This is a genomic window from Pseudovibrio sp. Ad13 (assembly GCF_001623225.1).
Classification (GTDB): Bacteria; Pseudomonadota; Alphaproteobacteria; order Rhizobiales; family Stappiaceae; genus Pseudovibrio.
The window spans coordinates 1-57,671 of sequence record NZ_LMCC01000003.1 but is presented as its reverse complement, the minus strand read 5'-3'; the positions used below and the strand labels follow the sequence as shown (position 1 = coordinate 57,671).

Below are 57,671 nucleotides of genomic sequence, written 5' to 3'. Positions count from 1 at the left end.
GGGAAGTTACTCAGCCAAACAGCTTGATCGGGCTGATGGATGATGTTGACCTTGTCGTCTCTGCGCTTGGTATTACCCGCCAGAAAGACGGCTTAAGTTACAACGACGTGGATTATCAGGCCAACAAGAACCTGCTTGATCTCGCAGTGGAGAACAGCGTCCCTCATTTTGCGTATGTCCATGTGCTGAACGCGAGTAAACTGCTGAATGTGAAACTCGTACGCGCCAAACAGCACTTTGTTGAGGTGCTTCAGACGGCACCAATCAAAAGCACAGTTATTTCTCCAAGCGGGTTCTTCTCCGATATTGAGGAGTTCCGGGGCATGGCGAAATCTGGCCGGGTTTACATGTTTGGTTCAGGAGACTTTCGCATCAATCCGATCCACGGGGCTGACCTCGCCGCAGCTTGCTTTGAGATTATCGAAGAAGGGCAAGCCTACGCCGAGGTTGGTGGTCCGGTGAAGTACACCCACAACGAGTTGGCTGAGATCGCCTTTAGGAGCTTGAGCAAGAAAGCCAGGATCACGCATCTCCCCAATTGGATCAGCATCGCACTACAGCGGGTGCTGGAGACGTTCACATCCGTGAAAACTTATGGGCCGACCCAGTTTTTCCTGAGTGCCATGCGGATGGACATGATTGGAAAGTGCTATGGCAAAATCCGGCTGGAAGATCACTTCGCCCAACTGGAGCAAAAGGAAAAGCAAAATACTGGCTAGATCTCGCTAGTTGAAGGTGGGGGTTGCTGAACTGCGTGTTGCCATACGGTAACGGCTGCCTGGGTGCACAAGACGCACGTAAGTTATGCCCTGCCCTGAAATCCATGTGCGACGCTCAATCGTGAAAACAGGCTCACACTCTTGCAGCTGCAGGAGCCGTTGCTCCTCAGCTGTAGCTTTGTCGGCCCGGAAGACGTGCTCAATGTTTGGGTGTGGGACGCGTTGTAGCAGCCATTCATTTGGGCCGATATCAGCAAAACTCTCCTGTGAGGCTTCAGGTAATGCAGAAATGTTGATCCAGCGCACGTCAAGTTGCTGCGGAATGCCATCACCATAATGCAAGCTTTTCAGAAAAAGAGCTTTCTCGTTTTGCTCCAATCCAAGCTGGGCACGAACATCTTCCGGCGGCAGGGCTTCCAGGCGCTCCAGTAGCAGGTACTTGTAAGACTGATCCTTGTTTTCGATTTCTTGCCGGATTACTGGAATGGAAATGGTTGCAGGATGGGATTTCGGTTGAACGACACGGGTACCAGCTTTACGGCGGCGTTCGACCAGTCCAGCATCCGCGAGCTCTCGCATCGCGCGGTTGACGGTTGATCGGGTACACCCAAACTCCTCAGAAAGCGCTTGCTCACTTGGCAGTAAATCACCTGGCTGCCATTGCTGGCTGGTGATCCGTTCCTGCAAAATACCTCTAATTTCCTTATAGGATCGCAAGCGCTTGTCCTGTCGTTTTCATATGGAATTGATTGCGGCGTTGTTAGGCTGCTTCCAGCAAAACTGCAAGCTGTTCTCTGTATTTAGCCGTGATAGCTGCACGGTGGATGTGCTGTCCGTCTTTCACCATGTGGCGCCCGGCCGACCAGACATCAGTCACGACACGGTCATCGCCTGCAAAAATCCAATAATCGAGATATTGGTCTGGTCTCAGGCCTGCAAACTCAACGCGAGTGGTGTCGATTGCAACCACATCAGCCAGATGGCCTTCCTTCAGCTCACCAGTGCGCCGACCAAGCGCTTGTGCACCACCTTTGGCAGAGGCCTGATACATGGCGGTGCCGACAGAGCCTTCTCCACACAACATGACATTGCGAGACTGATCACGCAGGCGTTGGCTGTATTCAAGAATGCGCAGTTCTTCAGAGAGCGAGATACGCAGGTTACTGTCCGAGCCGACACCATAGACACCTCCAGCTTCGATGAATGTTGGCCCGTTAAAGATGCCGTCGCCGAGATTCGCCTCCGTAATCGGGCAGAGACCTGCGACTACACCAGCCTTCGCCATGGCCACGGTTTCCTCTGTGGTCATGTGGGTTGCATGCACGAAGCACCAGTTATCTTGCACATCAACATTGCTCAATAACCATTCGATTGGCCGTGCGCCCAGCCATTCCTGAACGGCTTCTACTTCCTTCATCTGCTCTGAGATGTGGATGTGAACAGGCTTGCCTGCAAACGTGGAAGCAATCTCGCGCAATTGAGATGGGTTGGTTGCCCGCAGTGAATGTGGTGCGATACCGACCTGACAGTCAGCGGGTAGAGTGGCAGCCAGCGTTTTCGACGCTTGCTCAATGAGTTGCAGATGACGATCCAGATCATTGCCGAACCGCAGCTGACCGCCACTGAGTGGCTGCTCGCCTGCACCACCGTAGGAATAGAGCACCGGCAGATGCGTGAGGCCGATGCCTGTCTGGCTGGCAGCGGCAAAGATGCGATCGCTCATTTCTGCAAGGGTGTCGTAGGGTTTTCCATCCAGTTGGTGATGGAGGTAGTGGAACTCACCCACACTGGCATAGCCAGCCTCTAACATCTCCATATAGACCAGCGCTGCGATTGCCTCGGCTTGCTCCGGGCGCAATTGCCCCAAAAAGCGATACATGAGCTCACGCCAGGTCCAGAAACTGTCTTTTCCCTTTTGGCGCACTTCTGTCATGCCAGCCATTGCGCGTTGGAAGGCATGTGAATGCAAGTTGGCAGGGGCAGGACAGATCAATCTGCTTTTGCCGGAAACCTCTTCGCCTTCGGGTCTTACCCCAGTCTCAACGGCTTTGATTGTGCCGTTGTCATCCAAGCGCAAGCGCACATTTTCAGTTAGACCAGTGGGAAGTAAAGCCTGCCCTGCAAAGATGGTTTTCATTGCTCACTCAATAGGTTTGATGTGAAACGATGATCAGCTCAGATCATTTTTACATTAATAAGCATATACATAAATGCAACTCACACAACCACACCATTTTTCTAAGATATCACCATATAATGATAATAATGGCTGAATTTAGCTATTTATTCAGCCTCCTCAGATGCATTGGCTCAAGAATTACGCACATTGCACATTTTTTATGTATAGACATTAAGCGATTTCCATGTAGATTTTTACTGAAGTGAATTCACGTGGAATCTCGGGAGGGTCCATGACAAGCGGGAGAACCGTACTCACCAACCTGACAGCTGCAACTCTTTCTGAGCAGTCGGATGGTTATGGCCTGATCCATTGCGCAGCGATTGCCATTGAAGACGATAAGATCTGCTGGATTGGTCCTGAGCTGGAGTTGCCAGAGGACTGGAAAGGCACAGCGCAAACTGACCTTGGCGGGCGCCTTGCAACACCGTCTCTCGTTGATTGCCACACGCATATTGTCTATGGCGGTTCCCGCGCTCGTGAGTTTGAGATGCGGTTGAATGGTGCGGCCTATGAAGAGATTGCCCGCGCCGGTGGTGGTATTCGTTCCACTGTTGCTGCTACGCGCGCTTCCAGTGAAGAAGACCTGTTAGCCAATGCATTGCCACGCGTTGATGCATTGCTGGCGGAGGGTGTGACACTTCTGGAGATTAAGTCTGGTTATGGGTTGGATCTAAATACCGAGCTGAAAATGCTGCGAGTTGCCCGCAAGATTGGTGAACTTCGGCCAGTCAAGGTCCTGACCACCTTCCTCGGCGCACATGCGTTGCCGCCTGAGTATGAAGGACGCAGTGATGCCTATATCAGCTTTGTTTGCGATGAAGTGCTCCCTGCTGTTCAGGCCGAGAACCTTGCCGATGCGGTTGATGCATTCTGTGAAGGGATTGCGTTTTCACCTGAGCAGGTCAGCCTCGTATTTGACCGGGCACAGGAGCTTGGCCTGCCAGTTAAAATTCATTCTGAGCAGCTCTCTAATCTTGGTGGCACGGCTATGGCAGCCAGCCACAAAGCGCTTTCCGCTGATCATCTGGAGTATTTGGATGCCGCCGGTATTGCGAGCATGAAGGAAGCAGGAACTGTTGCCGTTCTGCTGCCGGGCGCATTCTACTTCCTGCGTGAAATTCAACATCCTCCTCTTCAGGAATTGCGCGATGCCGGTGTTCCTATTGCTCTGGCGACAGATGCTAATCCGGGGTCCTCTCCCCTCACCTCACTTCTGCTGTGTATGAACATGGCATGCACCTTGTTCCGCATGACACCGCAGGAAGCGCTGGCTGGGATTACTCGCAATGCAGCCCAAGCACTGGGGCAAGCGGAGACTTGCGGGACTTTGGAAGCAGGCAAGCAGGCAAACATTGCGATCTGGGATGTTAAGGAGCCAGCCGAACTGGCCTACCGGATCGGGTTCAACCCACTGAACCGCCTGTATTTCCTCGGCAAAGACATCACAAAAACACAAGCAAATTAAGCACTGAGGCATTCATGACTAGTTCCCCCACCGTCTCTTCCAAACCAAAGCTGGTTTTAAAACCGGGAGAAATTGCGCTTTCTCAGCTTCAGCAGATCTATCGCACTGAAGCCAACGTAGAACTGGACCGCTCTTGCAAAGAGGGTGTTGAACGGGCTGCAGCTGTTGTGCATGCAGCGGCACAGGGTGATACACCGGTGTATGGGGTGAATACGGGATTTGGGAAGCTTGCTTCTGTCAAAATCCCTAGTGATGATACTGCTACCCTACAGAGAAACCTCATTCTTTCGCATTGCTGCGGCGTTGGTGATGTGCTGCCGCAAAACATTGTGCGTTTGGTGATTGTGCTAAAACTCGCCTCGCTGGGTCGCGGCGCATCCGGTGTGCGGTGGGAGTTGATTGAGTGTCTTGAGCAGATGCTGGCGCACAATGTTGTGCCAGTGGTTCCTGGTCAGGGAAGTGTGGGGGCTTCCGGTGACCTGGCTCCACTTTCTCACGTTGCAGCTGTGATGCTCGGTGAAGGAGAGGCCTTCTTTGGCGGTGTGCGCGTTTCTGGCAAAGAAGCGATGCAGTTGGCTGGTATTCCGACTATTCAACTGGCAGCGAAAGAAGGCCTTGCGCTAATCAATGGCACGCAGGTTTCAACTGCACTTGCTCTTGCGGGTCTGTTCCAGGCACATCGTCTTGCGAAGACTGCGTTGATTACCGGTGCTATGTCCGTTGATGCGTTGATGGGCTCTGGCGCTCCGTTCCGCCCTGAGATCCAAGAGCTGCGCGGTCATAAAGGCCAGATTTCTGCCGCCGCGACCATTCGCGAGCTGATGTCTGGCTCAGCGATCAGAGAAAGCCACCGCGAGGATGATGAGCGCGTGCAAGATCCGTACTGCCTGCGCTGTCAACCTCAGGTGATGGGCGCTGTACTGGGGCTTCTTGCTCAGGTTGCTTATACGCTTGAGATTGAAGCCAATGCAGTGACTGATAACCCGCTTGTTTTCAAAGACGGCTCCATTGTTTCCGGCGGCAATTTCCATGCTGAACCGGTTGCGTTTGCTGCTGACCAGACCGCTCTCGCCATTTCCGAGATTGGCGCAATCTCGCAGCGCCGGATTGCTACGCTGGTTGATCCAGCGCTGAACTATGGTCTGCCGCCGTTCCTGACACCAAATCCGGGCCTCAACTCCGGCTTTATGATCGCGGACGTGACCTCTGCTGCCCTTTACAGCGAGAACAAACAGCGTGCGGCACCTTGCTCCGTGGATTCGACGCCGACCAGTGCCAATCAGGAAGACCATGTTTCTATGGCAACCCATGCGGCGCGGCGTTTGATTGATATGAATGCGAACCTTTCACAGATCATCGGCATTGAGTTGCTGATGGCCGCTCAAGGCATTGAGTTCCGTGTTCCGCTCAAAACCAGCCCAATCTTGCAGGAAGTTATCGCAGCCGTACGCACTGAGGTGGAAGAACTGGAAGATGATCGTTACATGGCGCCGGATTTGGAAAAAGCGGCTGAACTTGTTGCTTCTGGTCGAATTTTTGATGCTGCCAGCAAAGCTCAGTTTTTCAAGTTAGAGGAGACCTGATTGACCTATTCCTTCTCCCCCCTGATCAAACGAGGCGACAGCCCGATTGTGCTGGCTCAGCCGCATGGGGGCACTGATGTGCCTTTAAACATCTGGGACAGGTTCAACACAGTGGGACAAGCGCTGGCCGATACGGATTGGCACATCAATCGCCTTTATGACGGTCTGCTGGAAAACGCGAGTGTAATCCAGACACCAGTGCATCGCTATGTGATTGATGCTAATCGCGACCCTTCAGGTGTCTCGCTTTATCCGGGGCAGAACACCACCACCCTTTGCCCGCTGACTGACTTTGACGGACGCCCGATTTACCGTGACGGGCAAGAGCCATCTGAGGATGAAGTTGAAGAACGTCGCGCTAAGTTCCACGCACCGTATCATGAGGCGATTGCGGAAGAACTGGAGCGTGTGCGGCAGAAGTTTGGTGTTGCTGCTCTTTACGACTGCCATTCCATCCGCTCCAACATCCCGTTTCTGTTTGAAGGTGAACTACCAGTCTTCAACATAGGCAGTAATGTTGGACAGACGTGCGCTCCGATGATTGAGCAGATCACCGTTGATGCTTGCCGGCAGGATGACAGCGTGGAAACGGTGGTCAACGCCCGCTTTAAAGGTGGTTGGACAACACGCCATTACGGGAAGCCCGAGACCGGTATCCATGCCATTCAGATGGAGATTGCACAGCGGGCCTATATGTTTGAGCAGAGCCCGTGGGCCTACGCTCCAGAGCGCGCGGACAAGACACGCGCCACTCTCAAATCCATTCTTACTCAGTTAGAAGCGCAGGCCCTTGCAGGGGCATTTTCAAACGCCAGTACAAGTCGCTAACGGAGCCGACAATGACCGATACGCTCACTCAAGACCCTCGCAAGAATACGCGCGATATCTTTCCACCAACCGGGCCAGAGTTGAATGCCAAGAGCTGGCTGACGGAAGCACCGTTGCGCATGCTTATGAACAACCTGCACCCTGATGTGGCTGAAAACCCGCATGAGTTGGTGGTGTATGGTGGCATTGGCCGTGCTGCGCGCACCTGGAAAGATTTCGACACCATTGTCGAGAGCCTCAAAAAACTGGAAGCTGATGAAACCCTGCTGGTTCAATCCGGCAAGCCGGTTGGCGTGTTCCGCACACACGAAAATGCGCCTCGCGTTCTGATCGCCAATTCCAACCTTGTACCGCATTGGGCGAACTGGGATCACTTCAACGAGCTGGATAAAAAAGGTCTGGCGATGTACGGCCAGATGACTGCGGGCTCGTGGATCTACATCGGCTCACAGGGCATTGTTCAGGGCACTTACGAAACCTTCGTTGAGGCAGGCCGTCAGCACTATGGCGGAGACCTGAAGGGCAAGTGGATCTTGACTGGTGGTCTTGGTGGTATGGGTGGTGCTCAGCCGCTTGCAGCAGTCATGGCTGGTGCGTCTTGTCTGGCCGTTGAGTGTAACGAAGACAGCATCGATTTCCGCCTGCGCACCAAATACGTCGATGAGAAAGCCAAGACGCTTGATGAAGCACTGGAGATGATTGAGCGCTGGACTGCAGCTGGTGAGACTAAATCCGTTGGCTTGCTCGGCAATGCCGCTGACATCTTCGCAGAGCTGGTTGAGCGGGGTGTTCGTCCGGATATCGTGACAGACCAGACTTCTGCTCATGACCCGATCAATGGATACCTGCCACAGGGCTGGACCATGGCGCAGTGGAAAGAAAAACGCGAGAGCGATCCTAAGGCCGTTGAGAAGGCCGCACGTGCATCCATGAAAGTGCATGTGAAAGCGATGCTGGACTTCCATGAACGCGGTATTCCGACCGTAGATTACGGCAACAACATCCGTCAGATGGCATTTGAAGAAGGCTTAGAGAACGCCTTCGACTTCCCAGGATTTGTCCCTGCCTACATTCGTCCGTTGTTCTGTAAAGGTGTTGGTCCGTTCCGTTGGGCAGCGCTTTCTGGTGATCCTGAGGACATCTACAAGACAGACCAGAAGGTGAAGGAACTCATTCCTGATGATCCGCACCTTCATAACTGGCTGGACATGGCGCGGGAGCGTATTTCCTTTCAGGGGCTACCAGCACGAATCTGCTGGGTCGGTCTGGGTCAACGTCATCGTCTCGGTCTTGCATTCAACGAGATGGTTCGCAACGGTGAGCTGAAGGCACCGGTTGTGATTGGCCGCGATCATCTGGATTCCGGTTCTGTCGCGTCACCAAACCGCGAAACCGAATCCATGATGGATGGCTCTGATGCTGTTTCTGACTGGCCGCTGCTCAATGCGCTGCTGAACACTGCTTCTGGTGCAACATGGGTGTCTCTGCACCATGGCGGTGGTGTTGGTATGGGCTTTTCCCAGCATTCCGGCATGGTCATTTGTTGTGACGGAACGAAAGAAGCTGATGAGCGTGTTGGCCGTGTGCTGTGGAATGACCCTGCGACAGGTGTCATGCGCCATGCGGACGCAGGCTACCAATTGGCAATTGATTGCGCCAAGGAGAATGGTTTGAACTTACCATCTCTAGGTAAGTAACTGACTCGGGAGCACAAACCTTTCCTGATTGAGTCAGTTCCTCCATTTCCGGGCAAACTGGTCTAGCCGCGTATTCTGGCACTCCAGACTTTAAACAAAAGCCGATGAGGGACCGCAGTTCGCGGCCCCTTGTTATTCTAATTTTTGAGGGGAAAAATTATGAAAAGACGTGATTTTCTTAAGGGTGCAGGTGTTGCTGCAACTGGCATCACCGCTGCTTCTGCTTTGGCAGCTCCGGCTGTTGCTTCCGACAAGATCAAATGGAAGATGGTTACCTCGTGGCCAAAGAACCTTCCGGGTCCTGGCGTTGCAGCGCAGATGCTTGCAGATCGCATCACCATGCTTTCCGGTGGGCGCATTGAGGTGAAACTCTATGCAGCTGGTGAGCTGGTTCCGGGCCGTGGTGTGTTTGATGCAGTATCGGAGGGAACTGCTGAACTTTACCACTCTGTCCCTGCATACTGGGGCTCCAAGTCCAAAGGCTTCCTGCTGTTCGGTTCTCAGCCATTTGGTTTGACTGCTGATGAGCAATATGGCTGGATGGCACATGGCGGTGGTCAGGCGCTGTATGACGAAATGTATGCGCGCTTTAACCTGAAGCCATTCTTGTGTGGCAACTCTGGTCCACAAGCTGCTGGTTGGTTCCGCACTGAGATCAATTCTGCTGAAGACCTGAAGGGGCTGCGCTTCCGTACCACTGGTCTTGCTTCTGAGATGTGCACCAAGATGGGCATGGCTGTTCAGGCAATGGGTGGCCGCGACATGTTCCAGGCGCTTCAGACGGGAACACTGGATGCCGGTGAGTTTATCGGTCCCTGGACGGACTCTGCTCTAGGCTTCTATCAGGTTGCCAAGAACTATTACTTCCCGGGTGTGGGTGAGCCATCTTCAGCTGAAGAATGTGCTGTGAACTCTGAGGCTTACAATGCTCTCCCTGATGACCTGAAGCAGGTTGTCGCGTTTGCGTGTTCCTCGCTCTACAACGATGTTTGGACTGAATACACCACCAACCATGCTAAGGCTTTGAAGATGCTGGTTGCGGAAAAAGGTGTCATGGTTCGCAACATGCCAGAAGACGTTATTCTGGCAATGGGCAACACTGCTGGTGAAGTGATTGGCGAACTGCGCCAGAACGATGATGAGCTGGTGAAACGCATCACTGAGAGCTTCCTCACCTATCGTGAATCCATGAAGGAATACAAACCTCTGGCAGATAATGGCCAGATGAACATGCGCCTTCTGGACATCAACTACGGTTAAGTTGCAGTGTTCTGGCAAATTCCCAGTTTGTCAGAATTTTCCGCGCGATATTCAGTCGGGGTACATCACCCCGGCTGCTCTCCTGCTTTCCTCAGCTTCGTGCGTTCCTTTCTCCGAAAGCCAATAGCTATTTTTCGAAGGTGCGCTCTAGAAAGCCAAGAAAAAACTCTGGCCTGATCGGATTCCACCGATGACCTCTGTTGTCTTTAAACTCGACGCTATCAACCGCATGGTTGGCCATACCATTCGTTGGTTTGCGTTGTTTATGTTGCTTTTGCAGTTTGCGATTGTTTTGCTGCGCTATCTGTTTGGCGTCAGCTACATCTTTCTCGGCGAAGGCGTGCTCTACATGCATGCCGCCGTTTTCATGCTTGGCGCGGGCTATACGCTTCTGGCTGACAAGCATGTGCGCGTTGACATCTTTTATGGGCAGGCCTCACCCAAGGCCAAAGCCATCATCAATCTGATCGGTGCTCTGCTCTTTTTGCTGCCAACTGTTGGGCTGCTGCTCTGGATCAGCTGGCCGTTTGTTTACAACAGCTGGAAGATCCTAGAAGGGCCGATCTCTGTTGGCGGTATTCCTGCGAGCTTTCTGCTTAAAAGCCTTATTCCAGCATTCTGCGGCCTTCTGATCATTCAGGGTGTTTCTGGTATTTTGCGCGATGGCCTCTTCTTGTGTGGTGTTGAGGTTGAGGAGCCAAAGCTGTGATTGAGTTTCTCGATATCTTTATGTTTGCCGGCTTGTGCTTTGCGATTTTGCTGGGCTACCCCGTTGCCTTCACAATTGCTGGTGTGGCCGTTCTCTTCGCAATTCTTGGAGCATTGGCTGGCACGTTTGATACCAGCCTGCTGGGTGCGCTTTCGCAGCGTATTTTCGGCACGATGACAAACAACGTGCTGATTGCGATCCCGCTCTTTGTCTTCATGGGGCTTGTGCTTGAACGCAGCCGCATTGCTGAAGACCTGCTGGAAGAAATGGGCAAGTTGTTCGGTTCTCTTCGTGGCGGTTTGGGTATTTCCGTTGTGCTCGTTGGTGGGTTGCTCGCAGCTTCCACTGGTATTGTGGGTGCAACTGTGGTGACGATGGCGTTGATTGCTTTGCCCACTATGCTGCGTAATGGCTACGATCCGAAACTAGCTGCTGGCACGGTTTGTACAGCTGGCACTTTGGGGCAGATTATCCCTCCTTCAACGCTTCTGATCATCCTTTCTGAGGTGATGTCCAACGCCTATCAGCAGGCTCAGTTTGCTGAGGGCAAGTTCACCGTTGAGACAATCAGTGTGGGGCAGACGTTTGCTGCAGCGCTGGTCCCCGGGTTGATGCTGGTGGGTGTTTACATCGTCTACCTGCTTGTCCGCGCCTATCTTCAGCCTAGCTGTGCGCCTGCTATGGACAAGCAAGTGCTGGGCACAACTTCAGTGCGCCGTATTGCGTCTGTGCTCATTCCACCTGTGGCTCTGATTATTGCTGTTCTGGGCTCTATTCTGGGAGGTGTAGCAACGCCAACGGAAGCTGCTGCGGTTGGTGCTGTTGGTGCTTTACTGCTAGCTGGTTTTCGGTTGAGCAACGGCAAATCCAACCTTCTGCTCGGAGCCAGCGTCATCGCATTGCTGGCAGTGATTACTCTTGCAGGCGTCACCACCATTCGCTTGCAAAAGAGCGAGCTGACTGCTGCGGACTGGGGGTTGGCGTTTGTTGCGATTGTGCTGTTGATCATCGGCATCAGTGGTCTGCTTCAAAGCGTGATGCGCATGTGGCGATCTCAGCTGTTAGCGCCAGTGATGACCAATACGCTTTCGATTTCGGCCATGATCTTTGCGACCATTATTGGTGCGAGTGTGTTCTCGTTGATCTTCCGCGGCCTTGGCGGTGATACACGTATTGAAGAGCTGATTTCTGCGATGCCAGGCGGTGAAATGGGGGCCTTACTGTTTGTAATGGCCTTGATCTTCGCACTGGGCTTCTTCATGGACTTCGTTGAGATCTCGGTGATCTTGCTTCCGATCGTAGGCCCTACCCTGCTGATGATGGGCTTTGATCCAATCTGGCTCTCTGTGATGATCGCCATCAACCTGCAAACCAGCTTCCTGACGCCACCGTTCGGGTTCTCTCTGTTTTACCTGCGCGGGGCAGCACCGCCAGAGATCACAACAGGCATGATCTACAAAGGGGTGTTGCCTTACATCCTGCTGCAGATTGTCGGGATGGCACTGGTCTGGTTCTTCCCTCAGATAGCGACATGGCTGCCGTCAGTTTTATTCTGACCGCAGGACATCATTGGAAGTTGGGAAAGGCTGGATATCGCGTCCAGCCTTTTTTCATGGGTTCATTTCCATGAAGCTCTCCGGCGGGATCCAGGTTTCCGGCATATGCTTGTTGGCCCATCGGCACATTTCCTGAAGCACAGGTAGAATATCCCTTCCCGTCTCAGACAAGAGATATTGGTAGCGCTTTGGGTTCGGTTGATAGAGCTCTTTTTTTACCAATCCAGCCGCTTCCAACTGGTTGAGACGCACTGTCAGAACGCTCGTGGTTATCTTCTCCGGTGAGCTCAGAAACTCTGAAAAGATCTTCTTTCCATTGAACATATCGCGCAGGATCAGGAGGCTCCAACGGTCACCCACTATATCCAGCGTATTTGCGATCGGGCAGCCGGAACGGTTTTCGGTTGACATACCGCCAATCTCTCCTATGGTGAATAGTGACTTGCAATTTACAAGTCACTAAGTCATCTCTCAACACTGACTAAGGATAGTATCATGGAAAGTGCTTTTACAGGGTCCTGCCTTTGCGGGAATGTACAGCTGAAATCCACAATGAAGCCGCAGATTACCGCACACTGTCACTGTGATGACTGTCGCAAGTCGTCCGGAACAGGACATTGCACTCATGCAGCTTTGCCCAAAGAGGCGGTTGAAGTGACTGGGGAGCTCACATTTTTCGACAAGCCTGCAAATAGTGGAAATGTGGTCACAAGGGGCTTTTGCCCAACCTGCGGCAGTGCTGTTTACTCACTCAACTCAGCCATGACAGATTTGATCTTTGTGCGTGCATCTGCAGTTGACCAACCGGAGGTCATCGAGCCTCAGGTAAACGTGTACTCCAGCAGGGCGCCGTCGTGGGATGAGATTGATCCGAATCTTCCGGCATTCCCGGAAATGCCTCCGCAAGGCTCACGAGAAGTTATCGAAGAAGGTGTTAGCAGCTAGCACTTCATTCCTATGAGGCAGGTAAGCGTTCACCCCCAACGCGGCGCGGCCTGTTTTTCTAAAACAAATAGAAACGGGGGGAGCAAAGCTCCCCCCGTCGCAGGCAATTCAGAGATTAAGGAAGAAAACTCTCTTACATTGCCAAGGAGATAAAGATACCCGCGATCGCCGCGCTCATGAGGTTGGAGCAGGTTGCTGCCAACAGAGTGCGAGGACCGTACTTCGCGATGAAGTTCATGCGGTTTGGAGCCAGAACACCCAGACCACCAATGAGAATACCCATGGAAGAGATGTTCGCGAAGCCACAGAGTGCGAAGGAAACGATTGCCTTAGTCTTTTCCTGAATGACAGGCAGACCCATGTCGATTGCAGTGGCATCTACGAGGTAGTTCTTCAGGTCGAGGTACGCCACGAATTCGTTGACGACCAGTTTTTTACCGATCAGAGAACCTGCAACACCGATGTCAGCCATTGGAACACCCAGCAGATAAGCGATTGGAGCAAAGATCCAGCCGAGGATCATTTCCAGAGACAGGTTGAAGCCTGCCAGATCACCAACACTGCCGAGGATCAGGTTCACCAGAGTGATGAGACCGATCATTGCAACAAGGTTTGCACCGATCGCGCCAGCAAGCTGAAGACCATTCATTGCGCCCTGACCAGCAGCAGCCAGCACGTTTTCTGGCTTTTCGTCACCAAAGTCAGCGCTTGTGTCTACTGTGTAGTTCACTTCTTTGGTTTCAGGCATGATGAGTTTTGCGAAGAGCAAACCGCCTGGCGCAGCCATGAAGGATGCAGCGAGCAGGAACTCAATCTTAACGCCCATCAATGCGTAGCCGCCGAGAACAGTACCAGCAACAGATGCCATACCACCACACATGATAGCGAAGAACTCACTATCAGACATCTTAGGCATGTAAGGCTTCACAACCAGTGGAGCTTCTGTCTGACCAACGAAAACGTTGGAAACCGCAGACATGGATTCTGCCTGATGGGTGCCGAGCAGTTTTGCCAGACCACCGCCAACGACACGAATGACGACCTGCATAACACCAAGGTGGTACAGAACAGCAATCAGAGCGGAGAAGAAAATAACGAGGCAAAGCACGTTGAAGGCAAACACAAAACCAACAGTTTCAGAAAGTGTACCGTTGGTGAGGTTGCCGAAAAGGAAGTTAACACCGGAACGACCGCTGTCGATCACACCGGAAACACCCTTTGACATTGCATGAAGAATAGCGCGGCCAGCTGGAATATAGAGCACGAAAGCGCCGATACCAATCTGTAAGGCAAGTGCCCCCCCTACAGTGCGGAGATTGATCGCTTTGCGATTGATTGAAGCCAATACAGCAATAACGATTAGTGTAGCGATGCCAAGAAAACCTGTTGCGAACATTATGAGCTCCTCCCAGAGGCTCTGAGGTAAGTTGTTGATTATGGTTGGGGAGAAATTTGAAGCGCCGGAAGGCGACTAACCGTACCCACCTTCACGTGGACAGTTGAGATGGCCACCCGCATCCAACAAATGCTTTGTCATTGAAAAACAATGTAAAACACCTGCGATTGTAGAACCTTCTGGAGCTTTATCAGGAATTGTCAGTGCTGAGGACATACACACGGTGGGAGTTCGCGAGTATGAGCCGTCAGTCTCAGTGAAAGCGCGGCATACGACAGGCGCAGTACACTCACCTTGCGTAGGTGCGAATGTGAACTGACCCGATTGCATAGTTTGCCTCACCTTTTATTTAATTCCCTTTGATGAGGTCAACCTAGTTGCCTGAGAGGCAATTATTAAGTTTTTTAAATATATCAATCGTTTCGAAGTTCGAAACAAACTAGAAAATATTACGTAGAAAACCACGTCACATACGGATTATTTCGTAGATTATAGTTCTTACAGAACATATAGAATAAAAATAGTAGAACTTTAAGAGCTACAACCTAGAACAAAATAAGAATAACAAAACAAGTTCATGCACGATCTAATCACATCAGGCCGTATTACTTTGAGAATGCTGCGTTACTTCCATCAAGTGTCAGTAAGTGGACACTTTGGGCGTGCGGCGGAAGAGCTGCATATTTCTAAGTCACCGATGTCCATACAAATCAAAGAGTTGGAGGTTGCCCTCGGTCTCTCTCTCTTTCAGCGTGACTCACGAAATGTTTCTCTGACTGCTGCGGGGCGCGTGTTGAAACGTGAGTGCGAGCAGATTTTCAATACGTTGGACTACGCCATTACCAACACTCAGCGGCAGGGACGTGCGGAAAACTCGACCCTCAGCATCGGGATGGTGAGCAGCGCCTTTCTTGATGGATTTGCGAACCTACTCTCGGATTTCAAGAGCAAGCATCCGGATTGTTCTTTGAATTTTACCGAGTTGGCGCCCAATCAACAGAAGGAAGCGCTGGATGGCGGCATCATTGATCTGGGTATCTGCCGCTATGGCGATACACTCAATGAGCCAGCCTTAAACTCAAAAGTATTAGTGAGAGAAAACCTTACTCTGGCAGTGCCTAGCACGCACCCTCTCAAGGATCGCAGGGTGGTGGGACTGGAAGAGCTAAAAGATGAGGAAATGGCTGTTTTGGACCGTAGCATGTCCAACTCAACGCCATTTTTGATTGCAAGATGTAAGGATCAGGGCTTTTACCCCAAAGCCGCTTTTGAGGTTCAGGAGCCAAGTACCTTGTTAGCGCTGGTTGCTTCCGGTCAGGCGATTGCTTTGGTTAGCGACTGTTTTCGTAGTCAGAAATCCAAGAATGTGCGTTTCATTCGCTTGAAGGAAGACATTCCGGCAGACCTTTGCGCAATTTACAAAAAGAACTATGAAACCGATATCTTGCGCAAATTTCTGCAGTTCATCGAGTTTGACTACAAACCGCAGATTGATGAGAACTGAGGGAAATCTGCATGTTCCCTCAGTTTAAGCCCTAAGCAGTTTCCTGTTCAGAAATGCTGACGTCCATCCGCTTGCCCGTATCAGCATTGAAGAGATGTACGCCCGACAATGTCAGCTCCACGTAGACCTGGTCACCAGTTCGGCGCGTTATCTCAGGGTCTTCGCGAACAACCATTTGCTCGCCAGTTTCCAACTCAACATGCACGTAAGTGGTGTCCCCCAGATACTCTTCCAGTAAGACTTCTGCCTTCAGATAGCTCTCCCCTGCTTCATCGTGCAAAATACCGTGAGACGGACGGATACCGAGTGTGACATTTGTCGGGATGACCGAGGCCTTGTTGGAGATAGGGAGTAGCGTCCCATCCTTAAGCTGCGCACTGTTTTCGCTCAGTTTTTCCAGCTGCAAAAAATTCATATTGGGTGAGCCGATGAAACTGGCCACGAACAGGTTTGCTGGGCGCTCATAAAGGTCTCGCGGTGTGCCGACCTGCTGGATCTCGCCGTCATTCAGAACCACAATACGATCTGCCAGTGTCATAGCTTCGACCTGATCGTGGGTCACATACACCATGGTCGCTGACAGGCGTTGATGAAGGCGCGCGATTTCCAACCGCACTTGCCCACGCAGTGCTGCATCCAGATTTGAGAGAGGTTCATCAAACAGGAAAATTTTGGGATCTCTCACAATCGCACGGCCAATTGCAACACGTTGGCGCTGTCCACCTGAGAGCTGAGAGGGCTTTCGGTCCATCAAGGCCTCCAGCTCCAGCGCACGTGCACTTTCAGCAACGCGATCCTTGATTTCTGCCTTTGAGTACCCTGCCTGCTTTAGGACCAGCTCCATGTTTCCCCGCACACTTAAATGCGGGTAGAGCGCGTAGGTCTGGAAGACCATGGCGATCTCACGCTTCGATGGCGGCAGGTGTGCGATGGATTTGCCTTCAATGGCGATATCGCCCGCGCTTTCGTCTTCCAGCCCTGCCATGATGCGCAGGAGTGTGGATTTTCCGCAGCCGGATGGCCCGAGCAAGACGAGGAACTCACCGGATTGGATATCAAGGTTGATACCATCCAGTACATTCTCAGCACCGAAAGACTTGTAGAGGGATGAGATTTTCAAGTTAGCCATATTACAAGTCCAGTTTCTGAGCCGTGCCTGTGCGCACAGCCTGATCTGCCGCCAATACGACAGCCAGAGAATTTACCGCTGCATTCATGTGATCTTCTAAATCCAGCCCTGCACGGATAGCTGTGAGCACAAAGGCTTGCTCGCGATCACACAGGGCCTGATGCCCCGGTTCACCATCCATGCTGAGTACATCGTCTTTGCGTGTAAACTCGCCGTTCGCATCCGTTTCTCCGTAATGAACCCGGATGGTGGAGGTTTTGGTGTGCATGTCGATATCGTCCGAACGGGCCTCGCCTTCCATGACAATCGAGACGCTGCCATTTTTCGAGACGACATCTTTGACGAAGAACGCGGTTTCCGACATCATCGGGCCCCACCCTGCCTCGTACCAGCCGACGGAGCCATCCTCGAACAGGACTTGCAGATGGCCGTAATTGTACATGTCATCGGGCAGTTCATCACTCAAACGCACGCCCATGCCACGCACTTCGACCGGCTTGGCGTCGGTGATCTGGCACATGACATCGATGTAGTGGACGCCACAGTCGACAATCGGTGATGTGGTTTGCATCAGCTGTTTGTGGGTTTGCCACGTGGCGCCGCTGGATTGCTGGTTGAGGTTCATGCGGAAAACGTAAGGGCCGCCCAGTTTGCGCGATTGCTCTATGAGGGTTGTCCATGATGGGTGATGGCGCAGGATATAACCAACCACCAGTTTACGTCCCAGCTTGCGAGCAGTTTCCACGACACTTTGAGCATCTTCCAGAGTGGTTGCCAGTGGTTTTTCTACAAACACATCTGCCCCTGCTTCCATCGCCATGACTGCATATTCTGCATGGCTGTCTGAGTAAGTGCAGATGGACACAAGATCGGGTTTCGTTTCGACCAGAGCCTGCGCAAAATCAGATTGGATGGTGTAGCCACTCAACTCTTCAGGCAATTCCACCGGTGATCGATTGACCAGCCCTACGATCTCAAATCCCGGATTGGTCTCATACGCCAGAGCATGGGATTTTCCCATGTTTCCTAGGCCAGCCACGAGCACGCGGATAGGTTTGTTACTCATTTGACTGCTCCAGATGTTAGGCCGCGAATGAGTTGGCGTGAAAAGAGCGTGTAGAGAATGAGGACCGGAATAACTGCCAGTGCCATAGCAGCGAGAATTGCATTCCAGTTGTTGGAATATTGCCCAACAAACACCTGAGCGCCCAGTGTGAGTGTTTTGGTATGCTCTGCGGGGGCCAGAACGAGTGGGAACCAGAGATCATTCCAAATCGGGATCATGGAGAAGACAGCCACTGTTGCCATTGCGGGCCTGATGAGAGGCAGTACGAGGCGTAAGAAGATGGAGTATTCTGAAAGGCCATCAATACGACCAGCGGATTTGAGGTCTGATGACACTGTCGACATGAACTCGGAGAGAATGAAGATCGCCAGTGGCAGGCCTTGCGCTGTGTAGACCAGTATGAGAGCCCAATGCGTGTTCACGAGATCCGTTGCGACCATCAAGCGGAGAATTCCGACAGTTCCCAGACGGATCGGGATCATAATGCCCAGCGCCATATAAAGACCCATGAGGCGATTACCGCGGAACTTGTATTCACTGAGCGCAAAAGCTGCCATTGCCCCAAACAGGAGAATGAGACACAGGCTCACACCAGTCACGAACAGCGAGTTCCAGAAATATAGCGGGAAGTTGCCTTGCTGCAGCACTGTTGAATACCCAACCAGATCCAGTGTTTCGGAGGTTGGGAGTTCCAAGGGCTTGCGGAAGATTGCTTTTTTGGTTTTGAGCGAATTGATGAGAATGAGAAGAACAGGGAAAAGCGCGATCACTGCAAACGTGAGCAGGATTACATGCGCTCCCAGTTCTGCCATTCGGTTTCGTCTTGCACGAGAAATAGCCATTTGCGCCTCACATCTCGTAGCGGGTCAGCTTGCGCTGAATAAAGAAGAGATAGACAGCAACACCCATCAGGATGATGAAGAACATCACCGTCGCAATGGCGGCACCCATGTTGGGGTCACCGGGTTGCAACTGTTGCCCGTAAAACGTTCGATACAAGATCGTGCCCAGCAGGTCTGTCGAGAAATTTGGCCCCGCAAGCGGCCCCTGCGTGGTGTAGATCAAGTCAAACGCGTTGAAGTTGCCCACGAAGGTTAGGATAGAGATGATGCCGATGGTTGGCAGGATCAGGACCAGCTTGATCTTGAAGAACTGGGAAATGCCGGTCACGCCATCACATTCAGCTGCTTCAATCACCTCGTCGGGAATAGAGAGAAGCGCAGCATAAATCAGCATCATTGGAATGCCGATGAACTGCCAGACAGAGATGAGAGAAAGTGTGGTCAACGCTGTTTCTTCTTTACCGAGGAACGGTAGATACCAACTGCCAACCCCGACAGACTTCATCAGACCTTTGGAAACGCCCCATAGCGGGGAGAGCATGAGCTTCCAGACGAACCCGACCACAACGAAGGACAGAAGGGTCGGCATGAAGATGGCAGTGCGATAAAACTTCTTGCCCGGCAGATGCACCATGGAGAGCAAAGCCGCAATCAGGACACCAATCGGATTTTGCACCAGCATGTGGATCAGGAAAAAATAGCAGTTGTTCCAAAGCGAATTGAGGAACGGCTTGACCCAGTACGGATCGAAGAACAGCTTGATGTAGTTTTCCAAGCCGACAAACGAGATCACTTGCGTGGTCGTATCTCTTTGGAAGAACGAAAAGCGCAGGGTTTCGGCCAGCGGCAGGATCATAATCATCGTGTAAACGATGACTGCCGGTGCCAAAAAGACAAGTACATGCCAGCGGAACGGCTTCTTCTTCCGCTCACTGACCATAAGGTCCTGTTCCAATTCCATCATCTCTCATTGCAATGCAGATGCGCGGGTCAGTCCGCACATCTGCTGTTTTGTATTCAGTCAGAGAGATGGTTTAATCCATCTGAGGTTCGTACCAGGCGCTCAGCCCCTTCTGAAGCTGGTTCGCTGCGTCCGCAGGTGTCTGCTTGCCATTGATGACGTTTGCAGACACGACCCACATTTCGTTCCAGAGGTTTGGAGTACCGCGAGAAACGATCTGTGCCGCAGAGCGGTTGGTGGACTGACAGTCTTTACGCCAGGAGATGAACTCGTCCGCCAGTGGATCAGTGAGCGAGATCTCATGCTTGGACAAGGAGAAGAAGCCCGGCACAGCGTTGGAATAGAGTTCTGCGAACTCTTTGGTGCCCATCCACTCAAGGAACTTCATGGCAGCTTCAGAATTTGGCGAGGCTGCATTCAGGCCAATGCCGATGTCAGTGTGGTCTGAGATGTAGCAACTGTCACCCTCTGCTGGCAGAGGTGGACGGAAGGCGCCAAGCTCGAAGTCTGAATCGCGGTTGAAGCCTGCAATTTCCCAAGAGCCTGATGGATAGATTGCAGCGCGGCCCAGTGTGAACAGTGTCTGGCTATCCGGATAGGATTGAGCTTCATAGCCATCCCCAAGGTACGGCCCCCAGCTTGCCAGTACTTCAAACGGCTTAACCCAGCCATCATCCGTCAACTTTCCGGTGCCAGCAACGACTGCCTTACGGCCTTCCTCACCTTTCCAGTACATTGGCCCAATATTCTGATAGCCCATTGCAGCGGATTCCCACTGATCCAACGTGCCCATCGCCATTGGGATGTAATTGCCGTCTTCCTTGATCTTATCGAGAACAGCAATGAACTCTGCCTGAGTTTTTGGTGGTTCAACACCGACTTCAGCAAAAGCATCCTTGTTGTAGATGAAGCCGTGGATCACAGCGGCCATTGGCACACAGAAGGTTGCACTGCCATCATCGGTGCTCCATGCACCTTTTGCTGAATCCGGGAAGTTATCGAGGGTTGCCATGCCCTGCAGGTTCTTCAGATAGCCTTTACTGTAGAGATCCAGCGACCCATCAAACGGACGGCATGTGATCAGATCACCACCGGTTCCACCTTCCAGCTTTGCATTCAGTGCTGCATTGTATTGTGTTGGAGCTGTTGGCGAGAACCTGATTTTGATCTCTGGGTGCGCTTTCATAAACGCAGGTAGAATGGTGTCCTGCCAGATGCTTAAATCGTCGTTACGCCAGCTCTCAATTGTCAGTTCAGACGCTGCAAAAGCAAAAGATGCGGAGCCCAGAAGCAGGGATGCAGCAATGCCTGATGTCAAATAGTGTTTCATTAATTCCTCCCGTAACAAATGATCGAATACCGCCTTGAAAAACCGTCGGTATTGCAACTCGCCAGCCCCCCAGCTGGCGAATATTCCTTTTGGCACATAACGGTCTAAGCAGATCGCAATGTGCACATAATTCAGTCAGGTTGATGTAACCCAAGCACCCGAAGAGATTCTCCCAAATCTCCCTGAGTTTCATTCAAAACATTAGTGGCCTGTTGCTTTGTTGCCCCCAGCACCAGTAAGACAGCCAGCTTGATCTGACTGTCACTTTCATGCAGGGCAGCTGCGGCTTTTTCCTGCGAGCAAGCGGTGAGTGAGACCACCATGTCTTTGGCGCGCTGATCCAGTTTGATGTTGGTCAGCTGCATATCCACCATGTAACCGCGATACACCTTCTTCAACCGGACCATGAGCGCTGTAGAAAATAGGTTGAGTGCCGCCTTTTGGCTGGTTCCTGCCGATAATCTGGTTGATCCTGCCAACACTTCCGGACCTGTCCTTAAAAGGATTTCATGCTCAGCATCGGCCAGTAACGGGCTTTGCGGATTATTCGCCAGTGATATTGTAAGAGCCCCCGCGCCTCTGGCGGTTTGAATGGCAGAGCGGGTAAAAGGTGTGGTGCCGCTTGCTGCAATACCCAAGACGACATCAGAAGCGCCGACATTGTTCTCTAAAATGAAAGCACGGCCTGCTTCTTCGCTGTCCTCAGCGCCTTCCTGCGGGCGTAACAATCCAGCTTCGCCACCTGCCAGACCATAGATCAATCGATGCTCTGGCCAGCCAAATGTGGGGATGAGTTCAATGCCATCCAAAACGCCAAGCCTGCCTGAAGTACCTGCGCCGACGTACACAAGTCTACCTTCGGTTCCCTGCAATCTTTGGGCAGCAGCATCAACTGCGGCTTCCAGCTCTCCCAACGCAGACCAGACAGCGTTGAGGGCTTGCATTTGACCACCCAGCAAGGCTTTGAGGACTTCGTCAGTCCCCCATGTTTCCAAGCCTGCATAACGTGAAGATCTTTGCTCGGTTTCACGCCACTCCTGCGGATTGGAATGTTCTGGAAACCCCACTTTTTTGGATATGCTGGACACGAGACTCTCCCTGATACCAATAGCATACCAACAACTCACGATATGGCAATGATATATTAGAAAAGACCCGCAACTTGCGTAATCTCAATAGATTTCTAGCAGTTACCTGTGACAATTGCAGGCCACAGGTATTGTTTTGGACCTAGTTTTTTCTTGATCAATCCCAGCGTGCTTCTTCTTCGCGGCGTACAAAGACGACCTGACGTCCATCAGGCAGCAACTGGCTGATTTGATCTGGGCCGCCGTGTTCATCAAACTCAACTAATCCAATGCCACTTGCATTCAGCAAGCGTCGGCCATGATGCGTGCCCACAGGTTTGCGCGGAATAACCTTCATGCCACGTCGTCTGGTGAGCCAGTTCAAGGGAGAGCGAGGCGCATAGAGCCAGCGGTTCAGATGGTCGAGTTTATCAAGCAGTTTGGCCGGGAACTCGTTTTTGATGCCACTGCTGCAGATTTGCCAGATGTCAGGCCCACGAGAGTGTCCGCGTAACTCGACATCGTAAACAAAGGAGTAGTGCACGTCACCAGAAAGGATCGTAAAGCGATCTGGCGTTTTGCGGTGGCGGAACACATTCAAAATGCCATCTGCCGTTCCCGGATGTGCCATCCAGTATTCCGCATCCACCATGAGCGGCTTGCCCATGAACGTGAGCAGCTTCTGCAGCGTTTCGATCAGCTTTACGCCGAAGATCGGGGCTGCGGAGACGAGTAGCACGGCGTCTTTTCCGCGCAGAGATCGTTGTAAATCTGTGACCGCTTCCCAGTCCAGAAGACCCGAGGGTAGATGCCCTGCCCGCTCTGATCTCCATCGGCGTGTGCGCGTATCCAGCACCAGCAGTGGTGGGTCTAGTTCCCAGTAATAGTCCCAGTTTTCAAAGGCGAAGAGGTGATCCAGAAACTCATCGTAGCTGTTTGTGCCGGGCACAGTGACAGCTTGCGTCATCGCTTCAAGTGTTCCACCTGAGAACGCTTCAGGTCGGTTGCCCCACCCCTGATTGAGCATATAGGCACACAAGGCATTGCCAATGATCCGTCGGGAGAACGGATGGCCGTAGGCGGTCTCTTCCCAATCACGGTTGAGGTTCCAGTCATCAGTGACATCATGGTCATCAAAGATCATCGCGACCGGAAGATGCGCAAACAGGCGGCGCACCTGACTGAGGCCAACAACAAACTCTTTCAGAATTTTCTGTTCGCTCTCATAGAGCGCTGCTTCTTCTGGTGTCAGTCCTTCAGGAACGTCTGTCTCAACCAGATCCCATAGTGCTGGAGACCAGACAAGGAGGTACATTGCCAAGAATTCAGCAAGTGTGATCAGATGGTTATGGGCATGATCGGCAGTAAAGATTGGTTTTTCTACGCCACCGAACAAGACAAGCCAGAGCTTTCTGTTCTTCTCCAGACTTGGGAGAAACTTTTCGCGGCGGTAGTAGGTGTCGCCGTGTTGGTAGAAATCTGATGCCTTATCAGGCACTTTGCTTTCCAAGCCTGCCAGCTGTTCCTCAGTGATACCGAGTTTTTCGATGAGCGCATGGATAGCTCGCAACATGGGGCCAGCAACATCATCTGAGTAAATCTGATCGCCACTCATCACGAGGGCAGTTGGCCATTTTTCCTTGTCAATTTTGGTGCCGTTCTCAGCCCTGATATGCTTTGCCAGAAACTGATCAGCTGCGACCAGACCATCGCCGGATTCGTGATGTGGTTTGCGGCAGGACCCGTGCAGGAGCGAGGAAACTTTTGAGCTTAGCAGAAAGCCGGGAAGCTCCTGATTTTCATAGCAGAGATCAGGCGCCCATACGGAATGATCCTGCCAACCAGCCTCCTCGTCATCCTCCATACGCAGAGCGAGGCGATAGCTGATCCAAGTGTCATGCGGTAAAGGGCTTTGGAGAGGTAGATCGATCAGGAGGTAGTGGAGATGTACCCCTGCTGAGATCAGGTTTACCTCAGTTTGCGCTTTCGTCAGCTCGTAGGTTTGCGGCTCACGGCCTTGTGGGAGCAAATCCAGTTTCACATCCGCCGGAGCGCGCACTGCGAGCCAGAATGTTAAACGTGAGGTTTCCAGTCGACGCAAGATTGGGCCAGCTAAAACGGATGGGAGAGAACAGGTTTCAAGCATTCGTTGATATTATTTTTCGCGATATCCAGATGTGAAATTCTTAGATGAGAGATAGGTATGCAATCCTCAAAAGCCAATATGGATCAGCAACTCTCTTCTCTGAAAGACCAAACTACAAAAGTTTTCTGAACCCCGCCTGAACCGAACCTGCCTTGACAGTAGTTCATAATCGTTCTAGCAAAATCATGTATGCAGGGGAGTCTCACCAAGGAGACTGAGAGGCTGACAGAGCGCAAGCTCGGCGACGCGACCCTTAGAACCTGACCCAGTTGATACTGGCGTAGGAAGCACGGGTCGCGGGACCTGTTTATAAGGCTAGTGTAACAACCGCGATCTTAGCAGCAGAAGTTCTTTCTGCCGTTTCCCAGCCAAGACTCATCTGGTGTCTTTTTCGAGTTATGAACTTGAGGAGCACCATAATGACGACGCCAAACCCATCCATCACCACAGGCGCCTTGCCAGCAGCGCGTAAAATCTACGTTCGTGGCAGCCTGCACGAAGACGTGCTCGTGCCCATGCGCGAGATCAGCGTACACCCAACTGCAGGCGAGCCACCGCTGCCAGTCTATGATAGTTCCGGCCCATACACAGACCCAACGGCAACAACGAATATTTCTGAAGGTTTGCCTGCTCTACGGCGCAAGTGGATCGAGGCGCGCGGTGACACCGAGGAATATGATGGCCGTGAGATTAAGCCTGAAGACAATGGTTTTGTGAAAGGCGACCGGCTTGTTCCTGAGTTTCCGGTGAAGCCTCGCCCCTTGCGCGGAAAGGACGGTAAAGCCGTCACCCAGCTGGCCTATGCCCGCGCTGGCATTATCACACCGGAGATGGAGTTTATCGCCATCCGCGAAAACCAGTTGCGGGAAGCGGTTGCAGAAGAGCGGTGTGGCAATGACTGGGGTGCGAGCATTCCAGATTATGTAACACCAGAGTTTGTACGTGATGAGGTGGCTGCTGGCCGCGCGATCATTCCGTCAAACATCAACCACCCTGAGAGTGAGCCGATGATCATCGGGCGGAACTTTCTGGTCAAGATCAACGCCAATATGGGTACATCTGCTGTTACCTCTTCCATGGAAGAGGAAGTAGACAAGATGGTGTGGTCGATCCGCTGGGGTGCTGACACGGTGATGGATCTGTCTACCGGGCGTAATATTCACAACACCCGTGAGTGGATCATCCGCAACAGCCCTGTACCAATTGGGACTGTCCCGCTTTATCAGGCACTTGAGAAGGTGAATGGCATTGCCGAGGATCTGACTTGGGAGATTTTCCGCGACACCCTGATTGAACAGGCAGAGCAAGGGGTTGATTACTTTACCATTCATGCAGGTGTGCGCCTGCACATGGTGCCGATGACCGTCAATCGCGTGACCGGCATTGTCTCCCGTGGAGGCTCCATCATGGCCAAGTGGTGTCTGCATCACCACAAAGATAGCTTCCTCTATGAACACTTTGACGAAATCTGCGATATTTGTCGCCAGTATGATGTTGCCTTCTCCCTTGGTGATGGATTGCGTCCGGGTTCCATTGCAGATGCCAATGATGAAGCGCAGTTTGCAGAGCTGGAGACACTTGGAGAACTTACCAAAATTGCGTGGGCCAAGGATTGCCAGGTGATGATCGAAGGGCCGGGCCATGTGGCCATGCACAAGATCAAAGAAAACATGGATAAACAGCTGGAATGCTGCCATGAGGCGCCGTTCTATACGCTTGGGCCCCTTACTACCGATATCGCACCCGGTTATGACCACATCACCTCCGGCATTGGCGCTGCGATGATCGGGTGGTTTGGCTGTGCCATGCTTTGCTATGTGACGCCCAAAGAGCATCTGGGATTGCCGGACCGGGATGATGTAAAAACCGGCGTGATTACCTACAAGATTGCAGCTCATGCAGCTGATCTTGCCAAAGGCTTGCCAGGTGCCCAGCGGCGGGATGATGCCTTATCTCGTGCTCGCTTTGAATTCCGCTGGGAGGATCAATTCAACCTCTCTCTCGATCCCGATACTGCGCGAGAGTTCCACGATGAAACTCTGCCGAAAGACGCGCATAAAGTGGCTCATTTCTGCTCTATGTGCGGACCTAAGTTCTGTTCCATGCGGATCTCGCACGATATCCGCGCGGAGGCCCAGAAGGAAGGTATGGAGGCTATGGCAGCCAAGTTCCGCGAAGGCGGCAAGTTGTACCTGCCACTTGAAGGGACAGAGCAGTGATTACGATTGCAGGAGCCGGCCTTGCGGGGCTGGCTTCCGCCTATGAGCTAGCAAAGCGCGGTGCATCCGTCACTATCTTTGAAAAATCCGCTAAACCGGGCGAAAGCAGTGTCGCACGGTTTGCCGGCGGCATGCTTGCTCCGTTTTGCGAGCGTGAAAGCGCAGAAGAAGACGTTGTTACACTTGGGGTGCAAGCCGCTGATTGGTGGTCTCAGGTAACGCTTGTGACCCGGCACGGAACGCTGGTGGTTACTCCGCCGCGCGATCAGGCCGAGCTGACCCGTTTTGCACGGCGGACCTCACACTTTACCGAGGTGAACGGTCAAGCGATCTCAGAGCTGGAGCCAGCATTGGCTGGACGCTTTGAGCGTGGGCTGTTTTTCAAAGAGGAAGCTCATCTGGACCCACGGCAGGCACTGGCTGACCTGACAGGGGCTGTTCAGGAGCTTGGGGTAGAGATCCAATATGGAAGGACTGCACCTGAGCGGGTCAATCTCAATTGCACAGCAACCGCATCCAGCCTTCCTGACTTGCGGGCTGTGCGCGGTGAGATGGCGATTTTGCATTGTCCTGAGGTTCAGCTTTCCCGTGTCATCCGGCTCTTACACCCACGTATGCCGCTTTATCTGGTCCCGCGGGCTGATGGTTTATTCATGATTGGCGGGACCATGGTGGAGAGTAATTCTGAACGTCCTCCTACTCTTCGCTCCCTTACAGAAATGCTGAGCACAGCCTTTGCCATTCACCCTGCCTTTGCCGAGGCCAGTGTGGTTGAAATTGGAGCGGGATTGCGTCCAGCGTTTCCAGACAACTTGCCTCGACTGATCGAGCATGACGGGTCTCTTCACCTCAACGGGCTTTACCGCCACGGTTTTCTGCTTGCACCAGCACTGGCACAGCAAGCAGCACAACATCTTTTGAAGGAGGCTTGCGTATGAAGATCATCGTGAATGCGGAACCACGCGAGGTCACCAACGAAACGTTGGAGGATGCTCTTACGGAGCTGGAGTTCACCAGCCCCGCTGTTGCGACGGCTTTGAACGGCCGTTTTGTTCCTCGTGAGGACTACTCTGTGACATCCCTTTCAGAAGGCGATCGACTGGAAGTTCTTGCGCCTATGCAGGGAGGGTAACATGCAGCTTTATGGTACAGACATTAGTTCCCGGCTGTTGCTAGGAACAGCGCAATATCCCTCTCCTGCGGTACTGCAAAAAGCAATTGAGACCAGCAGAACAGAGATCATCACGGTCTCTTTGCGGCGCGAAACCGCTGACGGTTCTGGAGCTGGTTTCTGGGGGCTATTGAAAGATAGTGGCTGCAGAATTCTGCCCAACACCGCTGGGTGCCATAGCGTGCAAGAAGCCGTTGTTACTGCACAGATGGCTCGCGAGTTGTTTGGAACCGACTGGATCAAGCTAGAGGTTATCGGCAACTCAGACACCTTACAGCCCGATATCTTTGGGTTGGTCGAAGCTGCGAGGATTCTCTGTGCAGATGGTTTCAAGGTGTTTCCATACACAACTGATGATCTTGTGGTTGGCGAAAAGTTGTTGGAAGCCGGATGCAAACTGCTGATGCCGTGGGGGGCTCCCATCGGGTCTGGTCAGGGCCTGCGAAATCCTGAGGCCTTGCGGGCCATGCGGGCGCATTTTCCGGATGTACCCTTGATCGTGGATGCTGGTATTGGGCGTCCCTCTGACGCCATGCGTGCAATGGAGCTTGGCATGGATGCTGTTCTACTCAACACCGCAGTTGCCAAAGCGGGTGACCCGGTTTTGATGGCGCAGGCCATGGCACAGGCAATTGAAGCAGGGCGGAATGGAAACATCGCAGACCCTATGGACCCACGCGACATGGCGGTTCCCTCTACCCCAATCCTTGGCATGGCGGAGTTGCTCTGATGGAACGGTTTTATCTGATTGCCGGAGACGCGGACTGGATTGAACAGCTTGTCCCTCACGGCGTGAAGCTTGTTCAACTACGGATCAAAGACCAACCTGAACAGGTTGTTCGTCTGCAAATTGCACAGGCTCGTGACTATTGCCGTCAACATGGTGTTCAACTGATCATCAATGACTATTGGGAGCTGGCATTAGAACTTGGCTGTGATTTCGTTCATCTTGGGCAGGAAGACATGGACAGTGCTGACTTTGCTGCACTCCAGAAGGCTGGTGTTCGCTTTGGTCTTTCCACCCATGATGAGGCCGAGTTGGATCGCGCCCTCTCCTTCAAGCCCGAGTATGTCGCTCTGGGCCCGGTCTATCCAACCAAGCTGAAGAAAATGAAGTGGGCTCCACAAGGTTTGGAGCGTGTCAGCCGCTGGAAACAGATGGTTGGCAAGACACCTCTTGTTGCCATAGGTGGATTAACACCGGAGCGACTTGCCGGTGTGTTTGAAGCTGGTGCTGATAGCGCAGCGGTGGTGACTGACATTTTACAGGCACACGATCCAATTACCCGAACACAGGAATGGGTGGAGGCTTGCAAGCAATGACGCGTTATGACCGCCAGATGCTCTTGTCTGAAGTTGGGACAGCAGGACAACAGCGGTTGCGATCTGCTCATGTCCTCGTTGTTGGTGCTGGCGGTTTAGGCTGCCCTGTCCTGCAATATCTTACCGGTGCCGGTGTGGGCATTATCACGATTGTTGATCCCGATATGATTGAAGAGAGTAATCTGCATCGACAGCCTTTGTATTCACCGGCAAATGTGGGGGAGAGCAAGGCCTATGCCGCAGCAGCTCGGTTACATGGCTACAACCCAGAGGTGGAGCTACGCGCGCTCAACATTGCTCTGGATCCTGCAAATGCGGGCAGACTGATTGCCCAGGCAGATATCATCGTGGATGCTGCAGATACGTTTGCAGCCTCTTACACGCTCTCAGATGAGTGCTACCAACAAAGCAAACCGCTTATCTCAGCCTCTGCACTTGGAACCTCCGGTTATCTGGGAGGTTTTTGTGGTGGTGCGCCATCACTGCGAGCTGTCTTCCCCTCCCCACCAACCAACTCTGCCAATTGCGCCAGTGCGGGTGTCCTCGGCCCTTCGGTCGGGAGCATCGGAGCCATGCAGGCACAAATGACTTTAGCGGTACTGTTAGGCTTTTCGCCCAGCCCATTGGGTCGTCTCACTACATTGGATTTAATGAGATTTGAGTTCGGTGGCTTTTCGTTTCTCAACGCCAAAGAACCGGACTGGCATGCACCCTTTATCTCAGTTAGTGAACTGAGGCAGGACGACGTAGTGATTGAGCTTCGAGATGCATTGGAAGCCCCCCAGCCTGTCTGCAATACCGCACTGCGTCTTGCCCCCGATGAACTCGACCAGCACAACTTTAACCCTGCACACCGCATCACCCTTTGCTGCCGCACAGGCCTGCGCGCATGGCGCGGTGCAGAGGCGCTTGCAAAGCAAGGGTATAGGGATGTTGCTCTGATTGCAGATGGGAGCGGCTGAAAAGCCCTTACTGTCTCTCCAAGTTGCAGGTATCTGCGCCGCGTTCGATGAGGTCTGGTACGAACAATTTTTGGAGATTGATAGGATCCTCACCGCCAATTAAGTTCAGCATGAACTTGCCCAGCGTTTCGCTCGGCTTTGATATCGGGAGATAACATGTTGTAATTGGCGGTGAGAAATACTGCGACACGTTCAGGTCATCTGTCGCAATAACGACAGCATCCCGGCCATGCTCCATACCACGCACCTGAAAGCCTGACAGAACCCCCATTGCGGTTGCTTCATTGGCACAGATGTAGGCAGTCGGCGGCTCATCAAACATGGACATTTCAAAAAGCTGTTCTCGCCCGAAGGCCGGTGTCAGGCGCCCGTAAGCAAGCAGTGAAGGGTCGAATGTCTGGCCCGCCTTTGACAGTGCGGCTTTGTAAGCCTCAATACGGTTTTGAGTATAGTTCAACTCTTCTCTGGCATTGATCATCGCGATGCGGCGATGACCTTTGGAGAGCAAACGCTCAACACAGATCGTCACAATACGGCGGTTATCGGTATCAACAAACGCATGGGGTGCGCTGGCATCACTGGTTCCGTAGGTAACAAACGGAAAGTCCTGCTCCTGCATGAAGCTGATGCGCGGATCATTTGCTCTCGTTCCGGAGATGATGATTCCATCGGCTTTTTTGTTTTGAACGATGCGTTTTATAACCTCAAAGCTATCATCAAAACTGGCAACCTGATGCTGCACAACTCTGTAAGGCGTATGCTCAATTGCACGGGATATTCCGCTGATCAGCTGCGTGTAACCAACACCTGCCCATTCGTCATCATCAGGTGATGCAATGACTGTGATCATGGCTATCTGATAGGTCTTGCCAGTCCGGAGTTGAACTCCACTGATGTTAAGTTCGTATCCCAGCTCTTTAGCCGCTTGCAGTACTTTGTCACGTGTGCGTGGGCGCACCTGCGGTGAGGCATTTAGTGCTTTCGATACTGTTGCCGTTGAAAGCCCGGTTTCCTTAGCAATTGTTTTGATCGTCGGTCTTTGCGCCATGGGGTACTCAAGCTGGGGTCAGTTGCGCTTTGGAAAGCACATTCTGAAAACGAAGATAAACGGCAGATGTCCAAGCGAAGGCTTTGTCGCGAAGACCGGTTCCAGTCAAGGCATCAAAGTTTTCCGCCATTCCTGAGGCCTCGCAGGTTTTCATGAACCGCTTTGCCAGCTCGTGAGCCAGCCGGATTTCGCCTTGCCGGCACAAACCGTCAAAGATCAGTAGAGTCGTTGGAGCCCATATTGGACCACGCCAATACCCATCGGCCTCATAATACGTGCTTTGCGGGTTTTCTGTAGCAGGTCCCCATTCAGTGAGAAAGCCCTGAGTATTGAACCTTTCTATGAGTTTGCCTGCAATCTCTCTTGGCAGATCACTGCCAAGCAGAAGAGGCATAAACTGCGCCAGGCTAGTGTCTGGCAAGACCAAGTCTGGCTGAGCAGGTTTGCGGAAGTCGAAGGTCTTGCCGTTCCATAGCTGGTTTATCATCAGGTCTTTCAGTTGCTTACTGACATGATCATACTTACTCGCGGTATTCGGGTCTTCTGATGTGCGGTAGAGCCGCGCAATGCAGGTGGCTGTCAGGCATAGGAATGTTGGCAGGTCTGGTCCAACGACCGGACCGCCGTGATCGAAGAAACTGGTGTTGTCCCAGCCACTGTCGTTGCCGTGAAAGTAGCTGGGAAGCTCCTGTTCACTTGCGCGTGTATGCGTGAGCCAATAGCTGAGCTGGCGTTCCATCTTGTCTCTGAGATACACGAGCTGCTCTGAGTTAAAGCAATCACGATAGGCTTCAAAGATGTGCAGGAGTGCCCAACCGTGGACGGGTGGTTTTGTGAATGCAAAGGAAGCGCCAGCATCGTGCACAAAATCTGGCAGTAGTCCGCTGTCATCCTGCCAGTCAAAAATTGCAGCGAACTGACTAAATGCCAGATCAGGATCGATACCAGCAAGCCCGATTGCAGAAAAGGCGTTGTCCCAGCTCCAGATGTTGATCATGTGGTTCTTGGACATGTAGGTAGACGGATGCGTTAGCGCTCCTTCTGCAGGAACAGTGTTTGCCCAAAGGAGGTAGGTGGCGAGTTGCTCCGCTTCACTTTGGTCTTGCTTGCCATGCCAGTTGAAAAAGGCTTGCCGAGATATTGCCTGAGCTGCTTCGAAGGACTGTTTCTCGACTTTAGGACAGAGGCGGCGGTGAAGGCTTATACCGCCTTCAAACTGCTCTCCAGAAAAGATCAGGGAAACGTTGTCTGCATGATCGCGGCGCCAGTTGCCTTCAACAACAGCATTGCCAGCTGTTGTGAACGGTGTCAGTCGCAGGTTTTCGCCTGCTGCAACGATGCATTGGTCTCCGTTGGGGTGTTGGAAAGCGTAATCATAACGGGAGCCTTCCAAGGCGAACTTCAGTGAGACGCCCTGCCCTTTGATGTGTAGCAGTTCTCCCTCACCAATGCAGAAGCTGACATATCCCTGCTTTCTCTCATTTGAGAACAGATCAACATCCAGACGATGTGGAGACAGCGTGAACTGAGGGGTGAGTACTGTGCCATCCTTGCTCAGAAACTCCAGCTTGCACAAGCGGCCCAGGCTTGGTCGCTCATCTCCACCAGCGACATAGCGTAGATAGCAGCGTTGTTCATCATCCTGACCGCACATCATGGAGAGCGTTGTAAAGCGCTGGTGGCGGGAGAATGGCACGCGGTCGAAGTCAAATAGCGTCATGCCTTATCCCTTCACCGAGGAGCCGATTGAGCCGTCCATGATGTAGCGCTGCGCAAAAAAGAACAGGATCAGCGGCGGGATGCAAAGAACCACAGTAATGGCCGCGATGGACGTGATGTCCGTTTCATGCAGACCTTTGAACATGGAAAGGCCCAGCGTTAGTGTGTATTTGGACTGGTCGTTCAGATAGATCAGCGGGCCAAGATAGTCGTTCCACCCGTTCATGAAGTGGAACGTGCCAACCAACACCAGAGCAGGCATCATCAACGGCAGATGAATACGCCAATAGATTTGCCAGGAGTTGGCGCCATCCATGCGGGCGGCTTCGTCAATCTCAATGGGAACAGTCATGATGTACTGGCGCAGCAGGAACACGAAGAACGCATCTGCGAAGTAGGCCGGAACGATCAATGGTTTGAGTGTGTTGATCCAGCCGAGCATGTTGAACTCCATGTAGAGCGGGATCATTTTCACATCCCACGGGATCATCATGGTGGAGAGCAACAGGACGAAAATAGCGTCACGGCCTCTGAACTTGAAGCGGGCAAAACCGAAGGCTACCAGAGAGCAGGAAAACAATTGCCCGATGGTGGAAAGGACCACCACAATCACAGAATTCTTGAGATAGACATCAAATGGTTGCTTGAACCAAGCGGTGACAAAATTATCCCACATAACCTCATCGGGCCAGAAGACTGGCGGGAACTGATAGAGCTCGCCAATGCTTTTTACTGCCGTGATGAATGTCCAATAGAACGGTATGATGAACATTGCTGAGAGAAACAGCAGCGCACCATATGTGAGAGCTCTAGTCATCAGCTGCCTCCGAGTTCTTCATCTCTCCTTCATAGTAAACCCACGCGGAAGATGATTTCAGGACCAACATGGACAGGACGAGAATGATCAGGAACATGACCCATGAGTTCGCAGCAGCAAAACCCATCTCGAAATACTTGAAGGCATTGTCGTAAATGTACATGGCGAAGAAATAGGTGCTCTCCAATGGTCCACCGCCGGTCAGTAACAGCGCGATTGTGAGCTGCTGAAAGGCTGAGATGATCGACGTGATCACAGTGAAAAGCAGCATGGGTGAGAGCATTGGGATGGTGATATAAATAAGTCGTGCCCACGCTGGCACACCAGACATTTTGGCCGCCTCGTAAAGTTCTTTTGGGATGGATTGCAGGCCAGTCAGCAATATGAGCATGGTGCCGCCCAGGCCCCAAAGAGATGCAATCACGATAGCCAGCAACGACCAGTTTGGATCCCCCAACCAATTCGGCCCTTCGATACCTGCCAATCCAAGCAGAAAGTTCAGGATGCCGTATTCGTGGCTGTAGATCCACGCCCAGATGGTTACCAGTGCAACGCCGGAGATTACCGAGGGCAGATAGAAGATCGTTCTAAAGACGCCTGTGCCAAAGACTTTCTGATTGAGCAGTACAGCCAGCAATAACCCAAGGACCACATTAAATGGCACGAAGAACAGACCGAACTTGACGGTAATCCAGAGACTATCCCAGAACAGCGGATCTTCTGTCAGCATCACCTCGTAATTCTGTAGCCCAACAAATGTACGCTCTCCCACCACAGGCCAGTCATAAAAGCTCATGATGAACGAGAAGATGAGCGGCCCCAATGTGAAAAACAGGAAGCCCAAGATCCAGGGAGAGATGAATAGATATGGTGTTAGCTTTTCGATGAAGCGATGCCGCTCCTCGGATACTTCATCCTGCACGACCAATGTAGACATCTCTCCCTCCCCCAACATTTCTTATTTCAGGTGACGCTTCGAGCGCGCAACAGCACTGTCCAAGTGTTTCTTAGCGTTACCTTTTTCGATCATGGTCGCCTCAATCGCACGTTCAAGATTGGTCTGGATCTTGCTCCAGTTTTTGTGCTTGAGAAACGCGTTGGATTCCCGATCAGAAAGGGCCAGCATTTCAAAAAATGGCTTGTAGATCGGGTCAGCTGTAAGGTTCATCTCTTCAGCGACACTTGTGCGGATTGACAAGTCGTTTTCACGCAACTTGACGGCCTCTGGGGAGGCGTAGAATTTAACAAATTCCCAAGCCAGCTCAGGATTTTTCGTCGCCTTCGCGACGGACATAGCAGAGGCGCCGATTGATGAATGAACAGGCTTGTCACCAAACGCAGGTAACATGGCAACACCATAGTTTATGCCTGCTTTGTCGATCCCCCCCTTGGACCACATAGCGCTCTGGAACATGGCCAGTTTGCTACCTTTAAAGAGTGCAGAGCCAGAGGTGCTATCACCAATGCCGAGAACCGTAGCCTCTTCGTTTTTCGCCATTTCAGCAAACATGGTCAGCACTTCGACAGCTTCCGGACTGTTCATGTATCCATCAACTGAACTGCCATCTTCCGCAATAAAGCGCGTACCGTTGGACCAGAAGAACTGCTCATAGTCATATGGATCTGGCTTGGCTTCCACGGCGAAACCATAGGTCTTACTGCCCTTTTCGCGGAATTGCGCGGCTTTTTCACGCAGATCTGACCAAGTCCATCCTGTTTTTGGCTCGGCAACACCAGCAGCTTCAAACATATCTTTGTTGTAGAAGACGACATGAGTGGTGAAGCCCGCAGGAATGCCGTAGGCCTTGCCTTCTATCCGCGTGGTATTGATTAGGCCCGCAGGAATATCCTCAAGATCCATGCTCTCAGCATCACGCGCCATCAACTCGTCAAGAGGCATCAGAGACTTGTAGTACTTAGGGTAGTTCCACATGTACATGACATCAGGTGGGTTTCCGGCCCCGAATGCTGCAATGAGCTTCTTGTCATAGCCATCACCGTAGGATTCTACCTGCACTTTTACGCCGGGATTTGCAGCTTCAAAACGCTTTGAGATTTCCTGTAGAATAGCGAGGTTCTCGCTGCTGTTCCATGTTGCAAAGCGGAGCACCTCTTCTGCAAATGCAGCACTGGCTCCTCCCAAAGCCATTGAGGTAACTGCTGTCACCATCGCTAATTGTTTCAGACGCTTTTTCATTCCTCTCCTCCTTCTATGCAATGCAAAGTGCTGCAGTCTCCTGACGTTCAATCAATGAACGCGTTTCCCCATCCAACTTGCGTGGATAGGCCTCCCCCTCAGGATTAAAAAGATGGCAGTGCTTTGCTGGAAAATTGAGATGGACCCTGTCGCCCATATTGACCGGATGCGTTCCTCTGGTGACAACCGTGAGCCCCTGACCAGAGTCCAAACGAACATGAACCTGGCTTTCTGTTCCCAATCGTTCGACCAGTTCCACGTTGCCGCTCATATGAGACTCGGCTTCCTCAACCAGCCCCACATTTTCTGGGCGAATACCAAAAGTGTGAGGCTGGTCGGGGACTTGTTGCACGGGAGCACTTAACTGAAACGAAATAGAGCCAGAGATGCTTTCTGATGTGAGTGCGATACTCATCTCATTGATAGCATTGGCATTTACTTTCATCATGTTCATCTTGGGTGAACCGATAAAACCGGCAACAAACAGGTTTTGCGGAGCATAAAACAACTCAAGCGGTGTACCGAACTGTGCCACCACACCTTTGTTCAGGACAACGACACGACTAGAAAGCGTCATTGCTTCTACCTGATCATGCGTGACGTAAATCATAGTCACACCCAACCGGCGGTGAAGACTGGCCAGTTCCACCCGCATGCTCACTCTAAGACCTGCATCCAGATTAGACAGAGGCTCATCCAACAGGAATAACTTAGGATCACGGACAATGGCACGCCCGATAGCCACGCGCTGACGCTGACCACCCGAAAGCTGTCTTGGGCGGCGTTTCAAAAGGTCGGAAATTTGCAGAATTCGTGCGGCAGTCTGTACTCGTTCTTCAATCTCCACTTTAGGGACACCATTTAAGGAAAGACCGAAAGACAGGTTCTTGTAGACGTTCATGTGCGGATAGAGCGCGTAGTTCTGAAACACCATCGCAATATCCCGCTTTGCAGGCGGCAACTGCGTTATGTTACGCTCTCCCAACCTGACAGAGCCACCAGACACCTCTTCAAGCCCTGCAATGGAACGCAGGAGCGTCGTCTTTCCGCATCCAGACGGACCAAGGAAGCTAACGAACTCTCCATCCCGGATACTCAAATCGATTCCGGTGAGCACTTCTGTCTTGCCGAAGCTTTTGTAAAGCTGCTTGATATCTACGCCTGCCATGGATCTCCCCCCGAAGCTGAGCAAGGCCGCTCAAAATATAAACGTTTAATTTTATATGTAAAGCTACTTATGTTTTGATCACCTTACTCACTCAATCGGACTGTCTGACCAGATTACAACTCCAAAGGCCGATATGTGCTCTGCCCCTACATAGATCACCGCCGCTTCCGGCAGATTCAGATACTTGGTTTCATTGGTGAAATTGAACGCAAACTTAAGTTGTCCGCGACACGTAATACGGAGGCCTTCCTGTAGGCCTGCATACAACTCAACGTCCGCCCATTTCACAAGATAAGTTGCTATTTTTTCCTGCAAAGCATCGTCAACGTGTGCCGCTGCATAGATGCATTTCTGATTACCAACCAATGCCGGATGCCCATCGCGATAATCTGACTTGAAGTGCCCTAAGACCTCCTCAGAGGCCTTAATGCTCTCCCGCCAGTTGGTGACATTTCCATGCTCCCCCTCGAAAACAAACTGATCTTGATTGTAACGAGGCAAAGACTCCACCCGCACAACATCAAGGTGGATGAGCTCTTTGAGGCTGCCTGGTGGCAAAGGCTCCGAAACATGCATGTGTTCAGTTTTACTGCCAGAGCGCGGCCCCAGAAAGACCTTGGCGGTTGCCTCATTTAATCGCGAAGTAAATTTCGGATTATCTATGATCATATCCGGGAGGATGATCAGCTTGTAATCACTGAGATCGGAGTGCGGGCCAATGATATCGACATCCGCACCCATCCTGGAGAGTGTTGCGTACCAATCCATCGCAACTTTCGCGCTGGAGTAGTCAACTCCCTGAGGCAAGGTACGAGCTGCCCATCGAGATGGATAATCAAGGACAAGCGCAACCTGTGCTTTTTGCTTTTCACCGGCTTCGGGCAGCAGTTTGCACTCGTTCGCCACTTGAGCCACTTCACTAAAAGCCTGATCGGGCTCATTGTTCGGCAAGAGAAGACCTGTATGAAACTGCTCTTGCGCGAATTTTGATTGGCGCCAACGGAAGTAACAGACAACATCAATGCCGTGCGCATAAGCCAGCCACGTCCAAAGGCGGATCATGCCATCCTGAGGAGATTGGTTATGCTTCGCCCAGTTCACAGGTCCGGGTTGCTGCTCCATCACCCAGGCTTTACCTTTGCCAACATGGCGATACAGATCATGATTAAACGCAGGTTGATCTGGCAAACCAACCCGCAGAAGCTTTGCTTTCTCAGCATCTTCCTTCGGCGAGTAGACAAGTGCACCCATGGGGTAGCTGTCCCAAGAGGCAAAGTCGATATCCGCACCAACGGCATAATGATCATAGTCCGCATTGTGGCCCATAAAGTTATGCGTGATTGGCGAGCTTCCAACAAATTTCCGAAGGGTATCTACTTGAGCCCGATTGAACTTAACGACCTGATCAGAGGAAAAGCGATAGTAATCCAACAAATGAGTTGGGCTTGGCTCCTCCACCAGATTGTTCGGCAGCTCAATCTGAGAGAATGCGGAGTATTTCATACCCCAGAAGCATGTTCCCCATGCCTCGTTTAGCTGTTCGATTGAGCTATAACGGCGCTCCAACCACTCGCCAAAGGCCCGCTTCGCTGCTGGCGAATAACTATGAATTGTGTCGTGATCCCCGTACTCGTTGTCAATCTGCCAAGCTTTGACATACGGATTCTGACCATATCTTTGAGCAAATGCTTCCGCAATTTTTGTCGCATACTCAAGATAAATTGGGCTTGAAAAGCAATAGTGGCGCCTCGCTCCAAATTTTCGTGTTACTCCGTTTTCATCGACGGGAAGAATTTCTGGATGCTTATCGATGAGCCATTTGGGAGGCGCTGCAGTTGGTGTACACATAACAACATACAGCCCTGCTTGACCGAGCACGTTGACAGCTCTGTCCAACCAAGCCCAATCGAACTTCCCCTCCTCCGGTTCAACCAAAGCCCACGAAAACTCAGCAATACGTACCCATTTCAACCCAAGCTCAACCATCTGATACGCATCATCAGCCCAAATAGCTTCTGGCCATTGCTCAGGATAATAACAGGTCCCCAACTCCAACATTCAAAACGCCTCAATACAACGACTATCTCTCAAAAAGTGACGCTCAAAGAATCACCCACACCAGAGATATATCAGAGTGCACTGCAAAATATAAACGTTTAATTTAACCGAAGTTGAAAACTATGTGCGAGTCTGTGGGGCTGTTTTTGGAAGTACGCAAAACTGGAGTCTCAAAAGCAAGAATCAGCTGAACGATCGTTCGTCATTCTCCTTGACTGCCACACACGACAGCCGCTCATAAAATTAAAGTCAATTACTTCAATATGTTATCTGTTTTAATGCCGATTTCCAGCTCAAGGCTGTCTCAACGCCTCTTCATCGCATGGTTATTGTCCACTGAATGAAAAGCCCGGTTGAGACGTTCTGTCGCAAGTTTGGCTAAATGGGGAGTTTTCGGCGGTTTTTTAGGGCGTGATGTTTCAGGGCGGGGTTCTAAGTTTTCTTGCTTAACATTAGTCAAGGAGGACTGCGGCCGTTCAATTCACTGTGACCTGGTCTCACCAGCATTGGAGATTGAGAATGTTACAAAATAAGAGACGTGGGTCAGGGTACGCTTTAGCGGCCGGCTTCGCGATGTTGCTAGGTAGTGCAGCTGCACCTGCATTTGCTGAAGGTCCAACACTGAGCGAAGAAGCCTTTGAACGTTCTAAGCAGCTTTATTTTGAGCAGTGCGCAGGCTGTCACGGCGTTTTGCGCAAGGGCGCGACAGGTAAAAACCTTGAGCCGCATTGGAAGAAAAAAGGCAAAGACGGCACCGTCACTGAAGGTGGTACCCTTCAGCTAGGTCAGGAACGCCTTGAGAAGATCATCGCCTGGGGCACAGAAGGCGGCATGAACAACTTCTCGGAAATCCTGAGCGAGCAAGAAATCAAGGACATGGCGACCTACATTATGTTGGATCCGCCAAAGCCACCTGAGATGTCACTTGCTCAGATGAAGGAAACCCGCAAGGTTTACGTCGAAGAAAAAGATTACCCAACCAAGCCTATGCATGGCCGCAACTGGGAAAACTTCTTCGTTGTTATCGAGCGTGATGCAGGTAAAGTTGCAGTCATCGACGGCGACACCAAAGAAGTTCTGGTTCATATTCCTACCGGTTATGCAGTGCACGTGATCAAAGCATCCGAGCACCACAAACTGGCAGAGCCTGAGAATCCAGGTCGTTTCTGGTACACCATGGGCCGTGACGGCAAGATGACGAAAATCGACCTCTGGCAGACACCAGACAAGATGCTCGTTTCTGAAGTTACCGTTGCTTATGATGCACGTGACGTTGCCGTATCCGGCGATGGCAAATACATCATTGGTGGTGCTTACTGGCCTCCACACTTCGTGATTTCTGACGCAGTGACCATGGAACCGCTTAAGGTTGTTTCAACCCGTGGCGTGAACGTGGACGGAGATTATGTAGAAGAAAGCCGCGTTGCTGCTATCTACACAACTCCAAATGAGCCTACATGGCTGGTTGCTGTTAAAGAACTTGGCCAGATGTGGCAGGTTGATTACTCCGATATCGACAACCTTCGTATCGACAAAATCGACTCCGCTAAGTTCCTGCATGACGGCTTCTTCGATCCAACAGGCCGTTACTTCCAGATCGCTGCTAACGCATCGAACAAAATGGTTGTTGTCGACACCAAAGAGCGCAAGCTCGAAGCCATGATCGACGTTGCTGCTCTTCCACACCCAGGTCCAGGTGCTAACTGGAACGATCCTAAGTGTGGTCCGGTTGCAGGTACAACCCACCTCGGCGTTGGTACTGTTTCTGTTTGGGCGAACGACCCAGCAGGACGTCCTGATGAAGCTTGGAAGAAGTGTTACGAAGTTGAAACTGACGGCCCAGGCCTGTTCATCCGTACACATCCAAAATCCAAGTACGTATGGGCTGACCAGACCAAACACCCAGATCCTGAAATTCAGCAGGCTGTTCAGGTGATCTCGAAAGAAACCGGTGAGATTGTGAAAACAATCACCATCACCGAAACAGAGGGCAATGCCGCTGTTCACTTCGAGTTCAACGCAGATGGTTCTGAAGTTTGGGTATCCAACTGGAACATGGGCGACTCTCTTGCTCCAAACGGTGAAATCGTTGTTTACGATGCGGAAACCCTTGAAGAGAAAACCCGGATTAAGGGCCTTTACGCTCCAACCGGCAAGTTCAACGTTCATATCCGTTCGAACCACGTTACCTAATGTGATCTAACGATCCTTTTGAGGGGCGGGCACCACGCCCGCCCTTCTTTTTTATCAGCGGTATCGAGACTGCAACGGCTGGACACCAGTCGGAGATGACGGATTTGCTCCCCGTATCTTGAAAGCCGACCGCACACGACCCGACTAGGATGGGTCGACAGAAAATCCAAAACGGAGCCTGGAAATGACCCAGTCCAACGGTACGGAAAAGAAAAAGCCGATCTGGCGCCGGTATTTCCTATGGGGAATGCCGGTTGCTGGCCTCTTGGGGGCTTTTGTCGTCGGCATTATCTTCTGGGGCGGTTTCAACACCGTCATGGAAGCCACAAACACAAAAGAATTCTGCGTCTCGTGCCACGAGATGAATGACTTTGTCTATCAGGAATATCAGGGTACAATCCACGACGTAAACCGGTCAGGCGTTGGTGCAGTTTGCTCAGACTGCCACGTTCCTAAAGACTGGACACATAAGATCATCCGTAAGATCAAGGCATCCAAAGAAGTTTGGGGCAAGCTGGTCGGCACGATCAACACACCAGAGAAATTTGACAAGAAACGTCTGCACCTCGCCAAAAACGAATGGGCGCGGATGAAATCTTCTGACTCTCGTGAATGCCGTAACTGTCATGATTTTGAATCCATGATGCCGGAGTTCCAGAAGCCACGCGCACGTCAGCAGCACCTGAATGCAATGAAAACAGGGCAGACCTGTATCGATTGCCATAAAGGTATTGCGCATAAGAACGTTCGTGACCGCGCATCTGATGAATATCTGGAGATGATTGAAGCTCCTGACCAGAATTACGTTCGCGAGATTCCGAAAGAGTATCTGGAGAGCCTTGCTCGCATTGAAGCCAAAGAAGCTGCTGAAGCTGAGGCTGCAAGCACTGCGAAGAAAGCACAGCAGGAAGCTACACAGGCTCAGATTGCAGCTGCTGTTGACGCAGCCGTTGCTGAAGAACGTGCAAAAGCTGCCGGTGAAGCACCTGCTGCTGATGCAGGCGACACTGTTGGTGCCAACATCGACTGGAGCGGTGTGGACAGCGTAGACATGACACTGTTCTACCCTGGTCAGGCTTCCTTCGAGTTTGTGCAGAACGGCAAGCAGCACGGTGGTGCTCGTCCGCTGACAAAGGGTGGCGACCAGTGCACAACCTGTCATGCGAAAGAGCTGAACAACATTGGCAACAAGATCGTCAAAGGCACTGACAACACCGAGCCGACCCCAATTCCTGGGAAGCGTGGTGTGATCAACGCAACGATGCAGGCTGCTCATGATGATGAGAATGTCTACTTCCGCCTGCAATGGCCAGATACTCCTCATGCACCTGCACCATTTGTTGACGGTGGCAAGATGGATCCTGAAAACCAGATCAAGGTTGCCATGATGATCACCGGCACCGGTATCAAGATGGGTGAACAGGTTGGTTGCTGGGCAACATGCCATGCAGACAACACCTACATGCCGTTTGATCCGGGTCCAGAAGCAATCGCTGCTTCCGGTGATGTTGCTGAGATGCTGCAAGCCAAGAAGTCCATCCAGAAGTACCTGAGTGAGACCCGGACAAAGGTCGAGATCAAAGGTCGCCGCGGTAAAGCACAGGGTGGTTGGAACAAGCTGAAATCTGCTGAAGAGATCGACCAGCTGCTGGCTGACGGCACCTTCATGGATCTGATGCGCGTCTATGCTGACGGTTCAGCAACCAATGGCTACCTGCTTGAGCGTCGCGTCCAAAACGACGGTGATATCACTGCTTCTGCCAAGCTTTCTGCTGGTATGTGGACTGTGGTCTTCTCCCGTCCGCTGGTAAGCGACAAGCCAGGTGATGTGCCGCTTGAAGCTGGCAAGACCTACACAGTTGGCTTTGCTATCCATGATGACTTCTCAGCTGCACGTTTCCACCACGTGACGTTGAACACCAGTCTGGCACTGGATGACGAAACTGCCCAAATCAATGTGGTAGGGCGCTAAAAAAACACAAAGGGTGGCCGAGCAATTGGCCACCTTTTTTTCTGGAGGCTGGATCCTCCTTTATTCTTTTGCTTTTGCGTATCTTTATCCGAAAACCGGTTTCCACTTTTCAGAGATATGCAGAACTTGCTCTAAGTTTTTCCGAGCGTATCCTTATCAATATTAGTACGTGATTTTTGGATATGCATTTGCAAGGGGGCGCTTCATGTACTCAAGATTTCTTCACTGTTCCGCACTTCTTCTGGGTCTTTTGATGGTGACACCTGCCGTTGCGGCGGATGACAAAGCTGCTGCACTGTGCGCAAAAGCAGAAGCTCGTTATGTCGATATGTTTGGACATCCGGCAGCTGAGGCGGATGGCGTTACAATCGTGAAGATGTACAAGTATCGGTTCTGCCCAGAAAAGCTTTCTGTCCCTGTTGGCACCACCGTACGCTGGGTGAATGTTGACAAGCGGACAAGCCACACCGTTCATTTGAATGAGGCGGGTGAGAAAGAGTCTGATCGATTGTTTCCTGAAGAGGTCTTCGAGTTCACCTTCCTGAGCGCGGGATCGCAGCAATATCTGTGTGGTCCGCATTGGGAAACGCAGAAGATGATCGGCATGGTGACCGTCACACCTTAAAGCAGTTCGCATTTAAGGTGAAACACATGAGCTGCTTTGCCTTTGTTTTTGCGTGGCTTTGAACCAGCACTGCGACTGCGCTTCAGAGGTACTTTCCCCTAATTCGAGTTTATTCAATGATCAGGCTCCTTGTTGCTCTTGGTTCGGCTGTTCTTTCAGCATCTGCTTGCCTTGCCGACCCTGCCGCCCTTTACCAAAAGCATTGTGTAGAGTGCCACGGTGAGAACCGTTTGGGCCTGATCGGTCCGGCTCTGCTTCCCGAAACTTTGGGAGGTATGCGCGGCACGGCGTTGCAAGACACAATCAAACGCGGGCGAAACGCAACTGAGATGCCGTCCTTTCAGGATGTGCTGAGTGACCAGGAGATTGACGCACTCAGCGCTTTTCTCAAGACGCCATTGAAGCCTGCACCGACATGGATGATGGAGCAGATTTCCGCGAGCCTGATTGCCAACGATGATTACAAAGCGACTGTGAAGCCTGTCTGGTCTGCCGATCCGATGAATCTGACATTGGTCGTGGAGACGCTGGACCATTCTGTCAGCGTGGTGGATGGCGACAGCTTCGAGGTTTTGACGCGTTTCAAGATTCCGTTTGGGACGCGCGGGCAGCCCAAGTTCTCCCCTGATGGGCGCTACGTCTACATCATGTCCCGCGATGGCTGGATCCTGAAGTATGACCTTTACGGGTTACAGGAGGTGAGCCGTATTCGTGCCGGGCTGAACAGCCGTAATATTGCTTTGAGCCACGATGGCAAGTGGATTGCCGTAGCGAACTATCTGCCCAACACCTTTGTCATTCTCTCCGCTGATGATTTGAGCCCGCAGAAACTAGAGTATGTTCAAGGCAAGGACGGCACACCAAGCCGTGTCTCCGCTGTTTACCTCGCCGCCAAACGCAAGAGCTTTGTGTTGGCGCTGAAGGATGCGCCTTCCATTTGGGAAGTGTTTTATGGCCCTAATCCACCGCATTACGGATTTGCCCATGACTGGCGTGTTGAGGGGCCTGCGCCTAACAAAGACCCGTTCCCTTTGCGCAAGATCACTGTCAAAAGTTTGGTTGAAGATTTCTATCTCGACCCAAGCGATGAATACGTGATGGGTGCTTCCCCCAGTGGCATTGGTGGACAGGTGGTTGATTTGGTCATCGGGCACAAGATTGCTGATCTGGACTTGGAAGGTCTGCCACACCTGGGCTCAGGTTCTACCTGGAAGATGGGTGAGCGGACCGTCATGGCCACCCCGCATCTGAGAGAACCGCTGGTTTCCATTGTAGACATGAAGTCATGGGAGACCATCAAACAGATTGAGATGCTCGGCTCCGGCTTCTTCACCCGGACGCACGAGAACTCACCCTATGTCTGGGTAGATGTTTTCTTTGGTCCAGACAAAGACGCGATCCAGGTGATAGACAAGCAGAGCCTTGAGATTGTAAAGACCCTGCGCCCTCAAAAAGGCTCCCGTGCGGCCCATGTGGAGTTCACAGATGATGGCAAATACGCCCTGGTTTCTGTCTGGGAAGAGGATGGGGCTGTCATTGTTTATGATGCGCAAACGCTGGAAAAAGTGCGGCGCCTGCCCATGAGAAAGCCTCGCGGCAAGTACAACATAGGCAACAGGATTGCAGGTGTTGGAACACCTGAAAACTAGACTGGTTTTAAGGGTAAACTTATCCCCCTCGTGTTTTCCTCCCATACTCTGAACCTATGCCTACGTAACGGGCTGCTGGCGGAGCGACCGTCAGTTTGTCGTAGGTTGGGCGGGGCTATTGGAAGACGTAACGCACCTTTCAGTGGTCCGGTGAACCGAACTTCAAACGTGACCGCATGGTTTGAGGGGAAGGGCCCAGGACTATAGGGTATCACGCGGTGACAGGTGCAAATGTACCGGCAGAAAGACCTGCTTTTGCAGATGTGTTTGTCAAAGACGGAGGAACTGTTTGGGCATGGAAACGTGTCTGGATAAGCCACCTTCTTTTCAGGAAACTGACTATCGTGCCTTATAGGCAAAAGAGGCGACGTAGTTCATTACAAGAAAGCCCGGGCAAGGCGTGTAGTCAATGCTGAAGACTCATTACTAACAAGTAGCGCAGGTATTGCCTGCCGCCTTGCTCATCCCGGCTTCCGGGAATTCTGGTTCAACACTGCATGGGAGGCCATGTGGTGGTTTCAGTGCTTGTATTGTCCTAAGCCAGCTAAGAGATATCCTGGACGAGCTGACGTATCGAGACACTCTCCTCTCATTAGACCAGGCATATTCTAACCCGAAAACCGGACCCGCTTTTCGGGAGCATGCTATAAATGCAGAGTGCACTTAATAATAGTCAAGGACATGGTGAGTTAGATTGATGAAGCTGACTGTAAAAGCTAGAGCACGTTGCGTTCATTTTCATTTATGCATCGCGCTCTAGCATCTTTGGTGGAGCGAATTCTTGTTGTTTGATTGAATGCAATCAAACGGAACGCGCTCTAACGCATCGATCACTGAATGTGCACGCGCGCATCAATAAAGCCAAAAGAGCGCCTCATGTCGACCACTATGGAACAAGTCAGATCCTGGCAAGGCCCTGTACTATTCAGTTATGGGTTCAGGCCGTTCTTCCTCGCCAGCGCAGTCTGGGCAATCGTGCTTATGCTGCTCTGGATACCACTCGTTTCCGGGCACATCGAGCTGCCGATTGCGTTTGATCCTGTCTCGTGGCACGCTCATGAGTTCCTTTTCGGCTATCTAAGCGCCGTTGTTGCTGGGTTTTTGCTGACCGCTATTCCCAACTGGACCGGGCGGATGCCCATTGTGGGCAGGCCACTCATTGTCCTGTTCAGCCTTTGGGTGATTGGCCGTGCCGCGATCCTGTTCGGTGCTTACCTTCCAGCAGGCATCGTTGCCGCGCTTGATGTTGCAATGCCATTGGTGCTGGCCATTGCGTGCCTGCGTGAAATTATGGCAGGCAAAAACTGGCGTAATCTGATCGTGCTGGGTTTGCTGGGCGTACTCATTGCATCCAACCTGTTGTTCCATTGGGAAGCCTGGAGCGATGGGTACGCAGCGCAGGGCTATGGTATGCGTCTGGGTATCTCAACCATGGTTCTGATGGTTGGCCTGATCGGCGGGCGGATTATTCCCTCCTTCACCCGTAACTGGCTGGTGAAGCAAGGCAGCAAGAACTTGCCAGCGAGCCCAATGCAGGTGTTCGACAAGATCTCACTGCTTGCCCTCCTGATCGCACTGCTTGTCTGGACTGCGCTGCAAGATCATTGGCTGGCAGGTGTGGTACTTCTCGTTGCCGGAGCGCTGCACTTTGCACGTCTGGTTCGCTGGAAAGGGCAGTATACCTTCAAGGAACCTCTGGTTCTGGTGCTGCACGCAAGCTATCTGTTTATGCCCTTGGGTCTGCTTGCACTTGGCTTTGCCATCCTCCTGCCAGACCTGCTGGACATCACCGGAGCCCAACACCTGCTTATGGCTGGCGTTCTGGGTATGATGACCTTGGCCGTCATGACCCGCGCAACCCTCGGCCATACTGGTCAGGAGCTCAAAGCAAGCCGCGGTGCCACCTTCCTCTACTGCGCAATGGCCACATCAGTCCTCCTCCGCTTCTCCGCAGGCCTATTCCCAGACCTCGCAACAAGGCTTTACGATGTGTCAGCGCTAGCATGGATCCTGGCATTCGCGGTCTACGTGGCGACCTTCGGCCCCCTGCTGGCATGGGGGAAGAAGTGAGGGGGAGTAACGAGTTGTCGTCTCTGTTGCTGAAGGTTATACGATTTAAACCAGATACCAATTTTTGATTGGCAGCGGAAACAGTTATAGATCATCATGCTAGGAAGGTTTAATTGTGCCATGATCACCTCACCTTTAAAGCACAAAATATCTCGTAGATGACACGTCTTGCATCAAGCCAGCTCATACCACCGGAGTTAGTCAGCAACTCGCATTTGATGCACTCCTGCTCAAAGGTACCCAAATCTGCTTGGAGCATTTACGTCTCAACTTGTTCAACTTCTCGAAAACGAACCCAAAATTAGAATAGCTTTGCAGATACGTTGCCTAGTTTGCTATGCCACATTAAAATCCAGCATGACTTTCTTAGCTACCTATCTGATCTCTAAGGCGCTGCATTCTACTGGTGGAACGGTTTTGACGAGCCGCAGCCACGAGCATTTTAAAGGTGAAGAAACACGCGCAATCAGCTTTCGATCATGGCTGGCTCAGAAGCGTCCTGACTTGAAGTTTGTTGAAACCACAGGGGGCTCTGGAGTTGATCATAAAATTGAGAAAGAGATGACTTCTATTCTCAAGAAGAACCCGAGCATACGTGCTGTTTACTCCATGGGGGGAGGTAATATCGCAATCACTCAAATACTTGAGCAGTATAACATTAATCCTGATTGCTACATTGCGCATGACCTTAATCAGGAAAACAAAGCATTGCTCAACGCTGGCAGACTTTCATTTGTGCTCCATGACGAGATCACTCAGGATATCTCGGCTGCCTTTTTTCACATCAGTCGTGCAAACAACATATCCTTGACGGAACCTTCAACTCCCAATGGCTCTGAAGTTCATATAATCGCACCTGAACTTTAAACGAATTAAGCCCCTCACCCACGCAATGTGCCCTTCCGGGCATGCACCCTGATTTTGCGTAACCCGACAACCTATTTGGTTTTCAGCTTATTGGACGCTTTTTAGCTCTGAAATACCAAGAATGCGACGGTTGGCTGCCTCATCCGTTCCTGCATCAGCAAAGTCATCAAAGGCGCGCTCGGTGACGCAGATAATGTGGTCCTTTATGAACTGCGCCCCTTCTCTTGCCCCATCCTCCGGGTGTTTGAGGGCACATTCCCATTCCAGCACGGCCCACCCATCAAAATTGAGAGCAGAAAGTTTGGAGAAGATTGATTTGAAGTCCACCTGACCATCGCCAAGAGAACGGAAGCGGCCTGCACGGTTCTCCCAGCTCTGATAGCCGGAGTAAACGCCCTGTTTGGGTGATGGGTTAAACTCGGCATCCTTGACGTGGAACATTTTTATGCGGTCAGCGTACACATCAATGAAGCCGAGATAGTCCAGTTGCTGCAGCACAAAGTGGCTTGGATCATACAAAATATTCGCGCGGGAGTGGCCTTTCACTTCGGCCAGAAACATCTCAAAGGTGACGCCATCGTGCAAATCTTCTCCCGGATGGATCTCGTAGCACACATCAACATTTGCCTGATCAAAGGCATTGAGGATCGGCATCCAGCGCTTACCAAGTTCTTCGAATGCGGTTTCAATGAGACCGGCTGGGCGCTGAGGCCACGGATAGACATATGGCCATGCTAACGCTCCCGAGAATGTGGCATGAGAGGTAAGGCCCAGATTTTGTGAGGCTTTAGCCGCCAGGAGCAATTGTGAGGCCGCCCATTGTTGCCGTGCATTGGGGTTGCCATGTACCTGAGGCGGTGCAAACCCATCAAGCATCGCATCATAGGCGGGGTGAACGGCAACCAACTGGCCTTGCAGATGGGTAGAAAGTTCAGTGATGACGACGCCATGATCCGCTAGCATACCCTTCAACTCATCGCAGTAGGTTTTGCTTGTGGCTGCTTTTTCCAGATCGATCAAACGCTCATCCCAACTGGGAATCTGCAGACCTTTGTAGCCCAGATCTGCGGCCCATTTGGCTATTGATCCGAGCGTGTTGAACGGGGCTACATCTCCGACAAACTGCGCTAGAAAAAGCGCGGGACCTTTGAGCGTTTTCATCACATAATCTCCCAATATTCCAATAGCTTGTTTGGATTAAATATGAGTGTCTTGTGGCGTTTGGCTGTTACAAGGCACGCTGTTTTTCGCTAACAGGCGCTGTACTTTGCCTTTCAATCAACTCCACTGGCAGAACCGTTCGGTGTGCAGTTGCTTCGCTCTCCGCACGGTTTTCGACTTCTCCGGCAATGCGGCGTAGCAGCTTACCTGCTGCTTCCTGCCCAATGCGAAATCTGGGCTGGCGGATCGTTGTCAGTGAGGGGATAAAACGTTCGGCAATTGCGATGTCATCAAAGCCGACGACGGAGACATCTTTGGGGACAGAGAATCCAAGTCGGTCAAGCTCCGAAATGAACCCAAAGGCAATCTCGTCACTCATGCAGAACATGGCAGTCGGGCGCTCTTCCAGTGCGCACCATTGGTGTGCTGCCTGTACGCCTGCTTCCAGCGAGAAACCGCCTTCAATCAACCACTCTGCGCGGAGTGGCAGAGAATGTTTTAAAATAGCTGCCTCAAACCCTTCCTGACGAGCGGCTGTAAGCCTGTTTTCAGCTGGGCCTCTCACCAAGCCGATAGCTTTGTGACCAAGCGTGTGTAAGTGGCTCACTGCCAACTGAGAGCCTTGGTGGTTATCAACCCGCACCGATCCGAAACGTGTGTCTGTGCCCCACTCACAGCAGTACACGACGGGTGGTAATTCTGAAGATACGGAACCGTCATTTAGGTTCGTGAGATCCAATGTGCCATCTAGCACCAGCAAACCATCTGCCTGATTCATCGAGAGGTAGTCATAGGCCTGTTCACGCTTAAAACTGGTTTGAAGTATGTCCACGACCAGCAGGCTTAAACCCTCTTTGGCAAGCACACTTTCAATGCCGGAAAGTATTGAAGAAAAGAACGGATTTCCGAGATTAGGCACAAGCGCAACGACCGCTCCTGCCTCCTTTTTCCTCAAATTTCGAGCAGTTTGATTGATGCGATAACCGGTGACACGAACAGCAGCCATCACCTTTTCTCGAGTTGCTTTATTCACCTTCTCAGGCTTGCTAAGAGCTCTGCTTACCGTAGCTGTAGAAACACCTGCGACAATGGCAACATTCTGTACTGTAACAACTTTTGAAGTCATACGTTGACCGATACTATTTATGGACAGTTACTGGCCAATAATTACTGTTGACTCAGCGCATTTTCACTGACTACGATATACATGTAATCGATTGCAGTCAAAATAAAACTATCATAAAGCTACTGTGATTGACGTAATGGTCGGGTTGGGAGACCTGATCATCATTCGAATTATTGGGAGGGTAATTCAATGCTCAAGATCAAAGGATTTTTAACTGCAGCAACAATGCTGGCAGGTGTTTCTTCTGTTTATGCTGCTGACTTGGAAGTGACGCATTGGTGGACATCCGGTGGGGAAGCTGCTGCTGTGAAAGTGTTTGCTGATGCAGTCAACGGTGCCGGGCATAATTGGGTGGACAGCGCGATCGCAGGGGGCAGCAACGCCCGGCCAATCATCATCAGCCGCATCTCTGGCGGTGACCCAATGGGAGCAACCCAGCTCAACACGGGGCGCGATGCCGAAGACCTGATCAAAGCAGGTCTGATGACCGATCTTACTGAGATTGCCGAAAAAGAAGGTTGGGCGGACTTCATTCGTCCTGCAAAGCTGCTTGAGAGCTGCACATATGAAGGCCGCGTATACTGCGTTCCCGTCAACATTCACTCATTCCAGTGGATGTGGTTGAACCGCGGCGTATACGAAAGCAATGGCCTGACAGTTCCTGCCAATTGGGACGAGTTTATTGGCTCTGCTTCCAAACTGAAAGAAGCTGGTGTTACACCTCTGGCAGTTGGTGGTGAAGCCTGGCAGCTCAGCGGCATGGCAAATGTCTTTCAGGTTGCACTGGGTGGTGTTGACCTCTACCGGCAGATTAAAGAGGAAAAGAGCGTTGAGGCAGCTGGTGGCCCCGCAATGCGGAAAGTGTTTGAAGCTGTTGCTGCTGCACGTGAATTGGTCGACAGCGGTTATGTCGGGCGAGCATGGAACGATGCAACAAACATGGTCATCACCGGCAAAGCTGGCGCTCAAATTATGGGTGATTGGGCTCAGGGAGAGTTCTCGTTAGCCGGACAAACTGCTGGCAATGAGTATGATTGCTTGCCGGGTCTGGGCGCAAACCCTGTTCTTGACACCGGTGGGGACTCATTCTTCTTCCCTAAACCGAACGGCGACAAGCCTGAGATTGTTGCAGCTCAGTTGGAAATGGCATCTTTGCTGGTTTCAAAACAAGTGCAAGTCGACTTCAACCTGCGAAAAGGGTCTCTTCCCATCCGTGGGGACATCAATCTTGATGATGCAAATGCTTGCATGAAGAAGGGTATCGCTATTTTGGCAAACCCGGAAAACATTCTACCCGGATCTGAGCAAGCCTTCTCATCTGACACTCAAGGGCAGATTGAAGATTTGTGGGTGGAGTTCTTCAGCTCGCCAGAAATGAGCGTCGATGAAGCACAAACTCGCTTTGTCGAAATCATTGAGTATGCCGATTAATGGCACCTCTCCTTTAAAAACAGTTGGAGGGTCGGTCTTCAGGATCGGCCCACCTGACTTGCGTCGGAGATGTGTGAATGTCCATCGCCAAACGGCCAAACCCTTTATTTCGAAACCTTAATGCCAAGATTGCTGCATTGCCGATGATTGCCACAACACTTGTGGTTTTCCTTGGCTGCTCGATCTGGACAGTCATCTATTCCTTTTCCAAGTCCCGTGCCCTGCCAGTCAACGAGTTTGTCGGATTTGCACAATATGAGCGATTGTTCCGGACCTCTCGCTGGTTGATCTCGCTGGAAAACATCGTGATTTACGGAGTTCTTTCGCTCCTGATCTCATTTGTCATCGGGTTTATTCTCGCTGCTCTGATCGACCAGAAAATACGTTTTGAAGATACATTTCGGACGATCTACCTCTATCCCTTTGCTCTCTCATTCATTGTTACCGGCATTGTCTGGCAGTGGATTTTGAACCCAAGTCTGGGCATTCAGGAGACTGTACGATCATGGGGTTTTGAAAACTTCACCTTTGACCTGATCGCCAACCGGGGCACTGTGCTTTATGCCTTGCTGATTGCTGGCATCTGGCAAGGAACAGGCTTCGTCATGGTGTTGATGTTGGCTGGTATTCGCGGCGTTGACCGGGAGATCTGGAACGCTGCAAGAATTGATGGAATCCCGGTTTGGAAGACATACCTGTTTGTGATCGTTCCCATGATGCGCGGTGTTATGGTCACCACTCTTGTGATTGTCGCAGCTGGCATCGTTAAGCTTTACGATCTCGTCGTTGCGATGACACAGGGTGGTCCAGGCATCGCATCAGAGGTGCCCGCCAAATACGTTTATGATTTCATGTTCGCCAGAGCCAATGTTGGGCAAGCACTCGCCGCCTCTACAGTCATGCTCACAACTGTCCTCATCATCTTGATTCCGTGGGTTTATCTCGAATACGGCAAGAAGAAAGCACAGAGGTAGAGGGGCTGATATGACTGTTGAATCCTACGAAATTACTCGAGCAAAGCCCAGTAAGAGCTCCGCAAAGGAACCATCCGGCGCCAAACCACTTCGCCGCATCAACCCAACACGAATAATGCTCTACTCGGTTCTGTTGGTAGCCGCTGTATATTACTTGCTACCACTCTATGTGATGATGATGACAAGCCTTAAAGGCCTTCCAGAAATACGTCTTGGCAACATCTTTGCTCCGCCAATGGAAGTTACATTTGCTCCCTGGGCTAAGGCTTGGGATACCGCCTGCACGGGTCTATATTGTGAAGGGCTGAAAGTTGGGTTCTGGAATTCCGTAAGGATCACCATCCCAAGCGTTATTATGTCCATCACCATTGCCTCTGTGAATGGTTACGCCCTTTCCAATTGGAAATTTAAGGGCTCTGAAGTGTTCTTTACCATTCTCATCTTCGGTAGTTTTATTCCTTATCAAGTGATGCTTTATCCGCTTGTGATTGTTACCCGAGAGCTGGGCATATTCGGGTCTCTTCAAGGCGTGATCTTCATTCACACCATCTTTGGAATGCCAATTCTGACACTCTTGTTCCGCAACTACTTCGCAGCTTTACCTGAGGAGCTGTTTAAAGCTGCTCGTGTGGATGGAGCTGGGTTCTGGGGCATCTTCCTGAAGGTGCTGGTGCCAATGTCTGCTCCGATCTTTGTCGTTGCGGTGATTTTACAAGTCACTGGAATTTGGAATGATTTCCTATTTGGTGTCATCTTTGCAGGGGTCAAAAACTTCCCCATGACTGTTCAGCTCAACAACATCGTCAACACCACACAAGGTGTGAAGGAATACAACGTCAACATGGCTGCAACCTTGCTGACAGGCGCAGTGCCATTGGCTGTTTATTTCTTCTCTGGGCGCTTTTTTGTGCGCGGCGTCGCCGCCGGTGCTGTGAAAGGATAATACAGTGAACTCAATCAGCATTCGCGATCTGTCGCTAAAATTTGGTGAAGCTACCGTTCTCAATCAACTCAACTTGGATGTCGCTGAAGGAGAGTTCCTTGTTCTGCTGGGTGCATCAGGATGTGGGAAATCTACCCTGCTGAATTGCATTGCAGGATTGCTGGATCTCTCCGAAGGCCAAATCATTATAAACGGCACAAACGTTACATGGGCTGAGCCGAAAGACAGAGGCATCGGCATGGTGTTTCAATCCTATGCGCTCTACCCGCAAATGACGGTGCGTGGAAATCTGACGTTTGGCTTGAAGAATGCCAAGGTGCCTCGTGATGATATCGAGCACCGGGTAAACCGCACAGCCCAAATGCTCCAGATCGAGCCCTTGCTGAACCGCAAGCCGGGGCAACTTTCCGGCGGTCAACGCCAACGTGTTGCCATTGGGCGCGCTCTTGTTCGTGATGTGGATGTCTTTTTGTTTGACGAGCCTCTTTCCAATCTGGACGCGAAGCTGCGTGCGGAGTTGCGTGTGGAGCTGAAGCGTTTGCATCAAAAACTACGCAACACCATGATTTATGTAACGCATGATCAGGTGGAAGCGATGACACTAGCAGACCGCATTGCGATTATGCGCGACGGTGTCATTCAACAGCTCGCAGACCCGTTTACCATCTACAATCAGCCGGTAAACAAGTACGTGGCGAGCTTTATCGGCTCCCCGGCCATGAACTTCCTTGATGGGGCATATGGCATTGATGAACAGCCTAGTTTTACATCAAATAACCTAGATATTGCGCTAGGCCGCTACAACTTCAAAACCAGAGCAGAAGACAACAGACCAATTTATCTTGGCATCCGTCCAGAGCATGTTCACGTGGGGAATGCAGCTCAGGAGCAACCATTTAACTCCGACATATCAGTCGAAGTTGTGGAGCCAATGGGATCAGATACGCTGGTGTGGACCTCGCTGGACAATCAACCCTTCCATTTCCGTATGGACGGACAAGCCACTGTCAATGTGGGTGACCGCCTGCCTATCGGCTTTGACCCGGTTAAAGCCTCTTTGTTTGACAAGACATCTGAATTACGCCTCTAAACGCAGGAAATTGATCACAATGGATTTTTCCCTTCAGCTTTATAGTGCACGCAATGCTCAGCCATTGACTGAGGTTTTGAGCGGTCTGGCCAAGATGGGCTACACCCAAGTAGAAGGCTTTGGCGGGGTCTATGAAGATCCCAATGCTTTGCGACAAATGCTGGATGCCAATGGCCTTTCCATGCCCTCCGGCCATTTTGGAATTGATGAACTAGAAGCAGATACAGCACGCTATATTGAACTGGCAAAATATCTTGGAATAACGCGCATTTTCGCGCCTTTCCTCGCCCCATCAGAGCGCCCTCAAACTGAAGCTGACTGGATCTCATTTGCTCACCGCCTCGCGCAGATTGGCACAAAAGTGCAAGCTGCAGGCCTAAGCTTTGGGTGGCACAATCATGATTTTGAATTCCAATGTGAGTACAACGGGCGTACACCTATGGAAATCATCCTCACTGAAGCGCCAGAGATCGATTGGGAAGCTGACATTGCGTGGATCATCCGAGGTGGTCACGATCCGATTTCATGGATTGAGCGCTATGGTAGCCGCATTACAGCTGTTCATGTCAAAGACATTGCTGCCACTGGCGAATGTGCCGATGAAGATGGCTGGGCAGACGTTGGTTTCGGCATTGTACAGTGGGGCCAAATCCTCTCAGCCTTACAAGAGAAAAGCCGTGCTTGTGTTTATGTCATGGAACACGACAACCCGAGTGACTTTGCCCGCTTTGCGCAACGCTCCTTGAACTCACTCAAAATGCTGGAAGGTGCTTGATGTTAGAAAAGCTCGGTATTGGCATTATTGGGTGCGGCAATATATCGGAAACCTACCTTACACTTGGCCCTCTGTTTCGAGGGTTGAACCTAAAAGCAGTGGCAGACATCAATATGGATGCCGCACATGCCAGAGCGGCGGAATTCGGAGTTCAGGCCTATACCGTTGAGGAGCTATTGGCTGCCGACGATATCGATATAGTCGTCAATCTTACTATTCCAGCAGCACATTACGACATAAGTCGCCGCATCCTCGAAGCTGGCAAACACGTTTATTCAGAAAAACCGTTTGTTCTTTCTTTGAAAGAGGGGCAGACCCTGCTTGAACTTGCTGAGCAAAAAGGGCTTCGTATTGGCTCTGCGCCAGATACATTCCTTGGCGGATCTCATCAGCAATGCCGTAGCCTGATCGATAGTGGAGCGATTGGCAAAGTTGGGAGCGGAACATGTCATGTCATGAGCCGTGGTATGGAGCATTGGCACCCAAATCCTGCATTCTTCTTCAAAGATGGTGGTGGGCCAATTCTTGATCTGGGTCCGTATTACCTCACGAACCTTGTACAGTTGCTTGGGCCTGTAAAAGCCGTTTCAGCTTTAACGTCTATTCCGTCTCCAAAACGAACAGTCACCTCTGAACAGCGTTATGGAGAGACACTATCCGTTGAAACAGAGACCACTGTTCATGCCCTGCTCGAGTTCCATAGTGGTGCTGTGATTACTTTTGGAGCCAGTTGGGATGTGAAGGATCATAGCCATAACCACATGGAGCTATACGGCGAAACTGGCACACTGTATGGGCCTGATCCAAACTTCTTTGGTAGTGAGGTACGCGTTACAGATGAAAATGGTACATCGGTAGACCTCCCAGCCTGGCAGCATCCACTTGGAGAGCCCAATCAGCAACACGATAGCATGGCTACTATGGCAAATTATCGAGCTGCAGGCCTCTCCGATATGGCGATGGGAGTTCTTGAAGACCGCCCACATCGCTGCAATCAGGCGCTGGCACTCCATGTCGCCGACATCATGTTCTCAATTCTAACCTCTGGCCGCGAACGACGGTTTGTAGAGTTGGCAACCTCCTGCAACCGTCCCGATGCATTTTTGAAAGAAGATGCGGAGCAGATGTTGCTGAGTTCATCACAAGATTTGGTTGCTGAGTAACTTCAGGAAGCTAACTCCACCCAAATCACTTATCCCCGGCGTGTATTGAGACGGGTATCGACGGCATTATCTGAGGTAGGAGGATAGATTATTTCTATCCTCTTTCCTTGTTTGAGTACAGAGCCGATGCTAGCTGGAGTTATCCTACAGAACGCGGTCTATCGTTGACGTGTTACCAGAGCTACTTTCGCGAGCTGTATAGACATAGCAACGCAGTCCCAACGCTAATAACGCAAACGAACGCACATTGGAGCGCAAAGCTGTTACCGCTAGCCGCAACTCTGGTGGTCAGCGCCGTTTTATGCGTGCAGACATCCGCCGCTTATCATTTGCGTTAGTCGCGCAGGAGTTTGGCTTCACCATCAAAGAGATTTCAGATCAACTCGGGACACTTCCCCCGGGCCGTGCACCAAACAAAGCTGAGTGGCAACGCTTGAGCCAGCAGTTCAAAGTTCATCTGAATGAGCGCATTGCACGCATGGAGAACCTGAGAGCGCAGCTGGAAGGCTGTATGGGTTGCGGCTGCCTGTCTCTGGACAAATGCGAGCTCTACAACGCCGGCGAC

At 51.6% G+C, this 57,671-nt stretch carries 49 protein-coding genes, 1 pseudogene and 1 riboswitch (1 of these 51 running past the window's edge); of the genes and pseudogenes, 30 read left to right on the top strand and 20 right to left on the bottom strand.

From position 1 onward, the window contains the following. On the top strand, positions 1-719 hold the 3' portion of the coding sequence (locus PsAD13_RS04570; protein WP_063317421.1) for an SDR family oxidoreductase. It extends 151 nt beyond the left edge of the window; 719 of the gene's 870 nt are visible here — the last part of the coding sequence; the start codon falls outside the window, past its left edge; its stop codon occupies positions 717-719. A 6-nt stretch (positions 720-725) separates the two neighbouring features. Here the strand turns inward: PsAD13_RS04570 and PsAD13_RS04565 are convergent, their stop codons facing one another. Together PsAD13_RS04565 and PsAD13_RS04560 are read right to left on the bottom strand one after the other, a co-directional pair. After that, positions 726-1,436 carry a UTRA domain-containing protein gene (locus PsAD13_RS04565; RefSeq protein WP_063290945.1) on the bottom strand — a complete coding sequence of 237 codons (711 nt, stop codon included), beginning with the start codon at positions 1,434-1,436 and terminating at the stop codon, positions 726-728. 43 nt (positions 1,437-1,479) lie between these two features. Beyond that, positions 1,480-2,856 carry a formimidoylglutamate deiminase gene (locus PsAD13_RS04560; protein ID WP_063317420.1) on the bottom strand — a complete coding sequence of 459 codons (1,377 nt, stop codon included), beginning with the start codon at positions 2,854-2,856 and terminating at the stop codon, positions 1,480-1,482. A gap of 274 nt (positions 2,857-3,130) precedes the next feature. Here PsAD13_RS04560 and hutI point away from each other — a divergent pair, with 274 nt between their 5' ends. The 7 genes from hutI (at position 3,131) to PsAD13_RS04525 (ending at position 11,999) form a co-directional block, all read left to right on the top strand. Then, positions 3,131-4,366: an imidazolonepropionase gene (hutI, locus tag PsAD13_RS04555; RefSeq protein WP_063317419.1), complete on the top strand. Its 1,236-nt coding sequence runs from the start codon at positions 3,131-3,133 to the stop codon at positions 4,364-4,366. A 14-nt stretch (positions 4,367-4,380) separates the two neighbouring features. Beyond that, the gene (gene hutH / locus PsAD13_RS04550) at positions 4,381-5,949 is read left to right on the top strand and encodes a histidine ammonia-lyase (protein ID WP_063317418.1); all 1,569 of its coding nucleotides are present in this window, start codon (positions 4,381-4,383) and stop codon (positions 5,947-5,949) included. Continuing rightward, on the top strand, positions 5,950-6,777 hold the full coding sequence (gene hutG / locus PsAD13_RS04545; RefSeq protein ID WP_084404642.1) for an N-formylglutamate deformylase: 828 nt from the start codon (positions 5,950-5,952) through the stop codon (positions 6,775-6,777). Positions 6,778-6,788: 11 nt separating this feature from the next. Continuing rightward, positions 6,789-8,474, top strand: coding sequence for a urocanate hydratase (hutU, locus tag PsAD13_RS04540; protein WP_063317417.1), 1,686 nt, complete (start codon positions 6,789-6,791; stop codon positions 8,472-8,474). A gap of 159 nt (positions 8,475-8,633) precedes the next feature. Then, positions 8,634-9,734, top strand: a complete 1,101-nt coding sequence (locus PsAD13_RS04535) for a TRAP transporter substrate-binding protein (protein WP_063317416.1) — start codon at positions 8,634-8,636, stop codon at positions 9,732-9,734. Positions 9,735-9,924: 190 nt separating this feature from the next. Continuing rightward, positions 9,925-10,443: a TRAP transporter small permease subunit gene (locus PsAD13_RS04530; RefSeq protein WP_063317415.1), complete on the top strand. Its 519-nt coding sequence runs from the start codon at positions 9,925-9,927 to the stop codon at positions 10,441-10,443. Next, positions 10,440-11,999 (top strand): TRAP transporter large permease subunit, encoded by a 1,560-nt coding sequence (locus PsAD13_RS04525; protein WP_084404641.1) that lies wholly within the window; start codon positions 10,440-10,442, stop codon positions 11,997-11,999. The genes PsAD13_RS04530 and PsAD13_RS04525 overlap by 4 nt, the downstream gene beginning before the upstream one ends. Positions 12,000-12,053: 54 nt before the next feature. Here PsAD13_RS04525 and PsAD13_RS04520 read toward each other — a convergent pair whose 3' ends face one another. Then, positions 12,054-12,410 (bottom strand): helix-turn-helix domain-containing protein, encoded by a 357-nt coding sequence (locus tag PsAD13_RS04520; protein WP_057464141.1) that lies wholly within the window; start codon positions 12,408-12,410, stop codon positions 12,054-12,056. 84 nt (positions 12,411-12,494) lie between these two features. On the opposite strand from PsAD13_RS04520, the gene PsAD13_RS04515 reads away from it, so the two are divergent. Continuing rightward, a complete protein-coding gene (locus tag PsAD13_RS04515; RefSeq protein WP_063317414.1) occupies positions 12,495-12,944 on the top strand; it encodes a GFA family protein in 450 nt (149 codons plus the stop codon). 133 nt (positions 12,945-13,077) lie between these two features. Here the strand turns inward: PsAD13_RS04515 and PsAD13_RS04510 are convergent, their stop codons facing one another. Next, positions 13,078-14,340 (bottom strand): NupC/NupG family nucleoside CNT transporter, encoded by a 1,263-nt coding sequence (locus PsAD13_RS04510; protein ID WP_063317413.1) that lies wholly within the window; start codon positions 14,338-14,340, stop codon positions 13,078-13,080. 577 nt (positions 14,341-14,917) lie between these two features. On the opposite strand from PsAD13_RS04510, the gene PsAD13_RS04505 reads away from it, so the two are divergent. After that, positions 14,918-15,844, top strand: a complete 927-nt coding sequence (locus tag PsAD13_RS04505; protein ID WP_057464105.1) for a LysR substrate-binding domain-containing protein — start codon at positions 14,918-14,920, stop codon at positions 15,842-15,844. A gap of 31 nt (positions 15,845-15,875) precedes the next feature. Here PsAD13_RS04505 and ugpC (PsAD13_RS04500) read toward each other — a convergent pair whose 3' ends face one another. The 7 genes from ugpC (PsAD13_RS04500) to PsAD13_RS04470 form a co-directional block, all read right to left on the bottom strand. Continuing rightward, positions 15,876-16,973, bottom strand: a complete 1,098-nt coding sequence (ugpC, locus tag PsAD13_RS04500) for a sn-glycerol-3-phosphate ABC transporter ATP-binding protein UgpC (protein ID WP_063317412.1) — start codon at positions 16,971-16,973, stop codon at positions 15,876-15,878. 1 nt (position 16,974) lies between these two features. After that, complete coding sequence (locus PsAD13_RS04495; RefSeq protein ID WP_063300452.1) at positions 16,975-18,039, bottom strand: Gfo/Idh/MocA family oxidoreductase; 1,065 nt, start codon at positions 18,037-18,039, stop codon at positions 16,975-16,977. Continuing rightward, positions 18,036-18,875 carry a carbohydrate ABC transporter permease gene (locus PsAD13_RS04490; RefSeq protein WP_063300471.1) on the bottom strand — a complete coding sequence of 280 codons (840 nt, stop codon included), beginning with the start codon at positions 18,873-18,875 and terminating at the stop codon, positions 18,036-18,038. Before PsAD13_RS04490 ends, PsAD13_RS04495 begins: the two co-directional genes overlap by 4 nt. Before the next feature lie 13 nt (positions 18,876-18,888). Then, the gene (locus tag PsAD13_RS04485; protein ID WP_244272055.1) at positions 18,889-19,842 is read right to left on the bottom strand and encodes a sugar ABC transporter permease; all 954 of its coding nucleotides are present in this window, start codon (positions 19,840-19,842) and stop codon (positions 18,889-18,891) included. A 73-nt stretch (positions 19,843-19,915) separates the two neighbouring features. After that, positions 19,916-21,172, bottom strand: a complete 1,257-nt coding sequence (locus tag PsAD13_RS04480) for an ABC transporter substrate-binding protein (protein WP_063317411.1) — start codon at positions 21,170-21,172, stop codon at positions 19,916-19,918. A 131-nt stretch (positions 21,173-21,303) separates the two neighbouring features. Then, positions 21,304-22,260, bottom strand: coding sequence for an N-acetylmuramic acid 6-phosphate etherase (locus PsAD13_RS04475; RefSeq protein WP_084404640.1), 957 nt, complete (start codon positions 22,258-22,260; stop codon positions 21,304-21,306). 157 nt (positions 22,261-22,417) lie between these two features. Then, positions 22,418-24,385: a hypothetical protein gene (locus PsAD13_RS04470; protein WP_063317410.1), complete on the bottom strand. Its 1,968-nt coding sequence runs from the start codon at positions 24,383-24,385 to the stop codon at positions 22,418-22,420. A gap of 183 nt (positions 24,386-24,568) precedes the next feature. Beyond that, positions 24,569-24,689, top strand: a riboswitch (TPP riboswitch). 94 nt (positions 24,690-24,783) lie between these two features. Between PsAD13_RS04470 and thiC the strand changes: the two genes are divergently transcribed. Genes thiC through PsAD13_RS04440 form a run of 6 tightly spaced genes read left to right on the top strand, consistent with a single transcriptional unit; the run spans position 24,784 to position 30,060 of the window. After that, positions 24,784-26,604 (top strand): phosphomethylpyrimidine synthase ThiC, encoded by a 1,821-nt coding sequence (gene thiC / locus PsAD13_RS04465; protein ID WP_208986435.1) that lies wholly within the window; start codon positions 24,784-24,786, stop codon positions 26,602-26,604. After that, entirely contained in the window at positions 26,601-27,542 is a 942-nt protein-coding gene (locus PsAD13_RS04460; RefSeq protein WP_063290931.1) for an FAD-dependent oxidoreductase, read from the top strand. The genes thiC and PsAD13_RS04460 overlap by 4 nt, the downstream gene beginning before the upstream one ends. Next, positions 27,539-27,736 carry a sulfur carrier protein ThiS gene (gene thiS, locus PsAD13_RS04455; RefSeq protein ID WP_063290930.1) on the top strand — a complete coding sequence of 66 codons (198 nt, stop codon included), beginning with the start codon at positions 27,539-27,541 and terminating at the stop codon, positions 27,734-27,736. The genes PsAD13_RS04460 and thiS overlap by 4 nt, the downstream gene beginning before the upstream one ends. A 1-nt stretch (position 27,737) precedes the next feature. After that, positions 27,738-28,505, top strand: coding sequence for a thiazole synthase (locus PsAD13_RS04450; RefSeq protein WP_063290929.1), 768 nt, complete (start codon positions 27,738-27,740; stop codon positions 28,503-28,505). Then, a complete protein-coding gene (locus PsAD13_RS04445) occupies positions 28,505-29,098 on the top strand; it encodes a thiamine phosphate synthase (protein ID WP_063290928.1) in 594 nt (197 codons plus the stop codon). The genes PsAD13_RS04450 and PsAD13_RS04445 overlap by 1 nt, the downstream gene beginning before the upstream one ends. Then, positions 29,095-30,060, top strand: coding sequence for a HesA/MoeB/ThiF family protein (locus PsAD13_RS04440; RefSeq protein WP_063290927.1), 966 nt, complete (start codon positions 29,095-29,097; stop codon positions 30,058-30,060). The genes PsAD13_RS04445 and PsAD13_RS04440 overlap by 4 nt, the downstream gene beginning before the upstream one ends. 7 nt (positions 30,061-30,067) lie before the next feature. Here the strand turns inward: PsAD13_RS04440 and PsAD13_RS04435 are convergent, their stop codons facing one another. The 7 genes from PsAD13_RS04435 to PsAD13_RS04405 form a co-directional block, all read right to left on the bottom strand. Beyond that, positions 30,068-31,108: a LacI family transcriptional regulator gene (locus PsAD13_RS04435; RefSeq protein ID WP_063290926.1), complete on the bottom strand. Its 1,041-nt coding sequence runs from the start codon at positions 31,106-31,108 to the stop codon at positions 30,068-30,070. Between the two features lie 7 nt (positions 31,109-31,115). After that, positions 31,116-32,828: a trehalase family glycosidase gene (locus tag PsAD13_RS04430; RefSeq protein ID WP_063317408.1), complete on the bottom strand. Its 1,713-nt coding sequence runs from the start codon at positions 32,826-32,828 to the stop codon at positions 31,116-31,118. Between the two features lie 3 nt (positions 32,829-32,831). Then, positions 32,832-33,644 carry a carbohydrate ABC transporter permease gene (locus tag PsAD13_RS04425; RefSeq protein WP_063317407.1) on the bottom strand — a complete coding sequence of 271 codons (813 nt, stop codon included), beginning with the start codon at positions 33,642-33,644 and terminating at the stop codon, positions 32,832-32,834. Then, the gene (locus PsAD13_RS04420; protein WP_063300464.1) at positions 33,637-34,581 is read right to left on the bottom strand and encodes a sugar ABC transporter permease; all 945 of its coding nucleotides are present in this window, start codon (positions 34,579-34,581) and stop codon (positions 33,637-33,639) included. The genes PsAD13_RS04425 and PsAD13_RS04420 overlap by 8 nt, the downstream gene beginning before the upstream one ends. 21 nt (positions 34,582-34,602) lie before the next feature. Next, entirely contained in the window at positions 34,603-35,841 is a 1,239-nt protein-coding gene (locus PsAD13_RS04415) for a sugar ABC transporter substrate-binding protein (RefSeq protein ID WP_063317406.1), read from the bottom strand. A gap of 13 nt (positions 35,842-35,854) precedes the next feature. Beyond that, positions 35,855-37,009, bottom strand: coding sequence for a sn-glycerol-3-phosphate ABC transporter ATP-binding protein UgpC (gene ugpC, locus PsAD13_RS04410; RefSeq protein WP_063317405.1), 1,155 nt, complete (start codon positions 37,007-37,009; stop codon positions 35,855-35,857). A gap of 87 nt (positions 37,010-37,096) precedes the next feature. Continuing rightward, positions 37,097-39,067, bottom strand: coding sequence for a beta-galactosidase (locus PsAD13_RS04405; RefSeq protein ID WP_084404639.1), 1,971 nt, complete (start codon positions 39,065-39,067; stop codon positions 37,097-37,099). Positions 39,068-39,586: 519 nt separating this feature from the next. Here PsAD13_RS04405 and PsAD13_RS04400 point away from each other — a divergent pair. From PsAD13_RS04400 to PsAD13_RS04375, 7 genes and pseudogenes are all read left to right on the top strand, one after another. Beyond that, positions 39,587-41,260 (top strand): cytochrome D1 domain-containing protein, encoded by a 1,674-nt coding sequence (locus tag PsAD13_RS04400; RefSeq protein WP_208986434.1) that lies wholly within the window; start codon positions 39,587-39,589, stop codon positions 41,258-41,260. Positions 41,261-41,507: 247 nt separating this feature from the next. Beyond that, positions 41,508-42,002: pseudogene (locus PsAD13_RS28265) on the top strand (NapC/NirT family cytochrome c); the annotation flags it as partial. Positions 42,003-42,038: 36 nt separating this feature from the next. After that, positions 42,039-43,232, top strand: a complete 1,194-nt coding sequence (locus PsAD13_RS28260) for an ethylbenzene dehydrogenase-related protein (RefSeq protein WP_275496444.1) — start codon at positions 42,039-42,041, stop codon at positions 43,230-43,232. Positions 43,233-43,437: 205 nt separating this feature from the next. Continuing rightward, positions 43,438-43,857 carry a plastocyanin/azurin family copper-binding protein gene (locus PsAD13_RS04390; protein ID WP_063289351.1) on the top strand — a complete coding sequence of 140 codons (420 nt, stop codon included), beginning with the start codon at positions 43,438-43,440 and terminating at the stop codon, positions 43,855-43,857. 116 nt (positions 43,858-43,973) lie between these two features. Continuing rightward, on the top strand, positions 43,974-45,506 hold the full coding sequence (locus tag PsAD13_RS04385; RefSeq protein WP_063317403.1) for a nitrite reductase: 1,533 nt from the start codon (positions 43,974-43,976) through the stop codon (positions 45,504-45,506). 876 nt (positions 45,507-46,382) lie between these two features. Further along, the gene (locus PsAD13_RS04380; RefSeq protein WP_063317436.1) at positions 46,383-47,576 is read left to right on the top strand and encodes an NnrS family protein; all 1,194 of its coding nucleotides are present in this window, start codon (positions 46,383-46,385) and stop codon (positions 47,574-47,576) included. 357 nt (positions 47,577-47,933) lie between these two features. Further along, positions 47,934-48,443: a substrate-binding domain-containing protein gene (locus PsAD13_RS04375; protein ID WP_063317402.1), complete on the top strand. Its 510-nt coding sequence runs from the start codon at positions 47,934-47,936 to the stop codon at positions 48,441-48,443. Positions 48,444-48,530: 87 nt separating this feature from the next. On the opposite strand, the gene PsAD13_RS04370 is transcribed toward PsAD13_RS04375, so the two are convergent. Beyond that, positions 48,531-49,604, bottom strand: coding sequence for a sugar phosphate isomerase/epimerase (locus PsAD13_RS04370; RefSeq protein ID WP_063317401.1), 1,074 nt, complete (start codon positions 49,602-49,604; stop codon positions 48,531-48,533). Between the two features lie 67 nt (positions 49,605-49,671). Next, entirely contained in the window at positions 49,672-50,730 is a 1,059-nt protein-coding gene (locus PsAD13_RS04365) for a LacI family DNA-binding transcriptional regulator (protein WP_063317400.1), read from the bottom strand. Between the two features lie 189 nt (positions 50,731-50,919). Between PsAD13_RS04365 and PsAD13_RS04360 the strand changes: the two genes are divergently transcribed. The 7 genes from PsAD13_RS04360 to soxR form a co-directional block, all read left to right on the top strand. Then, complete coding sequence (locus tag PsAD13_RS04360; protein WP_084404638.1) at positions 50,920-52,161, top strand: ABC transporter substrate-binding protein; 1,242 nt, start codon at positions 50,920-50,922, stop codon at positions 52,159-52,161. A gap of 77 nt (positions 52,162-52,238) precedes the next feature. Continuing rightward, a complete protein-coding gene (locus PsAD13_RS04355) occupies positions 52,239-53,135 on the top strand; it encodes a sugar ABC transporter permease (RefSeq protein WP_063317399.1) in 897 nt (298 codons plus the stop codon). A 10-nt stretch (positions 53,136-53,145) separates the two neighbouring features. Next, positions 53,146-54,078 (top strand): carbohydrate ABC transporter permease, encoded by a 933-nt coding sequence (locus tag PsAD13_RS04350; RefSeq protein ID WP_063309614.1) that lies wholly within the window; start codon positions 53,146-53,148, stop codon positions 54,076-54,078. A gap of 4 nt (positions 54,079-54,082) precedes the next feature. Continuing rightward, positions 54,083-55,168, top strand: a complete 1,086-nt coding sequence (locus PsAD13_RS04345; RefSeq protein WP_063317398.1) for an ABC transporter ATP-binding protein — start codon at positions 54,083-54,085, stop codon at positions 55,166-55,168. A 19-nt stretch (positions 55,169-55,187) separates the two neighbouring features. Next, positions 55,188-55,943 carry a sugar phosphate isomerase/epimerase gene (locus PsAD13_RS04340; RefSeq protein ID WP_063317397.1) on the top strand — a complete coding sequence of 252 codons (756 nt, stop codon included), beginning with the start codon at positions 55,188-55,190 and terminating at the stop codon, positions 55,941-55,943. Continuing rightward, positions 55,943-57,106: a Gfo/Idh/MocA family oxidoreductase gene (locus PsAD13_RS04335; protein ID WP_063317396.1), complete on the top strand. Its 1,164-nt coding sequence runs from the start codon at positions 55,943-55,945 to the stop codon at positions 57,104-57,106. Before PsAD13_RS04340 ends, PsAD13_RS04335 begins: the two co-directional genes overlap by 1 nt. Positions 57,107-57,353: 247 nt before the next feature. Then, on the top strand, positions 57,354-57,671 hold a 318-nt coding region (soxR, locus tag PsAD13_RS04330; RefSeq protein ID WP_208986433.1), incomplete at its 3' end, for a redox-sensitive transcriptional activator SoxR.

Bases quoted from the DNA above. Each gene is read 5' to 3' on its own strand.
- PsAD13_RS04560 (WP_063317420.1), bottom strand. From the start codon at position 2,856: ATGAAAACCATCTTTGCAGGGCAGGCTTTACTTCCCACTGGTCTAACT.
- hutI (WP_063317419.1), top strand. From the start codon at position 3,131: ATGACAAGCGGGAGAACCGTACTCACCAACCTGACAGCTGCAACTCTT.
- hutH (WP_063317418.1), top strand. From the start codon at position 4,381: ATGACTAGTTCCCCCACCGTCTCTTCCAAACCAAAGCTGGTTTTAAAA.
- hutU (WP_063317417.1), top strand. From the start codon at position 6,789: ATGACCGATACGCTCACTCAAGACCCTCGCAAGAATACGCGCGATATC.
- PsAD13_RS04535 (WP_063317416.1), top strand. From the start codon at position 8,634: ATGAAAAGACGTGATTTTCTTAAGGGTGCAGGTGTTGCTGCAACTGGC.
- PsAD13_RS04530 (WP_063317415.1), top strand. From the start codon at position 9,925: ATGACCTCTGTTGTCTTTAAACTCGACGCTATCAACCGCATGGTTGGC.
- PsAD13_RS04520 (WP_057464141.1), bottom strand. From the start codon at position 12,410: ATGTCAACCGAAAACCGTTCCGGCTGCCCGATCGCAAATACGCTGGAT.
- PsAD13_RS04515 (WP_063317414.1), top strand. From the start codon at position 12,495: ATGGAAAGTGCTTTTACAGGGTCCTGCCTTTGCGGGAATGTACAGCTG.
- PsAD13_RS04510 (WP_063317413.1), bottom strand. From the start codon at position 14,340: ATGTTCGCAACAGGTTTTCTTGGCATCGCTACACTAATCGTTATTGCT.
- PsAD13_RS04505 (WP_057464105.1), top strand. From the start codon at position 14,918: ATGCACGATCTAATCACATCAGGCCGTATTACTTTGAGAATGCTGCGT.
- ugpC (WP_063317412.1), bottom strand. From the start codon at position 16,973: ATGGCTAACTTGAAAATCTCATCCCTCTACAAGTCTTTCGGTGCTGAG.
- PsAD13_RS04495 (WP_063300452.1), bottom strand. From the start codon at position 18,039: ATGAGTAACAAACCTATCCGCGTGCTCGTGGCTGGCCTAGGAAACATG.
- PsAD13_RS04485 (WP_244272055.1), bottom strand. From the start codon at position 19,842: ATGGAATTGGAACAGGACCTTATGGTCAGTGAGCGGAAGAAGAAGCCG.
- PsAD13_RS04480 (WP_063317411.1), bottom strand. From the start codon at position 21,172: ATGAAACACTATTTGACATCAGGCATTGCTGCATCCCTGCTTCTGGGC.
- PsAD13_RS04470 (WP_063317410.1), bottom strand. From the start codon at position 24,385: ATGCTTGAAACCTGTTCTCTCCCATCCGTTTTAGCTGGCCCAATCTTG.
- thiC (WP_208986435.1), top strand. From the start codon at position 24,784: ATGAACTTGAGGAGCACCATAATGACGACGCCAAACCCATCCATCACC.
- thiS (WP_063290930.1), top strand. From the start codon at position 27,539: ATGAAGATCATCGTGAATGCGGAACCACGCGAGGTCACCAACGAAACG.
- PsAD13_RS04450 (WP_063290929.1), top strand. From the start codon at position 27,738: ATGCAGCTTTATGGTACAGACATTAGTTCCCGGCTGTTGCTAGGAACA.
- PsAD13_RS04445 (WP_063290928.1), top strand. From the start codon at position 28,505: ATGGAACGGTTTTATCTGATTGCCGGAGACGCGGACTGGATTGAACAG.
- PsAD13_RS04440 (WP_063290927.1), top strand. From the start codon at position 29,095: ATGACGCGTTATGACCGCCAGATGCTCTTGTCTGAAGTTGGGACAGCA.
- PsAD13_RS04435 (WP_063290926.1), bottom strand. From the start codon at position 31,108: ATGGCGCAAAGACCGACGATCAAAACAATTGCTAAGGAAACCGGGCTT.
- PsAD13_RS04430 (WP_063317408.1), bottom strand. From the start codon at position 32,828: ATGACGCTATTTGACTTCGACCGCGTGCCATTCTCCCGCCACCAGCGC.
- PsAD13_RS04425 (WP_063317407.1), bottom strand. From the start codon at position 33,644: ATGACTAGAGCTCTCACATATGGTGCGCTGCTGTTTCTCTCAGCAATG.
- PsAD13_RS04420 (WP_063300464.1), bottom strand. From the start codon at position 34,581: ATGTCTACATTGGTCGTGCAGGATGAAGTATCCGAGGAGCGGCATCGC.
- PsAD13_RS04415 (WP_063317406.1), bottom strand. From the start codon at position 35,841: ATGAAAAAGCGTCTGAAACAATTAGCGATGGTGACAGCAGTTACCTCA.
- ugpC (WP_063317405.1), bottom strand. From the start codon at position 37,009: ATGGCAGGCGTAGATATCAAGCAGCTTTACAAAAGCTTCGGCAAGACA.
- PsAD13_RS04405 (WP_084404639.1), bottom strand. From the start codon at position 39,067: ATGTTGGAGTTGGGGACCTGTTATTATCCTGAGCAATGGCCAGAAGCT.
- PsAD13_RS04400 (WP_208986434.1), top strand. From the start codon at position 39,587: ATGTTACAAAATAAGAGACGTGGGTCAGGGTACGCTTTAGCGGCCGGC.
- PsAD13_RS28260 (WP_275496444.1), top strand. From the start codon at position 42,039: ATGATTGAAGCTCCTGACCAGAATTACGTTCGCGAGATTCCGAAAGAG.
- PsAD13_RS04390 (WP_063289351.1), top strand. From the start codon at position 43,438: ATGTACTCAAGATTTCTTCACTGTTCCGCACTTCTTCTGGGTCTTTTG.
- PsAD13_RS04385 (WP_063317403.1), top strand. From the start codon at position 43,974: ATGATCAGGCTCCTTGTTGCTCTTGGTTCGGCTGTTCTTTCAGCATCT.
- PsAD13_RS04380 (WP_063317436.1), top strand. From the start codon at position 46,383: ATGTCGACCACTATGGAACAAGTCAGATCCTGGCAAGGCCCTGTACTA.
- PsAD13_RS04375 (WP_063317402.1), top strand. From the start codon at position 47,934: ATGACTTTCTTAGCTACCTATCTGATCTCTAAGGCGCTGCATTCTACT.
- PsAD13_RS04370 (WP_063317401.1), bottom strand. From the start codon at position 49,604: ATGAAAACGCTCAAAGGTCCCGCGCTTTTTCTAGCGCAGTTTGTCGGA.
- PsAD13_RS04365 (WP_063317400.1), bottom strand. From the start codon at position 50,730: ATGACTTCAAAAGTTGTTACAGTACAGAATGTTGCCATTGTCGCAGGT.
- PsAD13_RS04360 (WP_084404638.1), top strand. From the start codon at position 50,920: ATGCTCAAGATCAAAGGATTTTTAACTGCAGCAACAATGCTGGCAGGT.
- PsAD13_RS04355 (WP_063317399.1), top strand. From the start codon at position 52,239: ATGTCCATCGCCAAACGGCCAAACCCTTTATTTCGAAACCTTAATGCC.
- PsAD13_RS04350 (WP_063309614.1), top strand. From the start codon at position 53,146: ATGACTGTTGAATCCTACGAAATTACTCGAGCAAAGCCCAGTAAGAGC.
- PsAD13_RS04340 (WP_063317397.1), top strand. From the start codon at position 55,188: ATGGATTTTTCCCTTCAGCTTTATAGTGCACGCAATGCTCAGCCATTG.
- PsAD13_RS04335 (WP_063317396.1), top strand. From the start codon at position 55,943: ATGTTAGAAAAGCTCGGTATTGGCATTATTGGGTGCGGCAATATATCG.